37 protein-coding genes and 1 pseudogene (2 of these 38 only partly in view) are annotated in these 57,671 nt (G+C 70.2%); 23 read left to right on the top strand and 15 right to left on the bottom strand.

The genetic code is table 11. The annotated features are described in order from the left end of the window. The 9 genes from AB0C19_RS10280 to AB0C19_RS10240 form a co-directional block, all read left to right on the top strand. Positions 1–1,136, top strand: partial view of an aminotransferase class I/II-fold pyridoxal phosphate-dependent enzyme gene (locus tag AB0C19_RS10280; protein ID WP_357182379.1) — the 3' portion only. Its footprint begins 13 nt before the window's first position; the window shows 1,136 of its 1,149 coding nt (coding positions 14–1,149); the start codon falls outside the window, past its left edge; the stop codon is at positions 1,134–1,136. After that, a complete protein-coding gene (locus AB0C19_RS10275; protein ID WP_357182376.1) occupies positions 1,133–1,777 on the top strand; it encodes an acetyltransferase in 645 nt (214 codons plus the stop codon). The genes AB0C19_RS10280 and AB0C19_RS10275 overlap by 4 nt, the downstream gene beginning before the upstream one ends. A 74-nt stretch (positions 1,778–1,851) precedes the next feature. Beyond that, on the top strand, positions 1,852–3,075 hold the full coding sequence (locus AB0C19_RS10270) for a glycosyltransferase family 4 protein (RefSeq protein WP_357182373.1): 1,224 nt from the start codon (positions 1,852–1,854) through the stop codon (positions 3,073–3,075). Then, the gene (locus tag AB0C19_RS10265; RefSeq protein WP_357182370.1) at positions 3,072–5,939 is read left to right on the top strand and encodes an O-antigen ligase family protein; all 2,868 of its coding nucleotides are present in this window, start codon (positions 3,072–3,074) and stop codon (positions 5,937–5,939) included. The genes AB0C19_RS10270 and AB0C19_RS10265 overlap by 4 nt, the downstream gene beginning before the upstream one ends. 17 nt (positions 5,940–5,956) lie before the next feature. Next, complete coding sequence (locus AB0C19_RS10260) at positions 5,957–7,225, top strand: glycosyltransferase family 4 protein (protein ID WP_357182366.1); 1,269 nt, start codon at positions 5,957–5,959, stop codon at positions 7,223–7,225. Beyond that, positions 7,222–8,472 carry a glycosyltransferase family 4 protein gene (locus AB0C19_RS10255; RefSeq protein ID WP_357182363.1) on the top strand — a complete coding sequence of 417 codons (1,251 nt, stop codon included), beginning with the start codon at positions 7,222–7,224 and terminating at the stop codon, positions 8,470–8,472. Before AB0C19_RS10260 ends, AB0C19_RS10255 begins: the two co-directional genes overlap by 4 nt. Positions 8,473–8,578: 106 nt before the next feature. Next, the gene (locus tag AB0C19_RS10250) at positions 8,579–10,462 is read left to right on the top strand and encodes a nucleoside-diphosphate sugar epimerase/dehydratase (protein WP_357182360.1); all 1,884 of its coding nucleotides are present in this window, start codon (positions 8,579–8,581) and stop codon (positions 10,460–10,462) included. Positions 10,463–10,719: 257 nt separating this feature from the next. Then, the gene (locus AB0C19_RS10245; RefSeq protein ID WP_357182357.1) at positions 10,720–13,827 is read left to right on the top strand and encodes a M14 family zinc carboxypeptidase; all 3,108 of its coding nucleotides are present in this window, start codon (positions 10,720–10,722) and stop codon (positions 13,825–13,827) included. A gap of 91 nt (positions 13,828–13,918) precedes the next feature. After that, positions 13,919–14,836 (top strand): NAD(+)/NADH kinase, encoded by a 918-nt coding sequence (locus AB0C19_RS10240; protein WP_357182355.1) that lies wholly within the window; start codon positions 13,919–13,921, stop codon positions 14,834–14,836. A gap of 140 nt (positions 14,837–14,976) precedes the next feature. Here the strand turns inward: AB0C19_RS10240 and pgm are convergent, their stop codons facing one another. Both pgm and glgC read right to left on the bottom strand, forming a co-directional pair. Then, positions 14,977–16,620 (bottom strand): phosphoglucomutase (alpha-D-glucose-1,6-bisphosphate-dependent), encoded by a 1,644-nt coding sequence (pgm, locus tag AB0C19_RS10235; protein ID WP_357182352.1) that lies wholly within the window; start codon positions 16,618–16,620, stop codon positions 14,977–14,979. 31 nt (positions 16,621–16,651) lie between these two features. Further along, positions 16,652–17,884, bottom strand: a complete 1,233-nt coding sequence (gene glgC / locus AB0C19_RS10230; RefSeq protein WP_091401467.1) for a glucose-1-phosphate adenylyltransferase — start codon at positions 17,882–17,884, stop codon at positions 16,652–16,654. Between the two features lie 70 nt (positions 17,885–17,954). Here glgC and glgA point away from each other — a divergent pair, with 70 nt between their 5' ends. After that, positions 17,955–19,172 carry a glycogen synthase gene (glgA, locus tag AB0C19_RS10225; protein WP_357182348.1) on the top strand — a complete coding sequence of 406 codons (1,218 nt, stop codon included), beginning with the start codon at positions 17,955–17,957 and terminating at the stop codon, positions 19,170–19,172. 12 nt (positions 19,173–19,184) lie between these two features. Here the strand turns inward: glgA and AB0C19_RS10220 are convergent, their stop codons facing one another. Next, positions 19,185–20,129 carry an inositol-3-phosphate synthase gene (locus AB0C19_RS10220; protein ID WP_357182345.1) on the bottom strand — a complete coding sequence of 315 codons (945 nt, stop codon included), beginning with the start codon at positions 20,127–20,129 and terminating at the stop codon, positions 19,185–19,187. 141 nt (positions 20,130–20,270) lie between these two features. Between AB0C19_RS10220 and AB0C19_RS10215 the strand changes: the two genes are divergently transcribed. Then, on the top strand, positions 20,271–21,521 hold the full coding sequence (locus tag AB0C19_RS10215; protein WP_357182343.1) for a DUF222 domain-containing protein: 1,251 nt from the start codon (positions 20,271–20,273) through the stop codon (positions 21,519–21,521). Here the strand turns inward: AB0C19_RS10215 and AB0C19_RS10210 are convergent. Both AB0C19_RS10210 and AB0C19_RS10205 read right to left on the bottom strand, forming a co-directional pair. Then, positions 21,510–22,784 (bottom strand): helix-turn-helix transcriptional regulator, encoded by a 1,275-nt coding sequence (locus AB0C19_RS10210; RefSeq protein ID WP_357182340.1) that lies wholly within the window; start codon positions 22,782–22,784, stop codon positions 21,510–21,512. The genes AB0C19_RS10215 and AB0C19_RS10210 overlap by 12 nt on opposite strands. Before the next feature lie 16 nt (positions 22,785–22,800). Further along, entirely contained in the window at positions 22,801–22,998 is a 198-nt protein-coding gene (locus tag AB0C19_RS10205; RefSeq protein WP_357182337.1) for a hypothetical protein, read from the bottom strand. 290 nt (positions 22,999–23,288) lie between these two features. Here AB0C19_RS10205 and AB0C19_RS10200 point away from each other — a divergent pair, with 290 nt between their 5' ends. The 4 genes and pseudogenes from AB0C19_RS10200 (at position 23,289) to glgB (ending at position 28,995) form a co-directional block, all read left to right on the top strand. Next, complete coding sequence (locus AB0C19_RS10200; RefSeq protein ID WP_357182334.1) at positions 23,289–23,516, top strand: winged helix-turn-helix domain-containing protein; 228 nt, start codon at positions 23,289–23,291, stop codon at positions 23,514–23,516. Positions 23,517–23,583: 67 nt separating this feature from the next. After that, positions 23,584–24,384, top strand: coding sequence for a hypothetical protein (locus AB0C19_RS10195; RefSeq protein WP_357182331.1), 801 nt, complete (start codon positions 23,584–23,586; stop codon positions 24,382–24,384). A 190-nt stretch (positions 24,385–24,574) separates the two neighbouring features. Next, positions 24,575–26,620, top strand: a pseudogene (locus AB0C19_RS10190) (maltotransferase domain-containing protein); the annotation flags it as partial. Between the two features lie 272 nt (positions 26,621–26,892). After that, complete coding sequence (gene glgB / locus AB0C19_RS10185) at positions 26,893–28,995, top strand: 1,4-alpha-glucan branching protein GlgB (RefSeq protein WP_357182328.1); 2,103 nt, start codon at positions 26,893–26,895, stop codon at positions 28,993–28,995. Positions 28,996–29,475: 480 nt separating this feature from the next. On the opposite strand, the gene AB0C19_RS10180 is transcribed toward glgB, so the two are convergent. Beyond that, entirely contained in the window at positions 29,476–30,003 is a 528-nt protein-coding gene (locus AB0C19_RS10180; RefSeq protein WP_327031962.1) for a hypothetical protein, read from the bottom strand. Positions 30,004–30,018: 15 nt separating this feature from the next. Further along, positions 30,019–36,516: an RHS repeat-associated core domain-containing protein gene (locus AB0C19_RS10175; RefSeq protein ID WP_357182323.1), complete on the bottom strand. Its 6,498-nt coding sequence runs from the start codon at positions 36,514–36,516 to the stop codon at positions 30,019–30,021. Between the two features lie 276 nt (positions 36,517–36,792). On the opposite strand from AB0C19_RS10175, the gene AB0C19_RS10170 reads away from it, so the two are divergent. Continuing rightward, positions 36,793–41,247 carry a LamG-like jellyroll fold domain-containing protein gene (locus AB0C19_RS10170; RefSeq protein WP_357182320.1) on the top strand — a complete coding sequence of 1,485 codons (4,455 nt, stop codon included), beginning with the start codon at positions 36,793–36,795 and terminating at the stop codon, positions 41,245–41,247. 223 nt (positions 41,248–41,470) lie between these two features. Here the strand turns inward: AB0C19_RS10170 and AB0C19_RS10165 are convergent, their stop codons facing one another. After that, complete coding sequence (locus tag AB0C19_RS10165) at positions 41,471–42,466, bottom strand: alpha/beta hydrolase (RefSeq protein ID WP_357182317.1); 996 nt, start codon at positions 42,464–42,466, stop codon at positions 41,471–41,473. Positions 42,467–42,549: 83 nt separating this feature from the next. Between AB0C19_RS10165 and AB0C19_RS10160 the strand changes: the two genes are divergently transcribed. Further along, entirely contained in the window at positions 42,550–43,197 is a 648-nt protein-coding gene (locus AB0C19_RS10160; RefSeq protein WP_357182314.1) for a TetR/AcrR family transcriptional regulator, read from the top strand. A 7-nt stretch (positions 43,198–43,204) separates the two neighbouring features. On the opposite strand, the gene AB0C19_RS10155 is transcribed toward AB0C19_RS10160, so the two are convergent. Beyond that, entirely contained in the window at positions 43,205–44,245 is a 1,041-nt protein-coding gene (locus AB0C19_RS10155) for a phosphatase domain-containing protein (RefSeq protein ID WP_357182311.1), read from the bottom strand. Positions 44,246–44,419: 174 nt separating this feature from the next. Here AB0C19_RS10155 and AB0C19_RS10150 point away from each other — a divergent pair, with 174 nt between their 5' ends. The 4 genes from AB0C19_RS10150 to AB0C19_RS10135 all read left to right on the top strand — a co-directional run bounded on the left by AB0C19_RS10150 (position 44,420) and on the right by AB0C19_RS10135 (position 48,815). Continuing rightward, positions 44,420–46,075: a hypothetical protein gene (locus AB0C19_RS10150; RefSeq protein WP_357182308.1), complete on the top strand. Its 1,656-nt coding sequence runs from the start codon at positions 44,420–44,422 to the stop codon at positions 46,073–46,075. 65 nt (positions 46,076–46,140) lie between these two features. Next, the gene (gene yaaA, locus AB0C19_RS10145; protein WP_357182305.1) at positions 46,141–46,938 is read left to right on the top strand and encodes a peroxide stress protein YaaA; all 798 of its coding nucleotides are present in this window, start codon (positions 46,141–46,143) and stop codon (positions 46,936–46,938) included. 106 nt (positions 46,939–47,044) lie between these two features. Beyond that, positions 47,045–47,794 (top strand): hypothetical protein, encoded by a 750-nt coding sequence (locus tag AB0C19_RS10140; RefSeq protein WP_357182302.1) that lies wholly within the window; start codon positions 47,045–47,047, stop codon positions 47,792–47,794. A 64-nt stretch (positions 47,795–47,858) separates the two neighbouring features. Continuing rightward, positions 47,859–48,815 (top strand): TAXI family TRAP transporter solute-binding subunit, encoded by a 957-nt coding sequence (locus AB0C19_RS10135; RefSeq protein ID WP_357182299.1) that lies wholly within the window; start codon positions 47,859–47,861, stop codon positions 48,813–48,815. Positions 48,816–48,825: 10 nt separating this feature from the next. Here the strand turns inward: AB0C19_RS10135 and AB0C19_RS10130 are convergent, their stop codons facing one another. The 3 genes from AB0C19_RS10130 to AB0C19_RS10120 form a co-directional block, all read right to left on the bottom strand. After that, positions 48,826–50,256, bottom strand: coding sequence for a HAMP domain-containing sensor histidine kinase (locus AB0C19_RS10130; protein ID WP_357182295.1), 1,431 nt, complete (start codon positions 50,254–50,256; stop codon positions 48,826–48,828). A 9-nt stretch (positions 50,257–50,265) separates the two neighbouring features. Next, entirely contained in the window at positions 50,266–50,922 is a 657-nt protein-coding gene (locus AB0C19_RS10125) for a response regulator transcription factor (RefSeq protein ID WP_357182292.1), read from the bottom strand. A 97-nt stretch (positions 50,923–51,019) separates the two neighbouring features. After that, positions 51,020–51,331, bottom strand: a complete 312-nt coding sequence (locus tag AB0C19_RS10120; protein ID WP_357182289.1) for a hypothetical protein — start codon at positions 51,329–51,331, stop codon at positions 51,020–51,022. 113 nt (positions 51,332–51,444) lie between these two features. On the opposite strand from AB0C19_RS10120, the gene AB0C19_RS10115 reads away from it, so the two are divergent. Further along, a complete protein-coding gene (locus AB0C19_RS10115) occupies positions 51,445–51,783 on the top strand; it encodes a DUF952 domain-containing protein (protein ID WP_357182286.1) in 339 nt (112 codons plus the stop codon). Positions 51,784–51,888: 105 nt separating this feature from the next. Here the strand turns inward: AB0C19_RS10115 and AB0C19_RS10110 are convergent, their stop codons facing one another. The 3 genes from AB0C19_RS10110 to AB0C19_RS10100 form a co-directional block, all read right to left on the bottom strand. Then, a complete protein-coding gene (locus tag AB0C19_RS10110) occupies positions 51,889–53,646 on the bottom strand; it encodes a CDP-glycerol glycerophosphotransferase family protein (protein WP_357182284.1) in 1,758 nt (585 codons plus the stop codon). A gap of 538 nt (positions 53,647–54,184) precedes the next feature. Then, complete coding sequence (locus AB0C19_RS10105) at positions 54,185–56,317, bottom strand: DUF6077 domain-containing protein (RefSeq protein WP_357182281.1); 2,133 nt, start codon at positions 56,315–56,317, stop codon at positions 54,185–54,187. Positions 56,318–56,462: 145 nt separating this feature from the next. Further along, positions 56,463–57,095, bottom strand: coding sequence for a TetR/AcrR family transcriptional regulator (locus AB0C19_RS10100; RefSeq protein WP_238686278.1), 633 nt, complete (start codon positions 57,093–57,095; stop codon positions 56,463–56,465). 180 nt (positions 57,096–57,275) lie between these two features. On the opposite strand from AB0C19_RS10100, the gene AB0C19_RS10095 reads away from it, so the two are divergent. After that, positions 57,276–57,671 carry the 5' portion of an ABC transporter permease gene (locus tag AB0C19_RS10095; protein ID WP_238686279.1) on the top strand. The gene runs 498 nt beyond the window's last position, so only the first 396 of its 894 coding nucleotides appear in the window; the start codon lies at positions 57,276–57,278; its stop codon lies beyond the right edge, outside the window.

Here is a 57,671-nt window from a genome sequence, read left to right as displayed (position 1 = left end):
TGTACCTGTCCCCGCCGGACGTCGGGCCGCTGGAGGAGTCGTACCTGGTCGCGGCCCTCCGCTCGGGGTGGGTTGCGCCGGTCGGCCCCGATCTCCAGGCGTTCGAACACGATGTCGCCGAGCGGGTGGGCACCGGCGGGGCCGTCGCCGTCAACTCCGGGACGGCTGCCCTGCACCTGGCGCTGCTCGGCGTCGGCGTCGGGCCCGGCGACGTGGTCATCGTGCCCACCCTGACCTTCATCGCCACCGCCAACGCGGTCCGCTACACCGGAGCCCGTCCGGTCTTCGTCGACTGTGATCCCCGCACCGGCAACGTGGACGTGGGCCTGGTCGACGACCTCATGCGACGGTTGCGTTCTCGCGGTGAGCGGGTCGGCGCTGTCGTGCCTGTCGACATGTTCGGCAGCTGCGTCGACTACACCCGACTCGTCCCGCTCTGCGCCGAGGCCGGTATCCCGCTGGTGGAGGACGCCGCCGAGGCGCTCGGCTCGCACCATCGAGGCCGCTCAGCCGGGTCCTTCGGGCAGGTAGCGGCGCTCTCCTTCAACGGCAACAAGATCATGACCACCTCCGGCGGTGGGATGCTCGTCTCCGACGACGCGGCACTGCTCGCCAAGGCCCGCCACCTCGCCACGCAGGCGCGGGAACCGACGCCGCACTACGAGCACCGCGAGACCGGCTACAACTACCGGCTGAGCAACCTCCTGGCCGCGCTCGGTCGGGCCCAGTTGGTCCGGCTGGACGGAATGATCGCCCGCCGCCGTCAGCTGCGTGACCAGTACGCCAAGGTGTTCGCGGCGGTGCCCGGTGTCGAGCTTGTCGGCATCGACGACGTCGAATCGAACTGCTGGCTCACCGTCATCACGGTAGACGAGGAGCACTGTGGCTGGCGGGCCGCCGACCTGGCAGCCCACCTCGCCAGCGGGAGCATCGAGACGCGGCCCGTCTGGAATCCGATGCACCGCCAGCCGGTCTTCGCCGGCGCCGAGAGTCTGCTCACCGGGGCCTCGGACCGACTCTTCATCCACGGGCTCGCCCTGCCCAGTGGCAGCGGCCTGACCGAGCAACAGGTCGGGCGGGTCTTCGAGGCGATCGACGAGTTCCTGACCAGCCACAGCGGGGTGCCGGCGGCATGACGATTCCACTGGTGATCGTCGGCTGCGGTGGCCACGGCCGCGAGGCGCTGAGCATCGCCCGAGCGATGAACGCCGGCGCGGGCGGACCCCAATGGCAGCTGGTCGGCTTCGTCGACGACCGACCCAGCGAGGAGAACCTCAAACGGGTGCAGGAGCTGGACGTGCCGTACCTCGGCGGGTTGCCGTGGCTGCGCGACGCCCCTGCCGACACCCATCACGTCATCGGCATCGGGGACCCTCGGACCCGACGGGCCGTGGCCCAGCGCGTCGACGCCTACGGGACGCCAGCGACCAGCCTCATCCACCCGGCCGCGACGGTCGGGCCGGACACCGAACACGGCAGCGGGTTCGTGGCGTTCGCCGGGGCCCGGGTCACCACCAACGTGACCATCGGCCGGCACGTGCATCTCAACCAGAACGCGACTGTCGGCCACGACACCGCTCTCGCCGACTTCGTCTCGGTGAATCCACTCGCTGCCGTCTCGGGCGACTGCCAGCTCGGCGAGGCAGTGCTGATCGGCACCACCGCCGCGGTGCTCCAGGGGCTGCGGATCGGTCGCGACGCCACCGTCGGCGCGGGCGCCTGCGTGACCAGAGACGTTCCCGCCGATGCCGTCGTCAAGGGCGTACCGGCGCGCTGACCAGCACTGACCGAGACCAGACGGGATCGACACCGACGCCGCGCGCCCATGTGGTCCGGCACGAGGAGCAGGACGTGAGCACAAATCGCCGCAGTGCCAGCAACCGGCCACTGCGCGTTCTCCAGGTGACAAGCACGGCCGTCGGCGGTGACTGGTTCTACGACCAGGTGACCGGGTTGGCGCGGCTGGGCCATGACGTCTGCGCGGTCGTACCGGGCGAGGGTCCGCTCACCGACCGCCTCCGGGCGGCCGGGATCCGCACCGAGATCGTGTCGATGTCCGGTTGGCGCCCGCGGCAACTCCCCCGGGTCGCGGCGGCACAGCTGCGTCTCGTCCGCCTGGTCCGGAGCTTCGGCCCCGATGTGGTGCACGGCCACCTGGTGAAGGCGAACATCGTCTGCCGGTTGGCCGGTCTGGCCGCCCGCCGACCGCTGCTGGTGAACCAGATCGCCGGCGTCGTCCACCTACGCAGCCCGCTGTTCAACCGCATCGACCGCGCAACAGTGCGCCGGGTGGACGTCCTGATCGGGTCGTGCCACGCGTTCGCCGAACAGTACCGGCGCTTGGGCGCGCGAGCGGTGACGGTCAGTCACTACGGGTGCGACGTGCACCGGCTCGACCCGACAGCGAGTGGGGAGCCCTTCCGGGCGGAGTTCGGGTTGGCCGCCGGCACCCCCACCGTCGGGATGCTCGCGCACATGTACCGCAGCCGACTCCAGGCGTTCCAGAACATCGGCTTCAAGGGCCACGAGGTCTTCCTCGACGCGGCCCCGCGCCTGCTGGGGCGGGTGCCGGCCGCCCACCTCTTCGTCGTCGGCGACGAGTTCACCGGTGACGTGGGCTACCGACGTGAGCTGGAGGAACGCGCCGTCCGGTTGGGCGTGGCCGAGCGCGTGCACTTCACCGGGCGCCGGAGCGACGTGCAGGGCGTCCTGGCCGGTCTCGACGTGGCGGTCACACCGTCGCTCGAGGAGTCCGCGTCGTACGCCACGATCGAGGCGCTGCTGATGGAGCGGGGCGTGGTGGCCAGCGACGTCGGCGGGTTGCCCGACACCGTGCAACATGGCGAGAGCGGCCTGTTGGTGCCCCCGGCGGACCCGGACGCGCTGGCCGACGCCGTCGCCGACCTGTTGGAGGACCCTCAGCGGCGTGCTGCCATGGCTCGGCTCGGGCGCAGCCGCTGTCTGGACCTGTTCGACATCGAGCGGACGGTCGCCGACGTCGAGGCGATCTACCGGGCGGCGCTCGACGGTCGTCCACTGCCGCAGGCCGGCCGCCTACCCGAGGTGGCCCGGTGACGGCCGCGACGCCGCCCCTCGGTCCGGGTACCAGCCCCGCTGCGGATGCCGGACCGGTGGTGACAAGCGGTCGGGACCTCGCCGAGAGCGGCCAGTCCACCACCGGCCCGCCAGCGCGGGTCTCGGAGCAGAGTGTGTCGGCCGCCGCCGCCGGGTCCGTCGGGACCAGGGTCGTGCTCCTGGCCATCAGCCTGGCGACCGGTGTGTTGGCGGCCCGGGTCCTCGGCCCACACGACCGGGGCGTGGTGGCTGTCGTGCTCGCCTGTGCGGCGATCTTCGGAGCGCTCCTCACAGTGGGAATGGAGACGGCCAACCTCCGCTACGCGGGCGCTTCGGTCGCCGCCCACCGGCGGACCGTGTGGTGGAGTCTGCGCCACGTCGGAACGGTGGGAGTCGGCGTGGCAGCCACCTGGGGGGCGCTGGCGCTGGTGGTCGGGCCAGCCGTTCGGATCGGGCTCGACCCGGTCACCTTCGCCCTCGCGCTCAGCCTCGGCCCCGTGGTGCTGCTCTCCTCCCTGCTCGGCACGGCCGAGATCGGCCGCAGTCGCGCCTCGGTCTACAACTGGACAGTCATCGGAGGGCTGCTCGTCTACGGGCTGCTGCTCGTCGCCCTGACGGTGACCGACCGCGCGGACACCGACACCGTCATCGGCGCGTACCTCGTGGGGCAGGTGTGCGCCGCGGCGGTGCTGCTCGTCCGCGCTCTGCCGTTGAGCCGCGACCCCGGCACGCCCCAGGACGCGGCTGCCTACCGGGCGTTCGCCCGCCGGGTGTACGCACCCAACCTGGCCCAGTTCGCGATGGTGCGCAGCCAGGTCCCCGCCATCCACCTGGTGGCCGGTGCGGGCGCGGTCGGCGTCTACTCGGTGGCGGTGCCGTTCGCCGAGATGCTCCTGGTGCTGCCGGTGGCGCTCAGCCTCATCCTGGTGCCGGCGGTCGCACACGGCGGCGCCGACTGGCACACGGTCCGCCGGATGTCGGTGCAGACACTGCTCATCACCGCCGTCGGGGCGGGACTGCTGGCCGCTCTCGCGCCGCTGGCCTTCCCGCTGCTCTTCGGCCCGCAGTTCGCCGAGGCCGTACCGGTGCTCTGGGCGATGCTGCCCGGCCTCGTCGTGCTCGCGGTCGCCCGCACCGCGCAGAGCTACCTGACGGCCGTCGACCGTCCAGGCCCGCCGACCCTGGCGGCAGTGAGCGCCGCCATCGGCGGGCTGCTCGCCATGGTCGTCCTGATCCCACGCTTCGGCACGCTCGGCGCGGGCTTCGCCGTGTCGGCCGGATACGTCCTCTACGGCCTGGTCGTCGGCTGGGCCTTCCTCGATTACCGGCCTGTCCAGGGCCGGAGAAACGGTCCGACCAGAATGACGACTGAACGCGGCGGCCGACACGCGAGGCAAACGCCACGGGACCGCGACTCCCTGCTGCCGGCGTGGGGAAGAGCAGCCGGCGTGCTCGTCGCCGGCGCGGCGGCCGGTGTGGTGGCGGTGCAGGACACGTCGCTCCTGCTTCGGCTGGGCGCTCTCGCCGTGGTGGTGCTCGTCATCACCCTGCCCGGCTTCGGCCTCTACTGCATCGCTCTGGCGGTGCCCGCGTCGCAGTTGCCCATCGCCCCGGCGGCGAGCAGCACCACACCGTTGCTGGCGCTGATCCTCTGCACCCTGGTCGGCACGTTGCTCCGCGGCCGCACGACCCGCCGCAGCACCCCCGCCGTCCTCATCGTGGCTGGCCTGACCTGCTTACTCGCTCTCGGCGTGACGGTCGGTGGCCAACCCAACCAGGCGTTCCGGTCCGTCGCCGTCATCGCGATACCCCTGGCCTGCATACCGCTGATCGACACTGCCCGGGCCCGCTCACGGTCAGTCCTCCTCGTGTTCGCGGTCGCGGCGGCCGGCGTCGGCCTGTTCCATGCCGCGCTCGCCCTGATCGGAACACCGGTGCTTGCCGAGGAGAACCCGGACCTCGCCGAATCCCTCAGCAGCCTGAACCACAACGCGTGGGGGCCGATGTTGCTGCTGGCGCTCGCCGTGCTGCTGGCCAGGCTGCGGCCGGGCGTGTCGGGCACGGCCCGTGTGTTGACAGTCGCGGGGATCGCCGCCGTGATCGTCAGCGTGGTGCTGTCGTACAGCCGCTCGACGTACATCGGCGGAGCGCTGCTCCTGCTCTGCTTCGTGATCCAGCGACGACGCACTGTGGCCCTGGCCCTCACCGGCATGGTCGTCGTCCTCACCGTCGGCCTGACCGGGGTGCAACTGGTGCCGGATCAGGTGGCCGAGCGGATCGCGTACACCACTGTGGACGGACGACTGGACAGCTCCAGCAGCGTACGTCTCGACCTGTGGCTCAGTGCTCTGCGGATGGCCGCCGACCACCCTCTCGCCGGCGTGGGCTTCCAGAACTTCCGGGCACACCTGCCGGAGTACTTCCAGCCCGAGGTCACAGTTGCCGCTGTCGACGTCCAGCTCGACAGCCTCAACCACGCCCACAACACCTACCTCACGGTGCTGGCCCAGACCGGGCTGGTCGGCGTCCTCCTGGTGGGCGGGCTCCTGTTCATCGTGATCCGCCAGGCCCGTCGACGCCTGCGCGCCGGCGACCAGACGGCGGAGGCGGCAGTGCTCGGCATGGCCGCGATCGGGGGATGCAGCCTCTTCGGAGAGCCGCTGCTCACCCTGCCGGTGCTCATCCCGTTCGTGCTCCTCCTGGCCGTCGCCACAGCCCGCTCGCAGGCCGAGCCGGAGCCCGCTAACGACCCGCGTCCCGCCGAGCCGAAGCACTCCGTGCGGCCACGACCGGCCTGGACGCCCGGCCAGAGCGGCTACGGCGCGCGCCGCGGACGGTCCACCGCCAGCAAGGTCCTGACGTGATCATGAAGGAGACGAAGGTGACCGCGACGCGTCCCGACACACCGCGGGTCGAGAGCCTGGACCACCCGCGTCGGCAGCGAGCCGTCCCGGGCTCGGCCGCCGCGCCCGTACTTCCGTCCGTGATGTTGCTCTGCGGCGCAAGCTCGCTGCACGCCCGCAAGTGGGCGGTCGCGCTGGCGGAACGCGGTCATCCGGTCATCGCCGTCAGCTGGATCGACGCGGAGCCGATCGACGGCGTCGAACTGCGCGTGGCGCCCGGGACCGGCCGGACCCGCAACGGGCGGTGGGGAGCGGTGCGGCAGCTCGCCGCCGCCGGCTGGTGGCTGCGCCGGCAGACGCGCGAGGCCCGCCCCGACGTGCTGCACGTGCACTCGGTGGGGATGGCGGGTCTGCTGTCGCTGCTGGCCTCGCGTCGACCCGCCCGGGTGGTCACGCCCTGGGGGGTCGACCTGCAGTCCGCGCGTCGGTCCAGGGTCCGCAGATGGGTCGCCCGGGCCGCCCTGCGCCGCTCCGATCTCGTCCTGCCCACCGCGGAGTCGGTCCGTACAGAGATCATCGAGCGCTACCGGATACCGGCGGATCGCAGCCGCACCGTGTCGTGGGGCGTGGACGACAAGCTGTTCGCACTCCGGGACACCGTGACACCGGCGTCGGTGCGGGCCGAATTCGGCATCCCGGCCGACGCGACAGTGCTGTTCGCCGCCCGGACGGCCGGTCCCGTCTACCGCACCCCCGAGGTGCTGCGGGCGTTCGCCCTGGTGGCCGCCGCTCGTCCCGACCTTCACCTCGTCGTGCTGGCCGGGCACCGTCCCGCCGAGGCAGCGGCTGCCCAGGCTCAGCGGCGGTGCGTCACCGAAGCCCACGAACTCGCCGCGAACCTACCCGGACGAGTCACGGTAGTGGACCGGTCATTGACACCGGAGGACACGTTCCGGCTGATGCGGGCAAGTGAGGTGAGCATCTCGGTTCCTCGCTTCGACCAGCGCAGCTGCACGGTGCTGGAGGCGGCGCTCGCCGGTTGCCGGCTTCTGCTCGCGGACCTGCCGCCGTATCGCGAGATGGTCGAGGACGGCATGGCTGCCGACATCCTCACCGGGCCGTTGGAGACCGCGCTGGCGGAACAGCTCATGGCCGCCCGCCCGCTGGAGCCGACTCTGCAACAGCACAACCGGCGCTTCATCGAGACGTCGGAGTCCTGGTCACGCCAGGTCTCCGTCGTGCAGGAGTGCTACCGGCGGCTGAGCACCGACCGAGCCGGACACCGTCGGAACGGGGTGGCCCGGTGAGGATCGTCTACCTGCACCAGTACTTCCGCACACCGGCCATGTCCGGTGGCACCCGGTCCTACGAGTTCGCCCGGCGTCTGGTCCGCAACGGCCACGACGTACACGTGGTGACCAGCGACACCGAGTCCTCATCGAACGCCGCGAAGACCTGGCGGACCACGGTGGAGGCGGGCGTGGTGGTGCACTGGGCGGCCGTCCCCTATCGCAACGCGATGTCCTTCCGGGAGCGACTCTCGGCCTTCGGGCAGTTCGCCAGGTTGGCGGCTCCGCGCGCGGCGTCGCTGGAGCAGGACGTCGTCTTCGCGACCAGCACGCCACTGACCATCGCGTTGCCCGCCGTCTACGCCGCCCGCCGCCGCCGGACGCCGATGGTGCTGGAGGTACGCGATCTCTGGCCGGAGGTGCCGATCGCGCTGGGTGCGCTGCGGTCGCCGCTGACGCGGCGCGCGGCAACCGGTCTGGAGGGATGGGCCTACCGCAACGCCGCGCACATCCTGGCACTGTCGCCGGGGATGGCGGCGGGCGTTCGGGCGCGGCACCCCGAGGCTGCGGTGACAGTCATTCCCAACGGCTGCGACCGTCAGTTGTTCGCCGACGCGGACGCTGCCGGCCGAGCGCTACGTGATCGCACACCATGGTTGGGCGACCGTCCTCTGATCCTGTACGCGGGGACGCTCGGTTTCGTCAACGACGTGGGTTATCTGGTGCGGATGGCCGCGACGCTGCGTCGTGACCATCCCGACGTGCGGATCGCTGTCGTCGGGCAGGGCGCGGAGACGGCGCAGGTGCGCGCACAGGCAGCCGCGTCCGGCGTCCTGGACCGGAACCTGTTCATGTTCGACCAGGTGCCGAAGGCCGAGGTGGTGGCGTTCTTCGGTGCTTGCGATCTCGCCGTCTCGACGGTGCGCGACGAGCCCGCGTTGCACGCCAACTCGGCCAACAAGGTCTTCGACGGGTGGGCCGCCGGTCGACCGGTAGCGGTCAACCACGAGGGGTGGATCGCCGACATCCTGCGCCGCAGCGGCGCCGGACTCGTGCTGCCCGCGGGAGATACCGCGACCGCGGCGACGCTCGTGGGCGAGTTCGTCAGCGATCCGGCCAGGACCGCAGCGGCGCGGGCCGCAGCGCGGGTGGTCGCGGCCAACGAGTTCGACCGCGACCTGCTCTTCGAGCGGTTCGAGGACGTACTGCGGGGGGCGGTGGTGCCACGACAGTCGGCCAGGCCGGTAGTCGGACAAAGTTCGTAAACAGCCAAAAACCAGTCATAAAGTGATTAGTTTTGGTAGGACGCCAAATAAGACCATCTTCGTGGTTTACCCCGGGATGGGCCGCTATCGCAGCAGGAGTTTCCACATGCAACTTTTGGGGACAAGCCCAAGCGAGTCCACACGCCTCGGTCGGTCGCATCGCAATCTCCGACTGGCCGGCGGCCTCCTCGCAGCGGACGCCCTCGCCTGGATCGCGGGTTTCGCCGTCGCCGCGTGGGTGCGCTTCGAGTTCTCGCTCACCGGCCCCGCCCTGGCCCGCGCGATCGGCATGGGCGTGGTCGCCGCGGCCGCGCACGTCGCGGTGTCCGCCGTCCGCCGCAACATGTCCGGCCGGCACCCACTGGGCAGTGTCGAGGAGATGCAAGGACTCGCCAACACTGCCCTGACCACCGGCGTGCTCCTGCTGATCGCCCTCGTGCCCATGACGTCCCGACCGGTACCCGCGAGCACCCCACTCGTCGGCGCGGCGATCGCGCTGGCCGTCATGCTCGGCACCCGTCTGGCGTACCGCAGCCGCAGCGACCGGACGTTGCGCCCGGACGCCGGCCGAGCGGAACCGGTCCTGCTCTTCGGCGCGGGCTCCGCCGGTCAAGGGCTCCTGCGGGCCATGCTGAGTGATCCGGCAGGGCAGTTCCTGCCGGTCGGCATGCTCGATGACGACCCGCAGAAACGCCACTTGTCGCTGGCGGGCGTGCGCGTGCTCGGCTCTCGCGCTGACATCGACACGGTCGTGCGGCGTACCGGCGCGAAGATGGTGATCTTTTCCGCCGCCAACGCCGACTCCGAACTGATCAATGAGGTCCGCGAAAGCACACTGAAGACCGGAGCCACGTTCAAGATCCTTCCTTCGGTACGGGAACTGGTCGACCATCGGATCACCGTCAACGACGTTCGCGACCCGGACATGGCGGACCTACTCGGACGACGACAGGTGATCGGCGACCTCCGGGATGCGGAGTCCCAGCTGCGCGGACGCCGGATCCTGGTGACCGGTGCCGGCGGGTCGATCGGCTCCGAGCTGTGCCGCCAGATCATGCGGGCCGATCCGGGCGAGCTGATGATGCTCGACCGCGACGAGTCGGCCCTGCACGCCCTGCAACTGTCGATGTCGGGTCGCGCGATGTTGGACAGCCCCGAGCTGATTCTCGCCGACCTGCGCGACGAGGAACGGATCCGGCGCGTGATGGCGGAACGCCGACCCGACATCGTGTTCCACGCGGCGGCTCTGAAACACCTGACACTGCTGCAACGCCACCCGGGCGAGGCGGTCAAGACGAACGTGTTCGGCACGCAGACGGTGCTCAACGCGTGCCGCGACGTGGCGAGGTTCGTCAACATCTCGACCGACAAGGCCGCCGACCCGGTCAGCGTTCTCGGCTACTCCAAGCGGATCACGGAGCGTTTGACAGCGAACGCCGCCGCGACGCACGGCGGCACGTTCCTCAGCGTCCGCTTCGGCAACGTCCTGTCCAGCCGAGGGTCGGTGGTCACGGCGTTCCGAGCCCAGATCGAGGCGGGGCTGCCGATCACCGTCACTCACCCCGACGTGACGCGCTACCTGATGACAGTGCAGGAAGCGGTGCACCTGGTGCTCCAGGCCGCCGGCATCGGCCGCGACGGCGAGGCGCTCGTCCTCGACATGGGCGAGCCGGTACGGATCGACGACATCGCTCGCCAGTTGGCGAGCCAGGCGCCGGGGCCGGTCCAGATCGTCTACACGGGGCTCCGGCCGGGCGAGAAACTCCACGAGGCTCTGATCGGTGCTGGCGAGCGGGACCTTCGCCCGCTGCACCCGCTCATCTCGCACGTGGCAGTGCCCCCACTCGATCCCATCGAGATCACCACGCTGGACCCGTTCGAGGACCCAGAGAAGATCATCGACCGTCTCGCGTGGCTGTGCGGTCAGTCGACCGGCGTCGTCGCGAAGCAGGCCGTCAAGTCGACAGCTCCGGCACCCAGCGCGAGCTGAGCCGACGCCGACCCCGCAGGTGACGTCCGGGATGAATCCTCGGCGCGCCTGCGGGGTACGGGCTTGCCGGCCCGACTCGATCAGCGCGAGGTGGTCCGGCGAACGCCCGCCCGCGCCGCTGGCCCGCGCGTCGCGTTGAGCGTCACAGCAGGCACCAACGTCGACACGGTCAGCAACGAAGCGCCCATCGACTGATTGACATCGATAGCGGCACACCGAAGGCTCGCGCCTACAGGTCCTTCACCCAAGGAGGCGCGATGAGACCGAGACGACTGGCGATCGCCGGCGTGGTCACCCTGCTCGGCGCACTGGCACTGACCCCACCGGCCAGCGCGCGGCCGCCGTCCGACCCGGGCGTCCGCGACGGCTTGGAGGTGTACGTCGGCACTGTCGACGCGAAACAGCGGGAGCAACTGCGCGCGGCGGGGGTCGACCTCGGCCACGACGCGAAGGCGGACGCGTCCGGCCGCACGACTGTCGAGACGGTCCTCAGCCGGCGGCAGGCGAAGCGGTTGACCGACAAGGGCGTACCGCTGTCGGTGAAGAAGGTGCGAGGCAAGGACGCGTCGCAGGCGCTGCGGGAACAGGCCGCAGCCGGCTGGACGAGTTTCCGTCCCTACGGTGAGCCGGGCGGCCTGCGAGACGAGTTGAACGCCACGGCGGCCCGGTATCCCAAGCTGACCAAGGTGGAGACGATCGGTCGCAGCCAGCAGGGGCAGCCGATCGTCGCCGTGAAGGTCACCAAGAACGCGCGGACCGTCGCGGACGGCCGGCGACCGGCGGTGCTCTACGCCGGTGCGCAGCACGCCCGCGAGTGGATCACGCCGGAGATGACCCGCCGGCTGATGCATCACGTGCTGGACAGCTACGGCACCGACCGGGAGATCACCCGACTGCTGGACACGACCGAGCTGTGGTTCCTGCCGGTCGCCAACCCGGACGGCTACGACTTCACGTTCACCCCCGGCAACCGTCTGTGGCGCAAGAACCTGCGGGACAACAACGGTGACGGGCAGATCGGCTCCGGCGACGGCGTCGACCTCAACCGCAACTTCAGCTACAAGTGGGGGTACGACAACGAGGGCTCGTCGCCGGAGCCGAACAGCGAGACCTACCGGGGCCCGGGCCCCAACTCCGAGCCGGAGACCAAGGCGCTGGACCGGTTCTTCAAGCGGGTCGGGTTCGAGTTCTTCGTCAACTACCACTCGGCGGCCGAACTGCTGCTCTACGGCCTCGGCTGGCAGGTGAGCACCCCTACCCCGGACGACGTGATCTACGAGGCGATGGCCGGTGACGACGCGCACCCGGCGGTGCCCGGCTACGACCCGGACATCTCCGCGGAGCTGTACACCACAAACGGTGACACCGACAGTCACGCCACCGTCAGGTACGGCACGCTGGGCTTCACCCCGGAGATGTCCACCTGCGAGGCCGCCTCGGCCGTGGACCCGGACGACCAGTGGCGCCCGGAGGACTGCGTCAGCGGCTTCATCTTCCCTGACGACGAGGCGCTGATCGCAGGCGAGGTGAACAAGAATCTCCCGTTCGCGTTGGCAGTGGCCCGGTCGGCGGCGGACCCGGACGACCCGGTCTCGGTGGTCGGCCGGAGCACTCCGGACTTCGTTGTGGACGCCTTCGACACCTCGTACGGGCGCACCCAGCAGGTCGCCTCGATCACCCGTCGGGCGCTGAGGAACGTGCGGATGCACTACACGGTCAACGGTGGGCGGCCGAAGACCGTAGCGGTCCGCGAGTGGCGCGGCGGCGAGCGGTACGGCAACACACACGACGACTACTACGCCGAGCTACGGGGCACCGTCAGCGGCGCGAAACCGGGCGACCGGGTGGAGGTCTGGTTCACCGGGAACAAACCACGTGCCGGGGTGGTGGCCAGCGAACACTTCACCTATCGGGTGCACGACGACGTCGGCGGCGACGTGCTGGTCCTCGCCGTGGAGGACGTCACTGGCCTCAGCCCGGCGCAGACCGGCACCACAGCGAAGTACGCCGACGAGGTCGTGGCGTCGCTGGGCGCCGCCGGGCGCAGCAGTGACGTGTACGACTTCGACGCGATGGGCCGCAAGGCTCCCCACCCGCTCGGCGTGCTGTCGCACTACGAGGCGGTGGTCTGGGAGACCGGCGACGACGTGATCCTGCGCTCCCCCGGTCAGGTGGCCGGCACGACGGCAAGGGCGGCACTGGAAACCGAGCTGGCCGTTCGGGACTACCTGAACGAGGGCGGCAAACTGCTGGTCAGCGGCCAGTACGCGTTGTTCGCGCAGGGCGCCAACGGGTCGTACGTCTATCACCCGGACGCACCACCGGAGTGCACCGACGCCGAGGCCGCCAGCTGTCTGCCGCTGCTGAACGACTTCCAGCAGTACTGGCTGGGCGCGTACACCTACGTCAGCGACGGCGGAACCAGCCCGGACGGGGAGCCGTACCCGGTCGCCGGGACCGACGCGCCGTTCACCGGCTTCGACGGGCAGCTGAACGCCTCCGGCTCGGCGGAGAACCAGGCGCACACCGCGTCGTTCCTGACCACGTCGAGCTTCCTGCCGCCGGACGAGTTCCCCCAGTTCGCCAGTTCCGCGCCGGCGGGCTGGGCCCGACCGGGCGGCGCGCCGTTCGATCCGCGTACGGGTGAGTGGTACCTGTACAGCGGGCAGACCGACGAGTCGTACAAGCGGCTCACGCGCACTGTGGATCTCACCGGGGCGAGCAGCGGAGAGTTGCGCTTCTTCACCTCCTACGAGATCGAGCAGGACTGGGACTTCATGTTCGTCGAGGCGCACGAGGTGGGTAGCGACGACTGGACGACCCTGCCGGACACCAATGGCAAGACCAGCACTGTCACCGGGGACAGTTGCACGGAGGGTTGGGTGGAGCAGTTGCACCCGTTCCTCGCGCACTACCAGGGCGCGGACTGCTCCCCCACCGGGAGCACCGGCAGCTGGAACGCGGCGAGCGGGTCGTCGGGAGGCTGGAAGGAGTTCGTGGCCGACTTGTCGGGCTACGCCGGTAAGCAGGTCGAGGTGTCGATCACGTACGCCTCGGACTGGAGCACCCAGGGTCTCGGCGTCTTCCTGGACGACGCCCGGGTGCTGGTCGACGGGTCGACAGTGGCGGAGACCTCGTTCGAGTCGGCCGACCTGGGTGGCTGGACGGTGGCCGGCCCACCGCCCGGCTCCGCTGGCAACGCCAACGACTGGTCACGCAGCCAGCAGGCGTTCGAGGAGGGCTCGGTGGTGGTCACCGGGGACACCGTGTATCTGGGCTTCGGGTTGGAGGGTCTGCCTCCGGCGGCCCGCGACGACCTGGTCGCCCGCTCGCTGACCCACCTCACCGGGCAGCCCCGCCCCTGACGGCGGCGAGGTGTGCCGACGGTCCGCGGACCGTCGGCACACCTTCGGTGTACGCCGGGTACGGTCGCCGCCGATGTGATGAGCTGTACGGGTGTCGGGGCTGGGACTTGTGCTGCACCCCACCCGGGATGTCACCGAGGTGGTCGGGATCATCGAACGGTGGGCGAAGCGTCACCACAAGACGCTGATGGTGCGCGAGGAGGACCAGCACCGCGTCTCGTCCTGCATCGTGCCGGTGCCGGCGGACGAGGTGGCGGCCCGCGCCGACGCCCTGATCAGCATCGGCGGCGACGGCACCATGTTGGGTGCGCTGCGATCCGCCGTCCTCGACCCGAAGCCGGTGCTCGGCGTACACCTGGGTCGTGTGGGTTTTCTCGTCGAGATCGAGCCGCCGGAGCTGCCTAAGGCGCTGAGCCGGTTGCTGTCGAAGGAGTTCACCGTCGAGTCGCACGCCTGCCTCGCCTGCGACGTGTGTGGCGACGACGTGGTGGCGTTCAACGACATCGCGCTGGTGCGCCAGCCCGGCTCCGGCTTCGTCAACGTCACACTCGCCATCGACGGCCAGCAGTACGGCTACTACCGGTGCGACGCCGTGGTGGTCAGCACCCCGATCGGCTCCACGGCGTACAGCTACGCCGCCGGCGGTCCGCTGATCTCCCCGGCGGCGGACTCGATGGTGGTCACGCCGTCGGCGCCGATGGCCGGCATCTCCCGGTCGGTGGTGCTCTCACCGGACGAGAAGATCCGGCTGGAGCTGGAGCCCGACTCGTCCCCGGTGGTGGTGGAGATGGACGGGTTGGTGTTCCGCGACCCGGCCACCGAGGGAGCTGTGGAAATCAGCTACCGCCGCAACGCCGGCCTGGTGGTGCGCTTCGACCCGCTGCGCTACCAGGAACGCAACCAGTTGAAGATGACGCTGCTCGACCTGCCGTTCCTACCCGAGCAGCTCCGCGAACTGCTCCCCGAGGAGCTGCGCCGCACTCAACGAGAAATACCCCCACCCTGCTGACCCCGGCCCACCCGTCCCCATCCAGCCCCCGACGCCCGAGTTGATCAAGAGGTTTGCGTCACGACACGTCGGGTGGAGTGACGCAAACCTCTTGATCAACGGCGATAAGCCGGTGGGGGTGGGGGCGGGGTGGGGGTGGGTCAGGACTTCGTTAGGGCTTGGTCTACCAGGGCCTTGGCCTCTTCCTGGATCTTCTTGAGGTGGTCGGGGCCCTGGAAGGACTCGGCGTAGATCTTGTAGACGTCCTCGGTGCCGGAGGGCCTCGCGGCGAACCAGCCGGACTCGGTGCTGACCTTGAGGCCGCCGATCGCCGCACCGTTACCGGGGGCGGTGGTCAGCGTCGCGGTGATCGGCTCACCGGCGAGCTCGGTGGCGGTGACCTGCTCCGGAGAGAGTTTGCCGAGCACGGCCTTCTGCTCCCGGGTGGCCGGGGCGTCGATCCGGGCGTACGCGGGCGCACCGAAACGTTCGGCCAACTCCGCCCAGTGCTCGCTCGGGCTACGGCCGGTGGTGGCCTGGATCTCGGCGGCGAGCAGGCAGAGCAGCAGGCCGTCCTTGTCGGTGGTCCAGGTCGAGCCGTCGCGTCGCAGGAACGACGCCCCGGCGCTCTCCTCACCACCGAAGCCGACAGCGCCGTCCAGCAGGCCGGGCACGAACCACTTGAAGCCGACCGGCACCTCCAGCAGCGGCCGACCCAGGTCGGCGGCGACCCTGTCGATCATCGACGAGGAGACAAGGGTCTTGCCCACCGCGGCGTCCGGCCCCCACTCGGTGCGGGTGCGGAACAGGTGACGGATCGCCACCGCCAGGTAGTGGTTGGGGTTCATCAGGCCGGCGTCCGGGGTGACGATGCCGTGCCGGTCGGCGTCGGCGTCGTTGCCGGTGGAGATCTGGTAGTCGGCCCGCGCGGCGATCAGCGACGCCATCGCGTTCGGTGAGGAGCAGTCCATCCGGATCTTGCCGTCGCCGTCCAGGGTCATGAACCGCCAGGTCGGGTCGACTGTCGGGTTGACCACTGTCAGGTCCAGGCCGTGCCGCTCGGCGATCTCACCCCAGTACGCCACGCTCGCCCCGCCCAGCGGGTCCGCGCCGATACGGATCCCCGCGTCGCGGATGGCGTCGATGTCGATAGCGGTCGGCAGGTCGTCGACGTAGTTGGCGAGGAAGTCGTACTCCCCGGTGGTGTCGGCGGCCCGCGCCCGCGCGTAGGTGATCCGGCGGACCTCCTTGAGCCCCGCGGCGAGGATGGCGTTGGCCCGGTCCTGGATCCACCGGGTCACGTCGGTGTCGGCCGGCCCACCGTTTGTGGGGTTGTACTTGAAACCGCCGTCGTCGGGCGGGTTGTGCGACGGGGTGATGACGATGCCGTCGGCGAGCCCGCTGGTCCGCCCACGGTTGTGCGTCAGGATCGCGTGCGACAGCGCCGGGGTCGGGGTGTAGCCGTCGCGGCTGTCCACCAGCACCGTGACCCCGTTGGCAGCGAGCACCTCCAGGGCGTCCACAGCGGCCGGCGCGGAGAGCGCGTGCGTGTCCCGGGCGAGGAAGAGCGGCCCGTCCAGCCCCTGCTCGCGCCGGTAGTCGCAGAGCGCCTGGGTGACCGCCAGGATGTGGTCGGAGTTGAACGCGTTGCGCAGGCTGGAGCCGCGGTGGCCGGAGGTGCCGAAGGAGACCTGCTGGGCCGGGTCCGCGGGATCCGGATGCTCGGCGTAGTAGGCGGTCACCAGGCGCGGCACGTCGACCAGGTCGGCGGGCTCGGCGGGCTGGCCGGCACGGGGGTGGGTCACTGCGGGATCCTCCTCGGGGAGTGCCTGTCGGTCACGGCACGACCTTCTGGCCCTTGCCGATCACCACGATGCCGTTGTCGGAAACGGTGTAGCGCTGCCTGTCCTTCTCCAGGTCGACGCCGATCTCGACGCCCTCCGGGACGAACACGTTCTTGTCCAGGATGGCCCGCCGGACCACAGCGTGCCGGCCGATCTCCACACCCTCCATCAGCACCGAGCCCTCGACATGAGCCCAGGAGTGCACCCGCACCTTCGGGGAGACGATCGAGTTCTCCACCAGCGAGCCGGAGATCACCACACCCGGGGAGACCATCGAGCCGACCGCCCGGCCGACCCGCTCACCCCACTGGTGCACGAACTTCGCCGGCGGCCACGGCGGCTGCTCGGTGTAGATCGGCCAGTCGAAGTTGTACATGTTGAAGACGGGGTGCACGTTGATCAGATCCATGTGCGCGTCGTAGAACGAGTCGAGCGTTCCCACGTCCCGCCAGTAGCCGCGATCACGGTCGGTGCTGCCCGGCACCTCGTTGTCGCGGAAGTCGTAGACGTTGGCCTCGCCGCGTTCGACGAGCATCGGGATGATGCTGCCGCCCATGTCGTGCTTGCTGGACTTGTCTTCGGCGTCGCGCTCGACCGCTTCGCAGAGCGCCCGGGTGGTGAAGACGTAGTTGCCCATCGAGGCGTAGATCTCGTCCGGCGCGTCGGGCAGACCTACCGCGTCGGTGGGCTTCTCGCGGAACGCCCGGATCCGCTTGCCGTCCTCGCCGACCTCGATGACGCCGAACTGGTCGGCCATCGACAGCGGCTGGCGGATGCCGGCCACTGTCACCGCCGCGCCGGAGGCGATGTGGTCCTCCACCATCTGCCGCGGGTCCATCCGGTAGATGTGGTCGGCGCCGAAAACGATCACGTAGTCGGGCTGCTCGTCGTTGATCAGGTTGAAGCTCTGGTAGATGGCGTCGGCCGAGCCGGCGAACCACCACGGGCCACGACGCTGCTGCGCGGGCACCGGGGTGACGTAGTTGCCGAGCAGCGTGGACATCCGCCAGGTCTTGGTGATGTGTCGGTCGAGGGAGTGGGACTTGTACTGGGTCAGCACGACGATCTTGAGATAGCCGGCGTTGGCCAGGTTGGAGAGGACGAAGTCGACCATGCGGTACATCCCGCCGAACGGGACGGCCGGCTTGGCCCGATCCGTGGTGAGTGGCATCAGGCGCTTGCCCTCCCCACCCGCCAGGACGATCGCGAGCACCTTGGCAGCCATGCCCCGACGCTATCCACCCGCGTCCCACTTCACCACTCGTACGGGGAGTCTTCTGCACTAGGGTGCGCACATGACCGACTCCTCCCCGGCCACCGGATCCCTGCGCGTCGATCTGCTCACCCGCGAGTACCCACCGGAGGTCTACGGCGGCGCGGGCGTGCACGTCGAGTACCTGGCTCGGGAGTTGCGCGGCCTCGCCGACGTACGGGTGCACTGCTTCGGCCTGCCGCGCACCGAGCCGGGCGTCACCGCGTACGCCGAACCGCCGGGCCTGACCGGCGCGAACGCCGCGCTGCGCACGATGGGCGTGGACCTGGCGATGGCCGCCGGCGCGGCCGGCACCGACGTGGTGCACAGCCACACCTGGTACGCGAACCTGGCCGGCCACACCGCGAAGCTGCTGCACGGGGTGCCGCACGTGGTGACCGCGCACAGCCTGGAGCCGTTGCGGCCGTGGAAGGCCGAGCAGCTCGGCGGCGGTTACGCGCTCTCCTCCTGGATCGAGCGCACCGCCATGGAGGCCGCCGACGCGGTGATCGCGGTCAGCGGCGGAATGCGCAACGACGTGCTCACCGCGTACCCGCAGATCGACCCCGACCGGGTCCGGGTGGTCTACAACGGCATCGACACCGTCCAGTACGCCCCGGATCAGGGCACCGACGTGCTCGACCGACTCGGTGTCGACCCGTCCCGCCCCAGCGTCGTCTACGTGGGAAGGATCACCCGGCAGAAGGGGCTGCCGTACCTGCTGCGGGCCGCCCGGGAGTTGCCGGCGGACACCCAACTCGTCCTGCTCGCCGGCGCGCCGGACACCGCCGAGATCGCCGCCGAGGTGGAGGAACTGGTCGCCGAGCTGCGGGCCAGCCGCTCCGGCGTGGTCTGGGTGGCCGAGATGCTGCCCAAGCCCGAGGTGATCCAGGTGCTCACGCACGCGACAGTCTTCGCCTGCCCGTCGATCTACGAACCGATGGGCATCGTCAACCTGGAGGCGATGGCCTGCGAGACGGCAGTGGTGGCGACCGCGACCGGCGGCATCCCCGAGGTCGTGGCCGACGACGAGACGGGCCTGCTGGTGCCGATCGAGCAGGTCACCGACGGCTCCGGCACCCCACTGGACCCGGACCGCTTCGTGGCCGACCTGGCGGCCGCGATCAACACGCTGCTCGCCGACCCGGCACGCACCGAGCGGTTCGGCCTGGCCGGCCGGCGGCGCGCGGTGCAGCACTTCTCCTGGGATGCCGTCGCCCGGCAGACCCTCGACGTGTACCGCTCCGTCGGCGCGGCCTGAGGGAGACGGACGTCAGATCGCCGTGCCCGGCGGCGACTTGAGCAACGACGTCGCCTCGGCAGCATGACCACCACGCCCGTTCCGTAGCGCGCTCGCGGCGATGCGGATGAGGTCGATGTTGACGCCGGCGGCACCGCTCGGGTCGTGCACCTTCAGCTTCACGTCGAGGCTCACCGCCGTCTCACCCCACCCCTGCGCCTCGATGTTGGGGTGCGCCACCTTCTGCGACGCGAGATGCGGCAGGTACCCGAGCGGGGCCACCTCGACGCTGGCAGCGCCCGACAGGGCGTTGAGCTTGGACTGCTTCTTGGTGTTGGGGTTCTCGACCAGGTTTCGGAAGTCTTCGGTGCCGCCCAGGTTGACCTGGTAGGAGCTGACCAGTGTGAGGCCCCGCTCCTCGAGGAGTCGCAGCAGCGCGTTGTGCAGCACCGAGGTGCCGAACTGGCTCGCCAGGTCGTCGCCGAGCAACGGCAGACCGGCGGCCTCGAAGCTGTCCAGCACCTGTGGATCGCGGGCGACCGGGTCGGCTGTGGTGTTGATGAAGGCGACGCCCGCCGTGTGGGCTGCCTCGGCGTACGCCTGGGCGGTCTTCGGCCGGCCACTCGGCGCCGAGTAGAGCAGCACCTCCGCCCCTGCCAGCGCCGCCGCCACCCGCTGCACCTCGCTCGCGTCGACGAGGCCCTTGGTGACCGGCACACCGGCGCTTGGCAGGTCGCAGTCCAGCCGGGGGAAGTTGTTGGGCGCCAGGAAGATCGCCTCGGTCAGGTCCCGACCGATCTTCTCCGCGGAGGTGGCGAAGGCAGCGACGATGTCGATGTCCCCCACCCCGAGCCCGTCGATGATCGGCCTGCGGATCCCGACCAGGCTGCCGCTCTGGCGGTAGAGAGCGAGCCCCTGCACCAGTGCCGAGGTGTTGTTACCGACGCCGACAACCGCGACCTTCACCCGTTCGATCATGGCCGGAGGCTACGGCACCTCCGGGTCGGTGAGCTGCCCCAGCGGGACCATCCAGACCGTTGCCGGCCGCGCGACGGTCGCTGTCTGGCACCGCCGTCAACGGCGAGCGAAGTTGTCGTACACCTGTTCTAGTATCGCACTGTGATCGATGCGTTGGAGCAGGCCGAGGCCGCGGTGGCGGCCTGCTTCGACACGGCCGCCTGGGTTACCACCGAGCGCGACCTCGTCGCGGCGCTGGACGCCGCACACCGCATCGAGCAACGGCTGGCCGCGGTCAAGCTGACCCTCGTGCGGGAGCTGGATGGTCGCGGCACCGCGACAGCGCAGGGCGCGTCCTCGACGGCGGTGTGGCTGCGGGATCGGCTGCGGCTCGGGGTCGGGGCCGCGCGCCGCCTGGTCGAGCTGGCCGCCACGCTCGACAACGCCCCGCCCGGGATGCGGGCCGCGCTGACCAGCGGAGCGGTCGACGTGGACCAGGTCCGGGTCATCGCCACCACGGTCGGGACCGTCCGCACCACCGCCGGCACGGAAGCCGCCGACAAGGCTGTCGGCGTCCTCGTCGACTGGGCGGCGCAGTTCGACGCCACTCTGCTTCGCAGACTCGGCACTCGCATCCTCGACCACGTCGCCCCGGACATCGCCGACGCCACCGCCGAGGCTGCGCTGCGGGCGCAGGAGTCGCGGGCCTCCCGCGACCGGCACATCACCATCAGCGAACAACCCGACGGCCGGCTACGCCTCGCCGGCATCCTCGACACCGAAACCGCCGCCGCGTTACGCGCCGCCATCGATCCGCTCACCACACCCACCGGCCCCGACGACACCCGCACGCCAGGCCAACGCCGCCACGACGCCCTCGCCGACGTGTGCCGGCTGTCCCTGCGCACCGGTGAGCTACCCGAGAACGGCGGCGACCTCGCCCAGGTCATCGTCACCACCGGCTACGACGGGCTGACGCGGCAGTTGGGCACCGGCGCGCTCGACAGCGGCCTGCACCTCAGCTCCGACGCGGTACGTCGCCTGGCCTGCGACGCGAGCATCCTGCCGGCCGTGCTCGGCGGCGCCGGTCAACCACTCGACGTCGGCCGGCAACGACGCCTCATCAGCGGCCCTCTACGACGCGCCCTGGTGCTGCGCGATCGGGGCTGCGCGTTTCCCGGCTGCGACCGTCCACCACGCTGGTGCGACGCCCACCACATCCGGCACTGGGCCGACGGCGGCGACACCAGCCTGGCCAACGCCGTCCTGCTCTGCGGCCACCACCACCGGCACGTGCACCACGGCGACTGGGTCGTCCAGCTTGGCGGCGACGGCCGCCCCGAGTTCGTGCCACCCGCCTGGCTCGACCCCGAACAGCTCCCCCGCCGCAATCACTACCACCTACGCAGATAGCCAGCGACGGAGTTGGCCGCAGCTCGATCGCGGGTCTGCGTCACGTGACGCGGAGGGTGGCGGCGAGCTGGGCCGGCCGGCCGGCGCGTCGGCGGACCGCCACACGACAGCGACCAGCTTCCGTACCGCCGGCCGGTCGTGCACCTCACTGCGGGCGGTGCGCTCGGCGTCGAGGACCGCCCGGCCCGCGCGGTGCATCTCGCCGGCCATCGCGTACACACGGGCCACATCGAGGAGGTACGCGGCCCGGTGCTCGGGCGGCAGGCTCCGCCACTCGTCGCCGGTCACCAGTTGCTCGTGCCGGGCCGTCGCCGTGGCGACGTCGCCGAGGGCCGCATCGGCCACCACCCGGGCCGCCTCGACCGCCGCCTGACCGAAACTCCCGACACCGAAGACCGCACCGCCAGAGCCCGAGCCCTCGGAGCCAGCACCACCCCCGGAGCCGTCCCGGCCGATGTCTCGGGCGATCATCTCGGCCTGGTCGAGTGACTGACGGGCGACGCGTCCGTCTCCCCCGCCTACCGCGGCGAGGGCGGCTTGGAGTAGCAGCGTCCCGCGTAGTCCGACCCTGGCTTGGGACACACCGCCGACCTCGTGCACGCCGATGCGGTCCGCGGCGACGAGCGCGGCGTCCAGCGCGGAGCGCCGTCGACCACGGGACCGCAGAGCCTGACTCAGCGACACGGTCGCGATGCCGGTCACCTGCGGGTCGTCGGTTGCCAGGGCGACTGTCATTCCACGGTCGGCGGCCAGCCAGGCCAACTCCCCCTGGTCGACCTTGACCAGCACCAGCGCGATGAGCGCGTACACCGACACCAGCAGCGCATCCGTCGCGCCGGGGCGAGCGGCGTGCGCTTCGCGGACGACGTCGAGCAGACCGGGCAGCAGTGCCAGCAACGCCGGGTAACGGGCGTGCCGATAGCTCTGCTCGGCATGCTCCAGCCGGGCAGCCAACTTCTCCACCAGCGGCCGCCGGTCCGCGCCCGGCAGGTGGTAGCGGGCCAGCGCCGTTCGGACCCCGTCCACCCCGGCGGCAACCGGAGTCGGCCGCACGGGACGGGCCGCCAGCAGGACCTCCACGTCGATCCGCAACGTCTCGGCGACCTCCCGGAGGTTGGACACCCGCTCCAACCGACGTACCCCACGCTCGACCTTGTCCACCCAACTCTTCGACTTGCCGAGCCGGTCGGCGAACTGCTGCTGCGTCATGTTCCGCCGTACCCGCCACTGCGCGACCCGGCGACCCACCGGCAGCTCGTTCACCGCCGGCCCGTCGCGCTCACCGCAGTACCCCAACCACGAACAGCACGAGTACGACCACCGCGATCGCGATGCCGTAGGCGTACTGCCGCCGGGTGAGCGACGCCCGCGTCGGCCGGGCCGGAGCGGGCACCCGATCCCCGTCCGGCTGCGGAGGCCGCGCCCCAGCAATGGGGTACGCGGGCGGCAGCGGCCCATCCGGCAGTCGCTCGTCCAACTGTTCCTCCTCGCGGCGGGATGAAGATGGTCGGTGGGTGGTGGTCGTGGTCGGTGGTGGTCGTGGTCGGTGGTGGTGATGGTGGTGGCCGATGAGAGATGCAGGTCGGGAGCGGGTCGCGCCGGGGAGCCGTTACTGTGCCTCCGCCTCCACCAGGGAAGCTCCGCTGCTGACGAGAGGATCCCTGCCGCCTTCCAACTTAGAAGGCACTGCCTTCACAGTCAACAGAGCATGCACGGCATGTCACTCCTGGTGCGAGGATCGGGGCGCTGACGAGAGGTGGCGCCACCATGCCGCAAGCACCGCTGTACGAACAGATCATTGCCGACGTCGTGGCCTCGGTCCGCGCTGGCACATTGCGGCCGAACGACAAGTTGCCGTCGATCGCGGAGATGGGCGAGCAGTACCAATCAAGCGCTTGGCCGGTGCGGTACGCCCTGCGGATCTTGGAGGAGCGGGGCTGGATTGTCACCCGCCAAGGCAAGGGATCGTTCGTGGCTGCGGAACCGCCTGCCTGACTCCCTGGGCCACCGCTCGCGGGTATTCGCTCGACGCTGGGTTGGCCGCCTGCCACGATGCGGAGCCATGGCGGACGACGGGTTGCGGCATCTTCTCGAGACGTGGGCGGACGTCGACCCGGCGCGGTACCCGTTCGACCCGGTCGAGATGTCGGTGGCGGTCCGGACGTTGGTGCCTCCGCCGCCTCCCCGGCCGGTCTTCGGTGAGGATGGGTGGGTCGGGGAATCAGAAGACTTCGCCTGGGTCGAGTCCGTCAGCGTGATCCTGTCCGACAGGTACGGCCCGTGGGCCTACCGCTGGCACTGGGGGCCGTGGGAGCGGGAGCATGTGGGCTTCGTGACCGACCGCATCCCGGCGCCGGCTGACGCGCCGACGTTCGTCGCCGACTCGCTGCTGGCCTGGCGGCGCTGGTTGGAGAGCCTGGCTGAGCGTTTCGACCACCTTCTGCCGTCGGTCGAGCCGACGCGGGCTGCCGGTGCGGCGGATGTCGTCGCCGCCTGGGAGGCCGCCGTCGCACAGTTGATGGCGTTCGCCGCCACCCCCGTCGTCGACAACGACGGCTGGCAGGGGAACTGCCACCGCACCCTGCAGTGGTTCCTCACCGCCGCGGGGATACCGTCGGAACAGGCACGGGTTGTGGTCGACGGAGCGCTCGAGCGGTTCGGCTGGTGGGCGCCGCTGACCGCGGTGGAGATCGGCGAGGTCGCCGATCGGGTCGCCCGAGACGCGCTCAGCCCCACCGGGATCGTGCCGGCCGGCCGAATCGACGACTGGCCCGACACGTGGCCGCACGGTTGGCCGTCCTGGCGGGCGACGAACACCGTTTCGGGCGCGAGGCCCCCGTCCGACCGCGGGCACTACAGGTGATCCCACCGGGCCGGCATCACGAAGATCCGCACAACTTCAGGGAAGTTGCCGCGTCGACGACCCCTTGAGGCAGCAACTTCGCCGAAAGTATGCGGATCTTGCCGGGGCGGCTCGAGGCGCGGCACCGCGTGTGGGGCGGACCGGCGGGCTTGGCCGCGCGCGAACGGATCTCGCGCAGTAGGTTGGCGGAGTGACTGGACGGTTCCCGATCGAAGACGTCTCCCCCGTCGTCTCGTGCGGGCGATACCCGGCCAAGGCGGTGGTCGACGAGCCCGTTCCGGTGTCGGCGCGCGCCTACCGGGAGGGGCACGACGCGCTGGGCTGCAACGTGGTGTGGGCTGGGCCGGACGGCGCGAGCCGGCCGTTCACCCGGATGCGCCCCGGCGAGCCCGGCCAGGACCGCTGGCACGCCACCATCGCACCGAACGCCGTCGGCTCGTGGACCTTCTCCGTCGAGGCGTTCCAGGACCCGTACCTGACCTGGCAGAACGCGGTGACCAAGAAGATCGCCGCCGGGCAGGGGCCGGAGGACCTGGCCAACGACCTGGCCGAGGGCGCGCGGGTGCTCGCCGCCGCCCGGGGCCTCGTGCCGACCGCCGACCGGCCTCGGGTCGCCGACGCGCTCACCGCGCTGGTCGACACCGACCTGCCGCTGGCGCAGCGGGTCGACAGGGCGCTGGCGCTGGCCGACCTGCTCTGGGAGCACCCGGTCCGGGAGTTGGTCACCGCCGGTGACACGTACTCGATCTGGGTTGACCGCAAGCGGGCGCTCTACTCGGCCTGGTACGAGTTCTTCCCTCGCTCCGAAGGAGCGGTGGGCGGCCGGTCCGGCACCTTCGCGACCGCCACCGAGCGGCTGCCAGGGGTGGCCGCGATGGGCTTCGACGTGCTCTACCTGCCACCGATCCACCCGATTGGCCGGGTCAACCGCAAGGGCCCGAACAACGCGCTCACCGCCGGGCCGACCGACGTGGGCTCGCCGTGGGCGATCGGCGCCGCCGAGGGCGGCCACGACACGATCCACCCCGATCTGGGTACGCCGGCGGACTTCCGGGCCTTCATCCAGGCGGCGGCGGCACAGGGCCTGGAAGTGGCCATGGACCTGGCGTTGCAGTGCGCGCCGGACCACCCCTGGGTCACCGAGCACCCGGAGTGGTTCACCACCCGGGCCGACGGCAGCATCGCGTACGCGGAGAACCCGCCGAAGAAGTACCAGGACATCTACCCGGTCAACTTCGACAACGACCCGGAGGGCATCCGGGCCGAGGTGCTGCGGGTGGTGCTGCACTGGGTCGGCGAGGGCATCCGGATCTTCCGGGTGGACAACCCGCACACCAAGCCGTTCGACTTCTGGCACTGGCTGATCGCCGAGGTGAAGGCGGTCGACCCGGACGTGCTGTTCCTGGCCGAGGCGTTCACCCGGCCGGCCATCATGCACGGCCTCGGCAAGATCGGCTTCACGCAGTCGTACACCTATTTCACCTGGCGCACGACGGCGGCCGAGATGCGGGAGTACTGCGAGGAGCTGATCGAGGCGGCCGACTACATGCGGCCGAACTTCTGGCCGAACACCCCGGACATCCTGCACGAGTCGTTGCAGCACGGCGGCCCGCCGATGTTCAAGATCCGGGCGGTGCTGGCCGCGCTGCTCTCCCCCTCCTGGGGCATGTACGCCGGTTTCGAGCTGTTCGAGCACGTGGCCCGGCCGGGCGCCGAGGAATACCTGGACAACGAGAAGTACGAGCTGCGCCCCCGGGACTGGGCCGGCGCCGAGGCGCAGGGCCGCTCGCTGGCACCGTTCCTCACCACCCTCAACCGGGTACGCCGGGACAACCCGGCCCTGCACCAGCTCCGCAACCTGCGCTTCCACGAGATCGACAACCCGGCGCTGCTCTGCTGGTCCAAGCACGACCCGGAGACCGGCAACACCGTCATCGTCATCTGCTCGTTCGACTCGCGCGAGGTGCAGTGGGGCAACACCACCCTCGACATGCCGGCGCTCGGCTTCGACTGGCACGAACGGTTCAGCGTGTACGACGAGCTGACCGGCACCACCTACGACTGGGGTCAGCGCAACGCGGTACGGCTCGACCCGTACCTGCAACCCGCGCACGTGTTGACTGTGCGTCGCCCGGTCGCGCCCTCCGCGCCGGAACCCGCCGGCGCCGAACCGGCGGACCTGACCGTCGCCGAGGTGCCGGACGACCTCTCCGGCGGCACCGCACCGACAGCTCCCGTCCCGACACCTCCTGCTCCGACACCTCCTGCACCGGCAGCTCCCGTCCCGACACCTCCCGTCCCGACACCTCCTGCACCGGCAGCTCCTGCACCGGCAGCTCCCGTCCCGACACCTCCCGTCCCGACACCTCCTGCACCGGCAGCTCCTGCACCGGCAGCTCCCGTTCCGACTCCGCCCCGCCGGTCGGGCCCGGTTCCGACCCCGCCGCGCCGATCGGCGACCCGCCCGCCCGCCTCCGCACCGACCGACGCCGCCCCGAAGGACCCCCGATGGACCAGCTGATCTCCGGTGCGACGCACGACCCGCACGCGCTGCTCGGCGCGCACCCCGCCGACTCCTCCACGACGATCCGCACGATGCGCCGGGGCGCCGGCGACGTCGCGCTGCTCGTCGGCGACGAGCGGCACCCGATGAAGCGGGTGCACGACGTGGGCGTCTTCGAGGCGCAGGTCGACGGCACAGTCCTCGACTACCGGGTGGAGGTCGACGGCACCGCCCACGACGACCCGTACCGCTACCCGCCGACCCTCGGTGAGCTGGACCTGCACCTGATCCGTGAGGGCCGGCACGAGCGCCTGTGGGAGGCGCTCGGCGCCCGGGTCTTCGACGAGGGCGTGGCGTTTAGCGTCTGGGCGCCCAACGCCCGTGGGGTGCGGGTGATCGGCGACTTCACCGGCTGGGGCCCCGACGACGGCTGGCCGATGCGGTCGCTCGGCTCCAGCGGGGTGTGGGAGCTGTTCGTCCCCAACGCCCGGGTCGGGGCCCGCTACAAGTACCGGGTGCTGGGCGCCGACGGGCAGTGGCGGGACAAGGCCGACCCCCTCGCGGCGTACGCGGAGGTGCCCCCGGCCACCGCCTCGGTGGTGCACCACTCGACGTACCGGTGGGACGACGCGGACTGGCTGGCCCGGCGTGCCGAGCGGCAGCCGCACCAGGAGCCAATGAGCGTTTACGAGGTGCACCTCGGCTCGTGGCGGCCCGGTCTGGGCTACCGCGAGTTGGCCGAACAACTCACCGCGTACGTCACCGAGCTGGGCTTCACGCACGTGGAGTTCCTGCCGGTGATGGAGCACCCGTTCGGCGGCTCCTGGGGCTACCAGGTGACCGGCTACTACGCGCCGACCTCCCGGTTCGGCGGCCCGGACGAGTTCCGCCACCTCGTCGACCGGCTGCACGCCGCCGGCATCGGCGTACTCCTGGACTGGGTGCCCGCGCACTTCCCGAAGGACGAGTGGGCCCTCGCGCGCTTCGACGGCACACCGCTCTACGAGCACCCCGACCCGCGGCGCGGCGAGCACCCCGACTGGGGCACCTACGTCTTCGACTTCGGCCGCAACGAGGTGCGCAACTTCCTGGTCGCCAACGCGCTCTACTGGTGCGACCAGTTCCACGTCGACGGGCTGCGGGTCGACGCGGTCGCCTCGATGCTCTACCTGGACTACTCCCGCAACCACGGCGAGTGGGCCCCGAACAAGTACGGCGGCCGGGAGAACCTGGAGGCCATCGCGCTCATGCAGGAGGTGAACGCGACCGTCTACAAGCACCACGCCGGCGTCGTCATGATCGCCGAGGAGTCGACGGCCTGGCCGGGGGTCACCCGCCCCACCGCCGACGGCGGGCTGGGCTTCGGGTTCAAGTGGAACATGGGCTGGATGCACGACACCCTGCTCTACACCTCGAAGGACCCGATCTACCGCCAGCACCACCACCACCAGCTCACCTTCTCCCTGGCGTACGCCTGGAGCGAGAACTACGTGCTGCCCATCAGCCACGACGAGGTCGTGCACGGCAAGGGCTCACTGGCCGGCAAGATGCCCGGCGACACCTGGCAGCGGCTGGCGAACGTACGGGCGCTGCTGGCGTACATGTGGGCGCACCCCGGCAAGCAACTGCTCTTCATGGGCTCCGAACTAGCCGACGACCGGGAGTGGAGCGAGGAACGCGGCCTCGACTGGTACCTGCTGCACGACCCGGCCCGCGCCGGCGTGCAACGACTCGTCGCCGACCTCAACCGGGTCTACCGGGACACCCCGGCGCTCTGGGCACAGGACACCGAGCCGGCCGGGTTCCGCTGGATCGCCGGCGACGACGTCGCCAACAACACCGTGTCGTTCGTCCGGATCGCCCCGGACGGCTCGACGCTGGTGTGCGTGGCGAACTTCTCCGCCCAGCCACTGCACGACTACCGGGTCGGATTGCCCGCCGGCGGGACGTGGCAGGAGGTGCTCAACACCGACGCGCACCACTACGGCGGGTCGGGCGTGGGCAACATGGGGGCGGTGCACGCCGAGGACGTGCCGTGGCACGGGATGGTGGCGTCTGCGGCACTTCAGGTTCCGCCGCTGGGCGCCGTCTGGCTCCGCCAGAGCTGACAGGGGCGAGACCTGTGAGGGCCGAGCCCTGTCGTTTCGCCTGCTCTTCAGGTCCTCGTTCAGCCCGTCGACGGCCATCTACCCCCAGGCGTTGCCCAGAGAACCTTGTCCGTCAAAAGCCTTTAGCTCAACGGTCGTCTCCTCGCTATCCCTGCCGCCTCGTCAAATCACCGGCGCCGCCAGGACCATGGGCACTTTAGATTTCACCGGCTTAAAACGGTCCAAAACCCTGGCTGGCAGGCTGCTCTTCGGTCCCACGCTCTAGCCTTCCCACCTAGCAGACTTCTTTGGTTGAGCTTGAAGACGGCGGGATCGACTGTCGCCGGCAGGGTGAATTTCGGTCCCTGCCGGCGACAGCCGGCACTTGTCAACGCAGATCCAACACACCTCGACCCAGGCGGGTCGCAAATCGAACCACCCGCTGCAACTCTGTTCCATTGCGTGACGTCTCGGACATCGCAAGGCAGTTCTTAACTTGGCTCATGACTGAAGTAGGCGAGCCAGAATCGGGATCCCTCCAGCAAAGACGGACCAACCAGCAGCAAACCAAATCAGATGGCGCGTCCAAGGAACCTCTGAGTAAATTTTGCCGCCAGATGCCGAGCCAGCATTTCTCTTTCTCCACACCTCGATAGCATCAGCTGCACGAACATTTCTCCGGCTCCCCCACAGCCTTCCCAACAGTGAGCCCTGGAAGGCGTAACAGGCCACGTCTCGATGACCTACCACACTGACCACTAAACCGTTCCCTGAGTCAACCCCCTTAACGCGATCCCATGGCACGACCACCCGCACTCCAGGGTTGACAATCAAAAGCGATTCATGCGTCGGCTTAACGAAAGAGAACATCGTCGTCAGCGAGATCAAGTAGCAGATCACCGCGAAAAAGCTGGCGACAGCAATGAGTCCACTCCACCCATTCGCTGGATTCAGGCTGAACATGAGCATCATAAAGCCGAACAGCAGCCAAATCAGAGAGCCGCCCACCCAGTTCAGCTTGTTTCTCATACGCGTCTCAGCTCCTCACCAGATGTCTGCGCCGTTCGCTCCGGCCCACATACTGGCGTTGGCAGACAGGCCAGTCATGCTAGCACCAAGATCGAAGTTGTTTACCATCTGCTTGGTTCGAGCGGAAGCGTAGCTCAGGGCAGGGAAGGCAGCAATGGCGTCGTCGGCCATATAACCTGCGTTGATCAGAGGCACGGGTGCTCGGGACCGCACGGTGTCTCCAAGCGCGCTGGTACGGGTTGGCATTTTCGCACCTATTGACGGATTGAGCTTCCACGGGACCTCTCGCCAAAACGCTGCACCAGATCCCGCCGCACCACGGGCAAGGCCTGCTCCACCAACGATAAATGCAGCATCTATCGCGTGAGACTTCCAGTCCATCTTGCCAAGTTCCCAGTCATTTTTATACCCGTCGACGAATATTCCGCCAGCAAGCACGGCACCGGCGACCACCGTGCAGGCCCCTGCGGACGCAACGATGCAAACAACACCTCCGACAACGATCAGACCCTTACTGATGGTCCCCCAATTTTCGGAGAGGTAACCCCCGGTCGCATGATAAGCCTTCTGCACCTTATTGCTCGCACTGCACACCCAGGACCAAGCCGAGCACTCCTTCTTCTTTGGCTTCGGGCTTTGGCTGGGCGGCGGCACGTACTTTCCGCGCTTCTGCTTGGTGCTGGTTAGCTTGTTCTTCTCGCCATAGCTCACGTTGTCAGTGGAGCCGCACCCGCCCGGGCAACCCTTCTTGACGTCGTAGCCGTAGCAATCGAAGTACTTGCAGTCGTCGGGGATCATCCCGGTGGGGTCGCTGGACGTCACCGGGGTGTTGTTGGCGTACGAGTATCCGTTCCATTGCTGCGGCTGGGCGGCGTCTTGAAGTGGGTCGATGGAGATGAATCGGCCCGCGAGCGGGTCGTAGGAACGGGCGCCGACGGTGGTCAGTCCCGTCGGGCTCATCGGCTTATTGAGGAAACCACGGTTGTCCGGTGCGGCGACGGTGGCGCCTCGGGGAGCGCCGTACGGGGTGTACTGCCGCCAGGTGGGGTTCTGGGCGGTGCTGTCGAGATAGAGGGTCGGCGTTCCCTGGTGGTCGGCGATGGCGAAGGTGTAAGCGGTGCTGCCGGTGCGGATGCAGGTGCCGCCGCCGGGGAGGGCGTAATAGCGGCTGCCGGTGACAACGCTGCTGGCGGTGTTGAGGGTGAGCTGCTGTCCGGGCAGGTAGAGCGTGTTCTTGCCGGGTTCCTTCTGCAACAGAAGGTTGCCGTCGGCGTCGTAGATGAAGGTGTTGTTGCCGCTGGTGCCTCCGGTGACCGTGCCGAGCTTGCCGGCGTCGTCCCAGGTGAGGGTTTGGTTCCCCTGGGCGGCGTTGCGGCCGGTGGTGTTACCGGCGTTGTCGTAGGTGTACGACGTGGTGCCGGTAGACCCACCGGTCTTGGTGGTGGAGGTCAGGGTGTGCGGCTTGTTCTGACCGTTGCCGTTGTAGGCGTAGGTGGTGGTCGTGTCGGTGCCGCCGGTCAGGTTGTGCTCGACCTGCTTGGTGCGGTTGCCGATGAGGTCGATCTGCCAGCTGGTCCAGTAGGCGCTACCGGCGCCGATGGTGTTGCCGACCATTGACTTGTTGGTGTCGGTGGGTGTGGTGGCGCAGGCGTCGGTGCCGGTCCACGCTTCGGTGAGTCTGGCCAGGCCGTCATAGCCGTAGCACTGCGTCTCCGCCGGGGTGGTGGCGCCCAACCGCTTGCTGATCTTGCGGGTGATGTTCCCGACCAGGTCGTACCTGTACTCCTGCTCATCCACAGTCGTCGGGGTCGTCGTGGAGCGGGTGACGAGTTGGTTGGTCAACCGGGCGGTGTGCGGGTCGTACGTGTTGGTGACGAAGGCATGGCTGCTCGCCGAGCCGATCTTCTGCTGGTCAACCCGGCCGTAGGCGTCGTAGCTCACGCTCTGGCTGTATCCGGCGAGACCGGCGAGGGTGGTGGGCAGGTCCAGCACCCCGGTGTAGCCGTGGAGAACCGTCTCGGAGGGCAGGCCGCCCTTGGACGGGTAGGTGTCCGTAAGGGGCAGGCCCAGCACTGAGGAGTAGGTGTGCCCGAACACGTACGACCCACCAAGGGCGCCTTCGGTGTCCGGGATGGTGACCGTCTGGCCGAGGGAGCCGCCGAAGACGTTGAACGCCTTCTGCTGGGTGACGTACGCCTGCCCACCACGGTAGGCGGTCGTGGTGGTCAGCTTCCCTAGCGCGTTGGTGACCCCCGCGACGCTGTTGCTGTTGTCGTACACCCAGGTCGCCCGCCGGTTCGCCGTCGACTGGTTCGCCACCGTCGCCGCGAACTCGCCGGTCTTGCGGTCGAGGGAGTCGTAGGTGAACGACAGGGTCTTGCCGCGCCCGTCGGTGGACTGCTCGAGGTTGCCGTTGGCGTCGTAGCTCATGCTGCTGGTGCCGGCATCCGGGTCGACCTTGCTAACGACCTGGCCGAGCAGGTTGTAGGTCGAGGTCCACACGTTGTTGCTGGCGTCGGTGAGCGTCGACTGGTTCCCGTGCTCGTCGTAGCCGTACTTGCTGACCGTCGCGGTACCACCGGTGATGGTGAACATCCCGGTGAACGTGTCCGCCGGCGTCGTCACCGTCGGACGAGCGCTGTACTCGTGCAGTTCCTTCTTGCGACCGATGGGGTCGGTGAGGGTGGCGGAGACGACCCCGCCGATAGGCGGAACAACGGTCGTGCGGTCACCGGCGTACACAGTGGTCGTCGTCGAGACGGTCACGCCGTTCTTCGCATTGGTGACGACGACCGCCCTGCCCAGGCCGTCGTAGGTGGTGAGGGTCTGGTTCGGCACCTGCTTGCCCAGGTTCGCGGCCGATACCGGAGTGCTGACGGTCGGCAACGACCCGTCATCCCACCAGCCGTTGTACGACGCGCGAGTCCCACCACGGGTGTCGTAGAACGTGTCCGTGATCATGCGGCCACCCGCCGGGGTGATCGACTGGGTCTGCCGCGTGCGCAGCAACGCGTCGTAGATCGCAACGGACGTCTGATAGCCGTTGGAGTTGTTCAGCGTCTGCGTGGTGGTAGCCGACACGCCCGTCTTCGACACGGTGTAGGCGAACTTGTGGTTCGCCGCGACGCTGGTGGCGCGCGAGTTCAACCACACCGACGTGGCGCGGCCGAGCGCGTCGTAGTGCTGGGTGGTGACGATGCCGTTGGCGTCGGTGCTGACCAGCGGGATGCCGCGCTTCGTGTCGAGCGTGACGGACCCACCGTGTCCCGCTGCGTTGGTGCTGGAGGTCGCGGTGACCAGTTTGACGGCGTTCATGGTGTAGCCGCTGGTGGTCTTGTTGCCCTTGGCGTCGTACGAGTCGGTGACCCGGCCGTAGCTGTCGTAGGTCGACCGCTCGGTGGTCTGCCAGGCGTACGCGCCGCCGGTGTGGTCCTTGGCGACCTGGGTCATCGTGACGTTGCCCTTGGACGGGGCCGCCGCCTGCGGGAACGTGGTGGAGAAGTCCGTCACGTCGTAGAAGCTGCGTTCGGCCTTCACCACCTGGGCGGGTCGGTTGACGCTGCCCGGGGCGGTGAGGGTGTTGACGCTGCCGGGCACCGAGGCGGGGCTGCCCTGGGTGAACCCGCCGCAGGCCACGGAGACGGTTTCGGTCTGGCTGACCAGCCCGGCGAGGTTCTTGGTGGTGTTGGCCGGGGCGTAGGTGTAGGTGGTGCACTGGTTGTACGCCGCGTCGACCGGCACCGTGTAGGTGTAGGTGTTCTTCAGTTCACCGAAGGTGGCGCTGGCGGTGTTCGCGTCGTAGCTGCTGTCCGTTCCGGTGTTGCGCCACGTCACCGATCCGCTGCTCGTGACGGCCTGACGGGTGTAGGTCTTGATGGGGGCGACCCACTGCGCCGTCAACGCCGGCAAGCCGGTGCGGGAACGCGTCGCGGTCGCCCCGGACACCCAGTACGAGGTGATGGTGGAGGAGTCGACGCGGCCGTTCTCGCCGAGGTACTGGGTGGTTTCCAGTTCCTTGCCGGCGAGTTCGTCGATGTCCTCATGCAGGCCACCGGCGGAGTCGGTCAGGTTGACCACTGTCGTGTTGTTGTTCTTCGACATGCCGCGGTAGTAGGCGGTTTCGGCTTGCGTACGGCGGTCGTTGACGCCGTCGCCGGTGAAGGTTTGCACCTTCGCGTAGCCGCGGAACTGCCCGTAGCTGCGGTACTTGGTCTTGACGACCTCGTTCTCGTCGAAGTGCCAGGCCGCCCCGCCGAGGTACTTGTAGCTGGTCGACAGGGCAGCGGCGCCGCCGGTCGGGTCGGTGGAGGTGACCCGGGTGACGGCGTACTTGTTGAACCAGTCCTTGAACGGGTCCGTGTACCCGTCCGGGGTCCAGTACACCGGGTAGCAGGACTTCGTGTTCGCCGCCGGGTCGGTGGTGACCGGGGCGGTGCACGGCACCGGCAACTCGTAGCTGGGACTGATCACCGATCCGGTTTCGGTGGTGATCGTCGCGATGCGCTGCCGGTAGAACGACGGCAACCCACCGGCGGTGTCGACCCGGTTGGGCAACTTGATGCCGGTGAACGACACCGACGGCAACGTGATCGCCGCCGTCGACCCACCCGCGCTGGTGTCATGACCGGTACGGACGACCCCGGTCAGCCACAGCGTCGGCGACGTGCCGTCACCGGTGGCCGGCATGCTGTGTGACAGGGCGTACGAGTCGACCTTCTCGTAGGTCGAGGTCGCCGTGTTGTACTGCCTCGCCTCGATCGACGTCAACCGGACGGTGGAGAAGAACGACGGGCTCCAGTCGTCACAGTCGGCCCCCGAGGCGCAGATCAAGTCGAACGGCACGTCCGGCCAGTTCGCCTTGTTCGCCGCATTCAACGGCTGACACGTCCCCGACAGGCACCGGTCACCGGTGTTGAAGACGATCTGGTTCGCCACCGTGCCGTACGCGCCACCGTCGGTGAACCCGTAGTCGATGCGCGCCAGGTTGCTGTCGCGGATGTAGGACACATCCGAAGCGCCCTTGTTACGGCCGTAGAAGTTGGTGGCCTGGTTGTAGTAGTACGCCATCGCGTTGCCGTTGGTGTCGGTGACGTAGTCAAGGTTCCACCGGTACGCCATCGTGCACACCGACGACGAGAACCCCGCCGAGTTGTAGCACGGGTCGCCCGAGTGCGGCGAATACACCGGCGAGTGGTCCACCGACTTCGTCTCCGCCTTACCTGAGGCCCACCCCGGCAACCGGTTACGACCGAACTCGTAACTGGTGCCGTCGCGCAGAGTCACCCGCCAGTAGTCGGTGTTGTACGTCCCCGAACCGTTGTTCGCGTTCTCGACGTGCGTGACGACCTCACCGTTGTCCGACTCCGGCTTCCACACCTTCTTCGCGGCATCCCACACCAACGCCGTCGAGGAACCATTCAACGACAACGTCAACAACGGGCCGTCGTAACAGCGGTCCGGGGTCTTCACCGGCGACGCGCTGCCACCCGGCTCGTCCATGCAGGACGCGAACGTCTGCTCCACGTACGAGCGCGGCGTGGACCAACCGTCACCCACCCACGACGCCTGCGCGTTCGTCGACGCGGTCTGCCCATCCACGCTGCCCGAGTCATACGACAACGCCACCGTCGGCACCAGATCCGACGCCGCCGGCGGCACCGTCACCGGATACGAATACGTGAACGAACCCGTACTCCCACCACCGGTCCACGATCCCGACGGCTTCAAGTCCGTGGCCGCGTACGTGCCACCCTTGCCGCCCTCCTCAGCAGCCGCGGCAACCGCCGCCAGCACGGTCACGCCACCGGCCGCCCGAGCGCCCGCATCCGCCGCCAGCGGCACCTCGGCAGACACCGACCTCGCCCCGGCGTCGTTCGTCGAGGCCAACGGCTGACCCGTCCGACACTCGCTGCGCGTCGGCGTCGTCAGCGCACAGGCCGGCAACCGGACCAACCGCAACCGCGACCCGTAGTTACCGCCGAACGCCTCGGCGAACCCCGTGTAGTCCACACCAACCCGTACCGAGCCGGAGTCAGCGTCCGGAGACACCGACAGCAGCACGCCATCCACCCCAGCGGCCTCGGCGGCCTTGCGGTCGGCCACCTTCACGTCCAGGCGCCGCGCACCGACCGACTCACCGGCCTTCGCCGCCACCGACTCGGCCCACACCGGTGTACCGGCGGCACGTACCCGCGCCGGCGACGCGGCCCGCGCACCGGCGGGAACCGCCTCCAGCTCCACCCGCGCCGAGGCGGCCTTCGGCCACGCCGTCCGCGTCGGCGTGAACGTCGACTTGGCGTCGTCCGGCGGAGTCACGAACTTGGTCGGCAGCGGCTTCACACCCTTGACCGACTGTCCCGGCGACGTCGCCGGCGCCTTCGCCAGCTCCGGTTCCTTCGGCTTCGCCAGGGCGGGCGCGCCCGACAGCAGACTGGCGGCGAGCGACGCGGCCGCGACAACCGCGACCAGACGTCTGGGACGTGTGAGCAGGCGTAATCCCCCGTGGACGGCCATGCGTACCTCAGCTCTACGAGACGGGATGGGGGCCACGCAGAGTGATCGATCAGGCACCCCCGTGGCGCGAACAATGTTTCATGTTTGATCACCCAAGAAGGTCACGGAGTCATAACGATGATTGGCTTCCGATGCCATCAAAACCGTCTCACTGAGTGCTAAAAGGACACCATTTAGTGACCGGAGACGTTCCCCGTAGGCCGGCGTGACTGCTTCACTGTGGCCGCTCGGTCGGACGCGCCCTCGCGTTCACGTCACTAACGGGGAGAACTACATATGATCAAGAGACGACTGCGCCTACGCGCCGTCGCGTCGGTTGCGGTGGCCGCTGTCGCCATCGCCGCGGCCGCAGTGCCCCTCACCCTGCCAGCCGCCGCTGCTGCTCCGGCGAAGCCGAAACCCGCCGCTGAACCGGCCGGACCGCTCGGGGTGGACGCGGCGCTGGCCCACGCCAAGCGGACCGGCAAGCAGGTCGAGGCGACCGCCGCCGGCACCTCGACGGAGACCCTGACCGCCCGCCCAGACGGACGGCTCCTGCTCAGCCAGAGCGCCATGCCGGCCCGCAAGCGTGTCGGGGACACCTGGAAGGCGCTGGACCCCACCCTGGTCCGACGGGCCGACGGTGCCATCACGGCGACCACCACCACGCATGACATCACGCTCTCCAGTGGTGGCACCGGACCGATGGCACACCTGGTCAGCGGGGACCGCTCGCTCACCCTGACGGCGCCCGTGGCCCTGCCCGTGCCCACGCTTGCCGGGCCGACGGCCACCTACGCCAACGTACTGCCCGGTGTGGACCTGACGGCGACCGTCAACGCCCAGGGCGGCTTCTCGCACGTCTTCGTGGTCAAGGACGCGAAGGCCGCGGCGAACCCGAAGCTGGCGACGCTCGAGCTGGCCACCGCCACCAAGGGCTTCACCCTCGGTGCCGACTCGGCAGGAAACATCAGCGGGCAGAACCGGGCTGGCGACGCGGTCATCACCGCACCGGCGCCGCTCATGTGGGACTCCTCGGCGTCGGGCACCAACGGACCGACCGCCCGCAGCGGCGCCGCGTCGACGAGCGCTGCTCCCGGCCGGGTGGCGCGCACCGCCGCCATCGGGGTCTCCATCGCCCCCGGCAAGCTCGGTCTCAAGCCCGACCGCAAGCTGCTCACCGACGCCGCGACCGTCTACCCGGTCTACATCGACCCCAGCTTCAACTGGAGCGCCACCGGCCCGCGGATGTCCGGCTGGGCCAGCATCTCCTACCAGCACCAGTCCACCAACTACTGGAACAACACCCCCGACCCGATCGGTCGGATGCAGGTGGGTAACTCCGGTGAGCAGCGCTCGAACACGCTGATCAACTTCCCGGTGCCCTACAGCGCCCTGAAGGGTGCCGAAATCAGCTCGGCCATCTTCAAGATCACCAACACCCGCTCGTGGTCCTGCACGGCCAAGCGGGTGAACGTCTACGCCCCGAACACGGTGCTCACCAAGTCCAACGCCACCTGGAACTACTGGGAGACGCAGAGCAACACCCGGCTCGCGGCGTCGGCGAGTTTCGCCCACGGCTACAGCGGCTGCGCCGCGGCCGGCGTTGCCTTCGACATCACCAGCCAGATCACCACCGACCTGGCGAGCAACCGGACAGCCGCCCGGACCCTGCGGCTGGTCGGCGACAACGAGGGCAGTGACGCACAGAGCTGGAAGGAGTTCCTCCAGACCAGCCCCACGCTGGAGATCCTCTACAACCACAAGCCGAACAAGCCGGCCGGTATGACCACCTCGCCGCGGACCGCCTGTGCCGGTGGGTCGACCGTCGGCGACAACCCGGTCTACCTCTACGCTCCGGTGTCCGACCCCAACGGCGGCACTCTCGGGGTGAGCTTCAAGCTCTGGAAGACCGCCGACGCCTCGCAGACCGCCCTGGCGTCGTCCAACCCGAACCTGCTCACCTACTCCTCCGGCAGCACCGGCGTGCTGATCGTGCCGTCCGCCACGCTGCGCGCCGCCGCCGGTGGCACGATCACCAACTTCTCCTGGAAGGTCCAGGCGACCGACTTCCGGAGCGCCAGCGACTGGTCGGCGACCTGTAACTTCACCTTCGACCCCACCCGGACCGGCGCGCCGGAGATCAGCCAGCCGCAGGGCGAGTCGAAGATCGGCCAAGAGGTCAGCTTCGCCATCACGCCGCCCAGCACCGGTACCCAGCCGACCAGCTACAGCTACCAGCTCAACGGCCTGCCCCCGGTCACCGTCTCCGCCGCGGCCGGCGCTGCCACCGTCCTCACGACGCCGACCCGGTTCACCAACACGCTCGCGGTGACCAGCCTCTCGGCCGGTGGCAACTTCGGTGAGACCGCCACCATCACCTTCAACGCGGACCCCGCCGCCACGACTGCCGACGCGGACCTCACCGGTGACGGTGTCGCCGACCTGTTGACCGTCGGCGCCCGCAACGGGCTGCCCTCCGGCCTCTGGCTCGGCACTGGCATGAACAGCGGCGCGGTGCGCACCACTGTGAACGACATCGGGGCGCGGGGCAACGGGGTCACCGGCAACGAGGACCCGTCCGACTTCAACGGAGGCCAGGTGCTCTCCGGTCACTTCTTCGGGTCCGGCCTGCAGGACGTTCTCGTCTACTACACGGCGGGCACCAACGCCGGCAACGGAACCATCCTGCGGGGCAGTGGCGACGGCTCGGTCATCCAGCCGTACAACAACCAGGTCAGCGTCCTCGGTGACCTGCTGCTCGACGGCAACGGCAACGCGCCGCTGCAGCTGGCCAACGCCGGCGACTCCCGTGCCACCGGATCCACCCTGCCGGACCTGATCGGCACCAGCGGCGACGCCGCCAACGGTTACTACCTCAACTACTACCCGGTGTCCTCCGGGCCCGGCCTCTACTACTACAGCGCCAGCACCCAGACGCCGACGCCGACGGGCGGGGTGGACTGGAACAACTGGACCATCTCCACCGCCCAGGTCAACGGCAGCACCTCGATGTTCCTGTGGAACAGCGGCACCGGGGCCCTGCACCTCTGGACGAACCTGGCCTACAACCAGGACACCGAGCAGCTCACCTACACGCCGTACACGCTCTCGACCAACTGGAACCGCAGCGCCGCACTGAGCCTGCGGGCCGCCGACGTCAACTCCGACGACACCCCCGACCTGTGGACCATCGGCGCCAACGGCCTGACCACGGCGTACCTGGTGACCGGCCTCGGCGGCACGCCCGCCATCGCCACCCAGCAGGCGCAGGGCCTGGTCACCGCCAAGCACACCTGGGCGCTCAACGACGGCGCGGCCGGAGCGACAGCGGCGACCGCGGCCGACACCTCCGGCGGCAGCACCCTCACCGGCACCGGCAACGCGTACTGGCACGAGGGCGACCTCTTCAGCCCGGACCTGCGGCTCAACAGCGACAGCACCGGCACGGGCGTGGACGCCAACGGCACCGGCAGCCTGGTCAGCGCCGCCAGCCCGGTGCTGATCAACACCAACCAGTCGTTCAGCGTCGCCGTCTGGGTGAAGCCCACCACCGCCGGCAAGATCATTCTTTCCGAGGAGGGGTCGCGCTCGGCCCGCTTCATCCTCTGGCAGGAGCAGAGCGACAACACCTGGCGGTTCGGAATGGCCCGCTCCGACAGCGACGCCTGGTCGTACGACCAGGCCGTCAGCGCACCTAACGCGCAGCTCGGGGTCTGGACGCACCTGGTGGCCACCTACAACGCCACCACGAGCACGATGGCCCTGTACGTCAACAACAACCTCGCTGGCACGGCACAGCACGCCGCCGCCGCCGTGTCCTGGCCGAGCACCGGCCGGTTCGTCATCGGCCACTACCGCTACAGGGGCGCACCGAGTTCGTACTACTCGGGGCAGGTCAGCAACGTGCAGCACTGGGACCGCGCGTTGAACCCGGCCGAGGCCACCGCACCGGGCAATTACGCCCAGACGCTCCTCGCACCCAACGTCCGCGACGTCACCGGTGACGGCCGGAGCGACATGTTGATCAGGCAGAGCAACGGCGACGTGCTGCTGCGCCGCGGAACGAACCTGGACAACACGCTCACGTTCGATGCCGGCGTGGTGGTCTGCGGCAAGTGCGGAGGCTACGACTCGTTCAACATCGCCGATGCCAACAACGACGGCAAGCTGGACCTCTTCATGCGCCAGATCAGCACCGGCGACATGTACGTCTACCCGAACACGGTCGCCAACGGCGACCCGGTCTGGGCCACCCGCCAGCTGGTCTGTGGCAAGTGCGTCAACTTCGGCACGTCCGACCTGGCCGATGTGAATCGCGACGGCAAGACCGACCTGTTCATTCGGGAGAACAGCACCGGGGACATGTACGCGTACCTGGGCAACGGCCCGACCGGCGGCGCAATCACCTGGAGCAACCGGATTCTGCTCTGCGGCTCCTGTGGTGGATACGACAACGTGCACATCGAGGACGCCAACAACGACGGCAAGCCGGACCTGTTCATGCGCAACTCCGGCACCGGCGACATGTGGGTCTACCCCAACACGGCCGCCAGCGGGGCCCCGGTGTGGGGCCCCCGTGTCCTGGTCTGCGGCTTGTGCCGGGACTTCGACATGAGCAGCCTCGGCGATGTCAACAACGACGGGAAGATGGACCTGATGGTCCGTCGCAGGAGCAACGGCACCCTGAACCTCTACACGGGCAACGGCGCCCCCGGCACCGTCACCTGGGGCTCACGGTCGTTCATGTAGTCCGAAGGGCCGAAACCCCCGGGCACCGCGAAAGCGGTGTCCGGGGGTTTCGCATGTGCGGGCCGAGCTCCCGGCCTCGGGGGCGGCTGTGCACCGCGAGGACAGGCCGTGGCACGGGATGGTGGCGTCGGCGGCCCTGCAGGAGCCGCCGCTGGGCGCGGTTCGCCTGCGGCAGGGCTGAGCTGGCCGGGTCATGCCGCCGACGTCGACGAGGGTTCGCCCCTCAATTGACGAACGAGGAGATGTCGGCGGCTATCTCGTTCGGGTATTCGCCGTTGATGGCGTGTGAAGCGTCCGGGTAGGTCTTCACCGTGCCGTGGGTCAGGGACCGCTTCGCCAGCTTCGCGGCCTCGCCAGCGTCGTGCAGGCGGGACTTTCCCGCCATCAGGACGAGCACCGGGACGTCGACCGCCGCGAGCTGGTCCTCGGACGGCCGGGTCGGGGCGGACAGCTTCATCACGTACGCCTGCATGCCGGCCTCGATCATCCGGGCGACCGGTACGTCCTCCACCGGGGCGCCGTTCGCCGTCCAGCTGGCGAAGCTGTCCCGCCAGGATCGGGGCGCCCAGCGGACGCTCACCGGGATGGACCGCAGCACCACCTCCGCTGACAGGTCAGCGAAGACCAGGACCGGATCGAGCAGTACGACACTGCCGACCTTCTGTGGCAGATGCACAGCGAGGTTCATCGCCGTCCAACCGCCGAACGACACGCCGACCAGGTGGATGGTCGGCTCGGGCAGCGCCAGCAGAACCTCGTGCAACCAATGCGCGTGTGCGGTCGTGTCCGTGATGGGGCGCTGCTGGATGCTCATGCCCGGCTCGCCGAGCAGGTCGACGGTGTAGACGTTGCGCGACCGCAGCAGCGACGGCAGGTTGTCCGCCCAGACCGGTGACGCCGACGCCCGGCCGGGCAGAAGCAGCAGGGGCGCGGCTGCCGGGTCGGTGCCGCCGCTGAAGTGGTAGAGCCGCACGACGCCGTATCCGGTTCGGACGTCGAGCGTGCGGTCGGGGGCCGGCAGGTCCGCCATCGCCTCCCGGTACGCACCGACGAAACGATCATGGGACTCCGTCGACGTGAAGTAGCCGACGGGTGCGGGGTCGCGCAGCGCGTACGCGATCGCCACAGTGATCACCGCGAGCACCGCGGCGGCCCGGATCAGGAGCCGCCGATGCGCCGACAGGAACCTGCCCATCCTCCGCACGACATTCACTACCATGAGGTCAGATTACTAACCGCGCGGTAGAAAATACAACCGCTAGGTCAGAGAATGGTGGGCGAGAGGGCCGGTACGGTAAGCGGGTGCACCCGAACGACGCCATGTCAGCGCAGGTCCGCGCCGCCAAGCCACTCACGATCACCGAGCAGGCGCGGCGGGCGCAACTCGTCGGCGTGACAATCGATCTGGTTGCCCGGCACGGCTATCGGGGCACCTCACTCGCCCGCATCGCGGAGGGGGCCGGCATCTCCAAGGCCGCCGTCCTCTACCACTTCCCGTCCAAGGACGCGGTCGTGCGGACCGCCTACGCCTCGGTCCTGGAGTCCCTCACCGCGTACGTCGGCGCCGAAGTCGGGGCACGATCCGGCGCGTCCGCGGTGGAGGCCTACGTCCGGTCCCTGGAGGCGTACCTGCGCGACCACCCGGACCACACCCGGATGATCGTCGAGGCGTTGAGCGAGGAGACCGGCATCGCTGACACGCCGAACGCGCGCAGTCGGCGGGAGGCGGTCGCCGGTCTGATCGACGCGGCGCGGGCGGCCGGCGACTACCGGCCCAACATCGACCCGCAGGCCACCGCCGTCATCGTGAACGGGGCCATCGACGCGATCGTGTCGGAACGCCTGGCCGACCCCGACTTCGACAGCCGCCACGCAGCCGAGGAACTGGTCACCATGCTTCGCCGGTCCCTCGGCACCGCACCGCAGGACGCCGGGAATCCGTCGTCCTGACCGGCCGTCACACCAGGCCGGCGTCGCGCAGCAGCTGCCACAGGCCGGCGCCGTCCGGCGCGGACAGCCACTTCTGCCCCACCGGCCCCGACGACGGGCGACCGGCGGGGGCGGGCAGGGTGCCGGCCAGCACCGACTGGGTCGGGGAGAGCCGGCGGATCGCCACCCCGGCGACGTTCTCCGGGTGGGCGGCGGCGAACTCCCGGTAGATCTCCTGGTCGTGCTGGCCGTCGTCGCCGACGAGCAGCCAGCGCACGTCGGGGAACTCCCGGGCCAGCCGCGCGAGGGTGACCCGCTTGTGTTCCATGCCGCTGCGGAACCAGCGGTCGGCGGTCGGGCCCCAGTCGGTGAGCAGCAGCGGCCCGGCCGGGTAGAGGTGCCGGGACAGGAACCGGGTCAGCGTCGGTGCCACGTTCCACGCGCCCGTGGACAGGTAGAAGACCGGGGCGCCGGGGTGCGCGGTGACCAGCCGCTCGTAGAGCACCGCCATGCCGGGCACCGCGTTGCGGGCGTGCTCGTCGAGCACGAACGTGTTCCACGCGGCGAGCAGCGGCCGGGGCAGCGCGGTCACCATCACCGTGTCGTCGATGTCGGAGATGATGCCGAACTTGACCTCCGGGTCGAGGATGCGCACCGGGGCGTCGACCGGCTCGGCGTCCGGGACACTGAGCCGGACCGTACCCCAACCGGGTGGCAGGTCCGCCTCGACCAGCATGTCGACGAAGCCGCTGCGGTCGGCCCGCGTCTCGTGCCGCACCCCACCGGCCTCGATGGTGACCGTGACGTGCTTGTTCGGCAGCGTCGTGAAGCTGCGCCAGCCGCGGACCTTGTCCAGCCGGCCCCGCTGCCGGGTGTCCGGACGGCCCAGCAGGACCCGGCACATCACGCGCACCCAACCCGGTGCGCCGTAGCCGGTGTACGCGACGATGTTGACCCGCCAGCCGGTGCGCCGCAGCCGGCGCTCGACGAGCTGGTGCACGGCGTCCTCGATCCGCGCAGCCCGGTGCAGGTTCGGAACGGCCAGTTGGCCGGCGGGAGTGGGTGGCACGCGCCAACCCTGCCACACGTCGACAGCCACGGCCACGCGAGCCGACCCCGGCCGCGCCGCTGCGGCCCGGCCACCGTGGAGTCGATCCACCCCCACCCCGGCTGCGCCGATCCACCTCGGCGACCCGACCGAACGTGAAACACTCCGGTCGGGACGACGACGGGGGCGCTGGTCGTGTCGCATCCAGAGCAGCACCGTGGGCGACGGCGCCCGCGACTCGATCGGCCGGCGCTCGTCGCGCTGCTGTTCGGGCTCGCCGGTGTCGTCTACCGGCTGGTCCTGACGCTGTTCACGGTGCCGGTGTCGAACAGCGACGAGGCGACCTTCGGGCTCGCCGCGCTGCACATCGGGCAGGGCCGGGAACACCCGGTCTTCCTCTACGGCCAGCACTACATGGGGATGTTGGAGTCGTACCTGGCCGCTCCCCTGGTGGCGGTGGCCGGGCCGAGCTGGCCGGTGCTGCGCCTGCCGATGCTCGCGCTGTACGCGATCTTCCTCTACCTGATCCACCGGTTGACCCGCCGGCTCGGCACCCCGTGGTTCGCCGCCTTCGTGGTGGGTCTGCTCGCGCTCGGGCCGGAGCGGGTGGTGCGCGACCAGCTCACCGTCGTCGGTGGGCGGCCGGAGGTGAAGCCGGCGGTGCTGCTGATGCTGCTGATCACCGTGGGCTTGGCGGCCGGCACTGTCCACCGCCGAGGCCTCGCGATCGGCCTGTTCGGGCTGCTCGTCGGGCTGGCCGTCTGGTCGGACTGGCTGATCCTGCCGTACCTCGCGGTAGCCGGGCTGGCACTGGTCTGGGCGGTACGGCGGGAGCTGCTCGGCTGGTCCGGTCTGCTGCTGCTGGTGGGGGTGGTCGTCGGCGTGGCCCCAATGATCGTGGACAACCTGCGGGCCGGGCCCGGTGAGGACTCGCTGTCGGTGTTCCGGGAGGTCAGCACCAAGGCCGGGCCGCAGCCGCAGTGGTCGGACCGGGTCCGGGGCGGCCTGCTGGAGGGGGTGCCGCTGGCGCACGGACTCTGCCCGGTGGACGGCTGCGGACGCTGGCAACAGTGGTTCGGCGTGCTGTACCCGCTGCTGCTGCTGGCCGGCGCGGCACTCGCGGTGCTCGCGTACCGTCGCGCCGCCGGGGCGCCGCGTGGGGAGCGGGTCGGCCGCGCGGCCGGGGCGCTGCGTGGGGAGCGGGTCGGGCCGGTCGTGCAGCTCGCGCTGATCGCCGGCGCGGCGTTGACACTGCTGTCGTACGTGCGCAGTCCGCTCGCCGCGACCAGCCCGCTGGACAACGCCCGGTACCTGTCGGTGCTGCAACTGTCGCTGCCGGCGGTGCTCTGGCCGCTCTGGGTGGCGGCGCTGACCGCTTGGCGGGGCACCAGCAGCGTGGTGGGACGGTTCACCGGCGCGCTGTCCGCCGCCGTGCTGGCCGCGCTGACAGTGACCACCCTGGTGATCACAGTGCTGTTCGCGGCCACCGGCACCGCGCCGTCGCGGACCGAGGAACGCCAGGCCCGGGAGTTGGCCGCCGCGCTGCGCGCCGACGGACCCCACGAGGTGTACGGCGACTACTGGACCTGCAACCGCTTGATCTTCAACACGGATGAGTCGGTGGTGTGCGGGGTACTCGACGGGGACCTGTCGCCGGGGCAGAACCGCTACCGGCCGTACTGGCGGCAGGTGGGGCGGGCCGAGCGGCCGGGCTACGTGGTGGAGATCGACTCGCCGATGGACCGGCGGTTGCGCCGGCTGCTCGCCGACCGGGCCGACGCCTCGCCGGTGCGGGAGGTCGGCGGCTATCGCGTGTACCACCCCGACACCCCGGTGCGGCCCTGGCGGTAGGGGCTGGTCGTACGCTGGCCGGGCCGGCGCGTGGGGCGCCGCCGTTTCGCCCGTCGAGGAGACCCATGCTCATCCTGTTGCCGCCCTCGGAGGGAAAGGCCGACGCCGGCACCGGACGGCGCTGGGCCCCGGACCGGCTCTCGCTGCCCGAGCTGAACCCGGCCCGCCAGCGGGTGCTGGACGCCCTTGTGACGCTGAGCGCCGGGCCGGACGAGGAGGCCGCGCGAGCGGCGCTCGGCCTCAGCGAGGGCCAGCGGGGCGAGCTGCGGCGCAACGCCCGCCTGCGGGAGGCGGCCACCGCACCGGCCGAGCGGCTCTACACCGGGGTGCTCTACGAGGCGTTGGACCTGGCCTCATTGCCGGCCACTGCGCAACGGGCGGCCCGCCGGTCGATCCTGATCAGCTCCGGGCTGTGGGGCGCGGTCCGGTTGGCCGACCGGATCCCGCCGTACCGCTGCCCGATCGGCGCCCGCCTGCCCGACGTCGGGGCGCTGTCGACGTACTGGCGCAAGGAGCTGACGCCGGCAGTGGACGCCGCCGCCGGGCGCGGCCCGGTACTGGACCTGCGCTCCGGCGCGTACGCCGCCACCTGGACGCCGCGCGGTGAGCTGGCCGAGCGCACTGTCACAGTGCGGGTTCTGCACGAGCGGGAGGTCGACGGCGTGCCGGTCCGCTCGGTGGTCAGCCACTTCAACAAGGCCACCAAGGGGCGTCTGGTCCGGGACCTGCTCGTCGCCGGCGCCCGGCCGCGCAGCGCCGCGGAGCTGGTGGGCACCCTGCGGGAGTTGAAGCACACGGTGCTGGAGCAGGCCACCGCGGCGGGCCGGGTGCGCCAGGTGGATCTGGTGGTCACGGACCTGTAGCGGCACCGCAGCCGCAAGATTTGCTCAAGGCTGGGCCGGACCGGTTCCGTAACGGCGTGGCAGGGGCCACGGTAGGGCAACCCAGACTCCGACAAGGGAGCCTCCGTTGACCCACGAACCCGCAGTGCTCGACCGGCCCCACACCCCGACCACCCCATCCCCGCTGGGCTGGCTGACACTGGGCGACGCGTTCGAGGCTGCCTGCCTGCTGCGGTGCACACCGCCACCGACCGCCGCCCGGCCCAACGCGGTCCGTGCCGAGCACACCGCCGGTGTGGAGTTCAACAGGGAGGACGCCGCGCAGCGGATGCGGCAACTGCTCAACCGGCTGGACATCCCGGTCACCCACGAGGTGGCCGTCGGCGGCCTGCGTCGCCGCTACGAGCTGCACCGGCTGTGGGTGCCCCGGGAGCACCAGGGCGCGTACACCCGGATGTTGGACGCGGGCTGGTGGCAGGGGCGACGCGAGCTGCTCGGCGGGCCGCTACCTGGCGCCTCACCGGCCCGCCGACGGTTGGTGACCCGCCTGGCGGAGGCAGCCTGGCGCTCGGCGTTGCTGGCCGCCGGGCGGCACGTCCGCCGGCACATCCTCGGTGTCCGGCTCACCGACCGGGAGCTGGCCGCGGTGCTGATCCGAGGCGCGGCCGTGCTCGACGTGCCGGCCCGGCTCCGCCCCGGCACCGGTTGCTTCCTGGTCAGCGTGGCCGACGGCCCGGACCGGCAACGGATCCTGCGCAGCGCGGCGTTGGAGCCGGCGCGCGGCCCGATGGCGGAACCCGGGACGACGACGCGCGGGGTGACCCCGACGTCGGCGCGGGGCGCGGGCCTGGCGCCGGCAGGTCGCGCGGCCTGCTGATCGGGTTCGGACCGTCCGGCACCTCGCCAACCCGGGCTTGCGCGCACCCGCCCGACGGCGCACAGTGCACCGCGTGAGTCGTACCTCGTCCCGCCGCGCCGGCCTGGCCGCCCTGTCGACGGTGCTGCTGATCGCGAACCTGGCCGTCGCCAGCTGCCGGGACGCCCCGACCGAGCCGACGTCGATCCGGATCGCCACCGGTAGCCCCACAGCTGTCTACTACGCGTTCGGGCAGTCCCTGGCGGCCATCCTCAACCGGGAACTCCCCGACGTACGGGCCAGCGTGGTGATCACCGCCGCCTCCGCGGAGAACGTTCAACTCGTCGGCTCCGGCGGGGCCGAGCTGGGCTTCACCCAGGCCGACGTGCTGCCCACCAGCACTGCGGGAAGCCCCACTGTCGACGCCGTCGCCCGGGTGTACGACGACCAACTGCACCTGGTCACCACGAGCGGCGGTCCGGTCCGCACGGTCGCCGACCTGCGCGGCCGGCGAGTCTCCGTCGGCGCGGCCCGCTCGGGCACCGAGATCACCGCGACCCGGCTGCTGGAGGTGGCCCGCCTCGGTGGTGACGAGGTGCGGCGGGAGCGGCTCGGACTGGACGACTCGGTGGCGGCCCTGCGCTCCGGGCGGATCGACGCGTTCTTCTTCTCCGGCGGGTTGCCGGTCCGGGGCATCGAGGAGTTGGCCGAGGCCAGCGCCATCCGGATCGTGGACCTCAGCGAGTGGACCGAGCCGCTGCGCTCGCGCTACGGCCAGGTCTACGTCTCCCGGGACATCCCCCGCTCGGTGTACGGGGTGGACGCGGTGACCACCGTCGCCGACCCGAACTACCTGATCGTCCGGGCCGACCTGCCGGAGCCATTGGTCCGGGAGGTGACCCGGCTGCTGATGGAACGCCGGGCCGAGCTGGCCGCCGCCCATCCGGCGGCGGGCCGGATGAGCCCCCGCTCGGCGATCGTCACCGCGCCGCTGTCGCTGCACCCGGGCGCCGCGTCCTGGTACCGCGCCACCAAACCGTGACGGCCGGGCCTCACCGTGCCGGTGAGGGGCGCAGGTCGGCGGCCGGTTCCTCCTCCGCCGACTCCACCGCAAGGGTCGGCGTCGGGAACCACAGGGCGGCGATCAGCCCCCGCGACTCCCCCGGGCGCATGGTGAGCCGCCCGTCCGAGGCGTCCACCAGCACGGCGGCGATGGTCAGACCGAGCCCAGCGCCGTCCACGTTCTGCGCGTCCGGGGCCCGCCAGAACCGCTCGGTGGCCTGGCCGAGCTGACTCTCGGTCATGCCGGGGCCGGAGTCGCTAACCTCCAGCGCCACCCCGCCGTCGCGGCTGGCCACCGTCACCGTCACCGCCCCGCCTGCCCCGCTGAACTTCACCGCGTTGTCGATGAGGGCGTCCAGGGCCTGGTCGACGGCGGTCGGCACGGTCTGGGCGTACGCCGGGGCGTCGGTAGTGGCCAGCCGCAACGCGACCGACCGGTGCCGGGCCAGCGGCGCCCACGCGGCCACCCGGGAGGCGGCCACCGCGGCGGCGTCAACTGTGACGCGCTCGTTCTCCTCCCGTTCGGCCCGAGCGAGGGTGAGCAGCGCGTCGAGGACCAACGCGAGTCGGTCGGTCTCCTCCAGGGCCAGCCGGTGCTCGGACCGACCGTCCGGGTCGGTGAGGCTGGGCCCCAACTCCTCCACCCGCAGCCGCAGCGCGGTGAGCGGGTTGCGCAGTTGGTGGCTGGCGTGGGCGACGAAGGCACGCTGCCGGTCCATCACGTCGGAGACCACGTCGGCCATGTGGTTGAAGCTGGCCGCGAGGCGGCGCAGCTCCGGCGGTCCCAACCGGTGCTGCACCCGGGCGCCCCGGTCGCCCTCGGCGATCTCGTGGGTGACCGCGTCCAGTTCGGTGACCGGGCGCAGCACCCAACCGGCCAGCCCGAACGCGGTGAGCACGCAGGCCAGCACGGCGAGCAGACCGGCCAGGGCGAGCAACAGCCACCACGCGATGACGGCTCGACGGATCGGACCGGCCGGGGTCACGATCACCACCGCTCCGAGCACCTCACCCCCGTCGTTGATCGGTACCGCCACCACCACGGGGTCGGTCGTCCAGGGCCAGACCGACTCGGGGGCGCTGGTCTGCTGCCCGGACAGGGCCACGTCCAGCACCGTCGCGGTCCCCGGGCTGGCCTGCCACCTCGGCGACGAGACCGGGATGTTCCGGTCCCTGTCGACGATCGCGGCGCTGATCGCGTACAGGTCGTCATAGCTGGTCAGCTCAGACTCGATCGGGCCGGGGCCGCCGTCGCGCAACGCCGGGCCGGCCAGCGAGGCGAACCGGGTGGCGTCGGCGAGCCGGTCGGCGCGGACCCGTTCGGTCTCGCGGCTGGCCATGGTGGCGGCCAGTGGGGTCTCCAACGCGATGAGGACGAGGACCATCAGCAGCAAATAGCTGATCACCAGGCGACGGCGCACGTCAGCTCCTCACGCGTCGCGCAGCCGGTAGCCGACGCCGCGTACGGTCTCCACCAGGCGGGCGTCGCCGAGCTTGCCGCGCAGCGACCCCACGTGCACCTCGACGGTGTGCCGGTCGGCCCAGGTGGTGCCCCAGGCGTCGAGCAGGATCCGATCACGGGGCACCGCCACCCCGGGCTGGCGGGCCAGCGAGAGCAGCACGTCGAACTCCTTGCGGGTCAACGTGACGGCACGGCCGTCGACGCTCACCGTCCGCGCGGCCACGTCGATGCGCACCGGCCCGGCCTCGATGAGGTGCCGCTCGGGCGCGGCGTTCGCGGCGCGGCGCAACACCGCCTCGATCCGGGCCTGCAACTCCACCATCGAGAACGGCTTGACCACGTAGTCGTCAGCGCCCAGGCGCAGACCCAGCACGCGGTCGCGTTCCTCGCCCCGGGCGGTCACCGCGATGATGCCGAGCTGGCTGCTGCGCCGACGCAACTCCCGGCACAGATCCGTGCCGTCCCCGTCGGGCAGGGTCAGGTCGAGCAGCACCAGATCGCAGGGTGCGGCGGAGAGCGCGGCGGCGACGGTGGCGGCGTGCTCGACCTCGTACCCCCGGCGGGTGAGGGCGGAGGACAGCGCAGCGGCCACCCGGCGGTCGTCCTCCACCAGCAGGATCCGCACCCGTGCCCCCGTCCCTCGCAGCGCTGTTCTGCGAATGGTGGCAGAAGTGCGCGCGGACCGGGAGGCCGCCCACCCGCGCTGGGCGGGCTACCGGACGCTACAGGCCGAAGGTGTCGTCGGCGGTGGCGTCCCGCACGCCGTCGGTGAACCCGCGGAAGCCCGGGTCCTCGTGGCTGGCCGGCACGCTGGTGACGTTGACCCCGCTGGCCTGGGTGACCGCGTCGACCAGGGCCGGATAGTCGATTTCGGCATCCTCGAAGGCATCGTCGTCCGCCTCGGCCAGGTTGATCACGTGCTGCACGTCGTCGGACGACGTGTCCGGGTCATCGGCCCACTCGCCGCCGGCCTGGTAGCACTCGTCGTACAGCGCGCGCTGGCTGTCGGTCCAGTCATCGTCGTAGCTCTTCATCGCCCATCCCTCCGCGGCCCTTGACCTGAGCATGCCCGGCGGGAGGCGACGGGCGCGGCGGTACCGGCGAAAACCGGGCGGGCGCGCCGACCACGGCCCCGTACGCTGCTGTGGTGATCTACAAACTGCTGTCGAACGCCGAATGGGACGACGCCCTCGCCGCCGGTGCCTTCACCGGCTCCGCCGTGGACCGGCAGGACGGGTTCATCCATCTCTCCGGCGCCGACCAGGTGGTCGAGACGGCGCGGCGACACTTCACCGGGGCGACCGGGTTGACAGTGCTCAGCGTCGAGGAGGAGCGACTGGGCGACGCGCTGCGCTGGGAGCCGTCGCGCGGCGGGCAGCTCTTCCCGCACGTGTACGGCCCGCTGCCGGTCGCGGCGGTGGTGGAGGCGCGGGCGTTGCCGGCGGACCTTCCGGCCGCCGACGCGGTGGCCGCCCTGCTGGGCTGACCGGTCGCGGCACTGCTGGGTTGATCCGGTGGCCGCTCTGCTGGCTGACACGGACGCGCCCGGCCCGACAGTGTCGGGCCGGGCGCGATGCCGTAGGGACGAAGCTCAGTGGCAGAGCCTGTCGATCTCCTGCTGGAACCGGTCCATCGGGTTCGCCTCGGCCGGGCCGAGCAGGTAGGTCTTCAGCTCTCGGCGGGCCTCGGTCATCGGGTCGTCACCGGCCCGGGTGACCGACACGATCTTCTCCAGCTCGCCGCAGTCCTTCGAGAGCAGGTACGCGGCCCGCGCCGTGGGGAACTCGCGGCGGAAATCGTCCTCCGACAGGCCGGCAGGGTTGGCCACCACGTACGGCCGCTGGCTCTGCACGAAGTCGGACACCACACTGGACACGTCGCTGATCAGCAGGTCGGTCTGGTTGAAGCAGTCGAACAGTCCCGGTGTGCGGCCGGTGACCACCAGGTGCGCGGTGCCGTCCAACGAGGACGCGTCCGGGTTACCGCCGGCCGCGCGGATCGCCGTGACGATCCGGTCGTGCACGACCTTCGCCGCCTTGGACCGCGAACCGGTGAGCGGGTGCGGCTTGTAGATCAGGCGGACCCGGGGATTCGTGGCGAGCAGCCCCTTGACGATCCGCTCACCCATCAGCACCAGCGAGGTATGGTACGGGTCGTCGTCGAGCCAACCCTCCCAGGTGGGCGCGTAGAGCACTGTGAACGGCCGATCCACCGACTCGGCGCCGAAGGTGTGCACCCCGGCGAGCTGTGGCCGGCCGATCTCGACGATGTCCGAGTCGAGCACCCCCACGCCGGCCCGCGCGTAGCGCTCACGGCCGGCCAGGCCGGCGACCCAGACCTCGTCGTACACCTTGCTGTAGGGGTTGACGCTGGCCTGCTTGTCGCTGTCGCCGTGCCCGACGAAGACGTGCTTCGTACCCGGCTCGCGGAGCATGTGGATGTTCGCGCCGACGTTCGCGGAGTAGAGCGCCGCGCGGATGCCGCCGAGGTCGAGGTTCATGAAGTCGACCCCGGCCGGTACGCAGATCACCGGCAGCCGGGTGTCGGCCAGTTCCAGGAACGCCTCGCGGCTGCGCATCAGCACCACAGCGCGCTGCTGGAGCGCCTCGGTCGGGGCGAGCCACATGTTCGCCTGGTAGACGTCCTTGGCCGGGCCGGCGAAGTAGAGCGCCACCTCCGGCCGGTAGTTGTCCAGCCAGCGCTGCACAGCGGGCAACAGCGGGCCCTGCCCGGCGCCCCGGCCCCGAAGCCAGGTCAGCGCGATGATGGCGCCCACCAGACCGGTCACCACGACCGCCACCGCGCCGGCCACGAAGAACGGCGTCGGATCGTGCTGCACCGCGGCGGCCACGCCGGCCGGCACCAGCAGCAGGTTGAGCAGGGGCATCCGGTCACCGGCGACAGCCGCCGCCCAGGCGGGCGGTTGGGGGGCGCTGGCCAGTGGACCCAGCTCGATGTTGCGCACCATGGCGGAGAGCGGGTTACGCCGCTCGATCATGGTGGAGAGCGCACCGGCGAAGACCGACACGACCCACACCGCGGCCGGCAGCACCAGCAGCAGGGTCAGCTCGCCACCGCTGAGCCGAACCTCGGCGGCGACCAGCAACACGGCGGCGAGGTCCCGGGTCAGTTGCCGGTACGACCAGTGCAGGCCCACCTTCTCCAACAGCAGTTGCGACGGCGGTGACCAGCGGGCGACGGCGAACTCGCCGATGATGGCGGCCAGCCCGGCGACGGCGAACAGGCCGACCCAACCGAATACGCCACCGACGAGCATGACCAGGTAGGCCAGTACCAGTAGCGCACTCTGGGCGGCCACCCCGAGGCGTCCTGTCAACGTGCCGAACAAACGAGTTCGCTCCCTACGAGTTCCATGACGGGCTGAGCCCGTGGTGTGGTCGACGTCAACCTCGGCGGCACTGCGGTTGCGGTCCGGGGCTGTCGGCCGGCATGGCGCGCAGGCTCCGACCGGACGACGCCGGTCGACCTTTCCGCGCAGGTCACATGCCGTGCCCCAGGTCCGCAGCGCAGTTTGTCAGGAAGTGGCGACCGAACTTGTCTGCTCGGGCCCCAGTCACTGACTGCGACCTTAACGCGAGACGACGGGCGGGCGTCACTCGGGTATCGACACAGCTTAAGGACAAACCGCCCTGGTGACCGACGCACCGGCCACCCGGGAGGAAGCGGACACGAAGCTGGTACCGGGCGCGGACCCCGAAGCGCCGACGGCGGTGGGCTTCCTGAGGTCCACAGCGGCCAGCCGTCGGTGGTGGAGACGATGAGCGGCCCGCCACCGATGCCGGCGCGCCCACACGCTGGGCCGGGGCCGTCACCATGGCCCGGACGCGGCGCGCGTCCTGGCCATGGTGACGACATGTTCCGGCAGGTCAGCGGCCAGCGGTCGGGGACGCGGTGGTGCGGTAGCAGTACATCGCACCGGGTGGGTTGCGCGACGCGATCCGCTCCAGGCCCAGGTACGGCGCGGCGTCGGCGACGAGGGTGTTGGATTTCCAGACGCACACCAGGCTGACACCCACCCGGCGGATCGCGGCGTCCACCTCGTAGATCGAGACGGTCCGATCGGCGTCGGCGAACCTCGCCAGCAGCAGCCGGTCCCGGGAGAACTCCGTGTCGATCCCGTAGTCGGTGAGGTAGAGGTCACGGGGAAGCACCACCCGGACCTCGGTCGTGACCTGTGGAAGTGCCCGCATGACCGACGACGGCGCGAGCACCAGGCCCGGTGGGCGATTGTCCAGGTTCTTGATCCAGAAGGACGAGGCCTTACGGGCCTCCGGCATCCGCCAGGTCGGCTTCGTCTGGACCAGGTCGTCGGTCCACATCGGCTTGCCCTGGGTGTAGAAGGCGCACACCAGCACGGCGGGGAGCGCGAAGGCCAGGACGCGATTGACTCGGGCCAACCCGGGCAGCCGGATGACGGCCAGCATGCCGACGAGCGCCGGCACCGGCAGGATCCACGGCACCCGCCAGAGCACCGCGCGCAGACCGCTGAGGTCACCGGCGAGCTTCAGCAGGCCGGGAATCATCAGGACCGTCACCGCGAGCACGGCACCGGCGGCGAGCTGACGGGGCGCGCCCGCGCGGAGCACCAGGGGCGACCACCACACGGCGAGCCCGGCGATGACACCGAGGATGCCGAGCCACAGGGTGAGCTCGTAGATGGTCCGCAGCGGCAGCAGCGGCGTATAGGTGGCGACGGTCGTCTCGATCCCGCCCCGCAGGACCTGGACGAGCGCGCCGGACAACACAGGGTAGAGCGACACGGCCGCGAAGCACAGGACGGCCTCCCGCACTCGCCGGGTGAACAGCAGCACGACCGCCGCCGCAGCGCCGAGCAGGGGCAGGAGCATCACGGCGGTGGTGGTGTAGCCGACGCTGGCCACGGAGAGCAGGGCGAGCAGGATCAGCGCACGTCGGGAACGGCGCTCAAGGTAGTCGGTGAGATACACCCAGGCCAGTGGGATGAGCGCGTGCACGAAGACGCTCTTGCCCTGGGTCAACCGCGGCAGGTGGTAGGTGTTCAGGGAGTCGGCGTAGTAGGCCACGAGCAGGATGTAGGCCGCCGCCACACCGAACGCGACCAGTGGACGGCGCGGCGCCCACCGCTGCACGAGTCGCCACAGCGCGAAGATCGCGAAGACGGCCAGCACCGGCAGGAGCAGATACCACGTCGCGGTCGCGGCGTGCACGTGCAGGACGCGCGCCATCGCCCCGATGAAGACCTCGAAGGACGGCAGTGGCGGGTTCGCCGAGCCCGCCGGCAGGACGCCCTCGGTGAAAAGGAAGTCCCGGAAGGGGATCTCGTCCCGCTCGGCCACCCAGACCGACTTGCCGACGTAGAAGACGTCGTCGAGGGAGACCCGGCCGATGAGCGTGGCGAAGTAGGCGGCGGCCAGCGACACGACGAGGACCACCCAGCCCTGCCTCGGCGTGGTCTTTCGGCTGACCGGAGCGGCACCCGCGTCGGTCGGCCCACCGCGACGGGGCACGGCCAGCCACGCCGAGATGACCGAGACCAGGCCGAGCACGGCCGCCAACCACCAGGTCACCATGCCGGTGCCGAGGGCCGCGAACAGCGCCGCACCCAGCGCGCTGCCGATGGGCAGGGCGTACCGGCGCAGCAGCGCTACCCGGTTGGCGGGCGCCTCGGCCGGCGTGTCCGCCGGCTCGTCGTCTGTGAGTCGGCCTCTCGTGTCACGCCGCCGGAGCTTCCGGGACACGTACGCCACGATCGGCAGCAGGGCCACCCAGCCGAGGAAGACAACAGAGGGACGCAGGTCGAGGCCGAGGTTGAGGTGGTAGAGCAGAGTCCAGAGGGCGAAAGCGACCACCGCCGCGTCGGTGAACAGCACGGGTGCGGCGGCCACACCGGCGTTGAGTCGCCCGATCAGATTCAGGCCGCGCCCGGATCGGCTGGCGCCCTCCGCTGCGGCGTCCGCAGTCGGGGCGTTCTCTCGGTCGGCTGGCGCTGGCGCCACGACAGCGTCTTCGACTTTCGTCACGGGTCGTCCTTGTCGTCCGGCGGCGGATGAGGGGGCGAAAAGCGGGTGTCGGCTCGGTGACAGCCGGGTGTCAAGGGGGCAGCCTAGCGGAGGCGAACCGGGGTTCCGGGCCCCCGTTCGGCGGGTGTCGCGGGCCCGGTCAGCCTCAGATCGGAGCCGCTCGCGGGGCCGACAGGGCCCTGTTCGCGCCCATCCCGGCGACGACGGACTCGACCAGACGGTCGAGGTAGCCGTCGGTGAGTGGGAGACGGGCGATGGCGAGCCGCCAGTAGAGCGGCCCCACGATGAGGTCGACGGCGGCGTCCAGCTCCGTGTCGGCGGGCAGTTCGCCACGTTGCACGGCCCGGGTGACCAGGTGACCGCCGATCTCCTGCTGCCTGGCGTGCAGCACCTGACGCAGCGTCGCGTCGATGCTGGGGTTGCGGGCGGCCTCGGCCAGGAGATCCGGAATGATCTGCGACGCCAGTGGGTGGCGCAGCGCGTGCGCCACCGCCTGGAACAGCAGCGCGAGGTCACCGCGCAGCGTGCCGGTGTCCAGTGCGGGGAGCTTGCCGTGTGCCGCAGCGGCGACGACCTCCAGCACCAGGTCGAGCTTCGAGCTCCACCGTCGGTAGATTGCCGTCTTGCTGACGCCGGCCCGCCGGGCCACCGCCTCGATGGAGAGCCGGCCGTAGCCGACAGCGGCGAGCTCCTGCATCAGCGCCCGGCGGATGGCCGTGGTGATCTCGTCGCGCAGCACCGCCGCGCCGGCCGGTGCCCGCCTCTTTTCGGTGGTCATCGAGGGCTCTTATCGCAGGTCACGCCGGACAGCGTAGCGCAACGACGGTACGGTTGCGTCCCGACGTGTTTCGGACTACTGTCCTCGCAGCGACGAGGCGGCGCCCCGCGCATATTTCCCACTAGGATTCGATCGTCGCGAGCAACCCCCGTCTGCACGAAAGATCGGAGCGCCATTTCCATGGCCACCACCGCGCTGGTCGACCCCGACACGGGCCTGACCCAGGCGCAGCTGGCCGCTCGGCACGGGCTACGGGTCGCCGGTGAGCGACCCAGCCTCGTCGAGTACAGCCGCCGACTCTGGGCCTACCGGCACTTCATCGCCGCGTACGCCAACGCCAAGCTCGTCGCCTCGTACAGCAACGCCAAGCTGGGTCAGCTCTGGCAGGTGCTCACCCCGCTGACCAACGCGGCGGTCTACTACCTGATCTTCGGGGTGGTGCTCGCACAGAACAGCATCCCGAACTTCATCGCCTACCTGACCACCGGGTTGTTCATCTTCAACTTCACCCAGAGCGCGGTCCTGGCCGGCACCCAGTCGATCAGCAGCAACCTGGGGCTGATCCGGGCGCTGCAC

Source organism: Micromonospora sp. NPDC048842 (genome assembly GCF_040649935.1).
GTDB classification, from domain to species: Bacteria; Actinomycetota; Actinomycetes; order Mycobacteriales; family Micromonosporaceae; genus Micromonospora; species Micromonospora hortensis.
Note: the sequence above shows the minus strand (reverse complement) of the source record. Positions and strands in the feature narration are given on the sequence as shown.

Coding starts and splice junctions, on each gene's coding strand:
- AB0C19_RS10275 (WP_357182376.1), top strand. CDS start 1,133: ATGACGATTCCACTGGTGATCGTCGGCTGCGGTGGCCACGGCCGCGAG.
- AB0C19_RS10250 (WP_357182360.1), top strand. CDS start 8,579: ATGCAACTTTTGGGGACAAGCCCAAGCGAGTCCACACGCCTCGGTCGG.
- AB0C19_RS10245 (WP_357182357.1), top strand. CDS start 10,720: ATGAGACCGAGACGACTGGCGATCGCCGGCGTGGTCACCCTGCTCGGC.
- glgC (WP_091401467.1), bottom strand. CDS start 17,884: ATGGCTGCCAAGGTGCTCGCGATCGTCCTGGCGGGTGGGGAGGGCAAG.
- glgA (WP_357182348.1), top strand. CDS start 17,955: ATGACCGACTCCTCCCCGGCCACCGGATCCCTGCGCGTCGATCTGCTC.
- AB0C19_RS10220 (WP_357182345.1), bottom strand. CDS start 20,129: ATGATCGAACGGGTGAAGGTCGCGGTTGTCGGCGTCGGTAACAACACC.
- AB0C19_RS10200 (WP_357182334.1), top strand. CDS start 23,289: ATGCCGCAAGCACCGCTGTACGAACAGATCATTGCCGACGTCGTGGCC.
- AB0C19_RS10195 (WP_357182331.1), top strand. CDS start 23,584: ATGGCGGACGACGGGTTGCGGCATCTTCTCGAGACGTGGGCGGACGTC.
- glgB (WP_357182328.1), top strand. CDS start 26,893: ATGGACCAGCTGATCTCCGGTGCGACGCACGACCCGCACGCGCTGCTC.
- AB0C19_RS10180 (WP_327031962.1), bottom strand. CDS start 30,003: ATGAGAAACAAGCTGAACTGGGTGGGCGGCTCTCTGATTTGGCTGCTG.
- AB0C19_RS10175 (WP_357182323.1), bottom strand. CDS start 36,516: ATGGCCGTCCACGGGGGATTACGCCTGCTCACACGTCCCAGACGTCTG.
- AB0C19_RS10170 (WP_357182320.1), top strand. CDS start 36,793: ATGATCAAGAGACGACTGCGCCTACGCGCCGTCGCGTCGGTTGCGGTG.
- AB0C19_RS10165 (WP_357182317.1), bottom strand. CDS start 42,466: ATGGTAGTGAATGTCGTGCGGAGGATGGGCAGGTTCCTGTCGGCGCAT.
- yaaA (WP_357182305.1), top strand. CDS start 46,141: ATGCTCATCCTGTTGCCGCCCTCGGAGGGAAAGGCCGACGCCGGCACC.
- AB0C19_RS10120 (WP_357182289.1), bottom strand. CDS start 51,331: ATGAAGAGCTACGACGATGACTGGACCGACAGCCAGCGCGCGCTGTAC.
- AB0C19_RS10100 (WP_238686278.1), bottom strand. CDS start 57,095: ATGACCACCGAAAAGAGGCGGGCACCGGCCGGCGCGGCGGTGCTGCGC.